The organism is Aquibacillus kalidii (genome assembly GCF_014280935.1).
Lineage (GTDB): Bacteria > Bacillota > Bacilli > Bacillales > Amphibacillaceae > Aquibacillus_D > Aquibacillus_D kalidii.
This window is the reverse complement of sequence record NZ_JACLZI010000044.1, coordinates 1-57,671: the sequence shown is the minus strand read 5'-3', so window position 1 is coordinate 57,671 and position 57,671 is coordinate 1. Positions and strand designations below refer to the sequence as shown.

The following is a 57,671-nucleotide window of genomic DNA, read 5'->3' as shown; positions in this document are numbered from 1 at the left end:
ATGAACTGCTGAAGAAAGAACTAAAAGAAAAAGAAGAAAATAACCTTGAATTAAAAGCTGAATTGCAATCAAAGGATTATAGCCTCTCAATAAAAGAAAACCAGATCAATTCTGGTAGTCAAGCTCAAAGCACTAATAGCAGTGGTAATATCGAGCAATATTCAGCGCAAAGTAATCAAGTGTCGATTCCAGCTAATCTAAGCGGAAATGTAGAAGATGTTATTTCAGCTGGTTACAAATACATTGGGAGATCTGTTTATGTATTTGGTGGCGGAAGAAATTCTTCTGATATAGCTCGTGGGCGCTTTGATTGTTCTGGATTTGTACATTATGCTTTCTCACAAGCTGGAATTAGTGTAGGAACCAGCACAAGCTCTCTATCACGTCAGGGTACTAAAGTATCTACTAGTGAAATGAGACCAGGTGATCTTGTATTTTTCGATACATATAAAAATGACGGGCATGTTGGTATATATATTGGAAACAATCAGTTTATCGGATCACAAAATAACACTGGTGTAGCAATTGCTAATATGGGAAGCGGATATTGGGCTGAAAAATTTGATGGCCATGTTCGTAGAATTATACAGTAATAAAAGAGAAGCCATCAAAGGCTTCTCTTTTATTATATAAATCTCTTGTATCTTCTGTTTAAAAGTGGCCTTTTGTGCTTGGGGAAAGTACAAAGTTTATTTATAAGTGGATATATTAGATTAGTGGTGGTTATCCTCTAGAATAGATGATCTTAAAAACAAGGTAATTTAGAGGTGAATTGCATATTGTGAACCGAGAAAAAGGGCACTGTGAGTTATGTGCTAGAAATAATGTTGAACTTACGAAACATCATTTAGTTCCAAAAGAAGAGGGAGGTACATTCGGAGAAACTGCCATGATTTGTATCCCTTGTCATAAGCAAATTCATGCCTTGTACACAAATAAAGAACTTGCACTTAGACTTTCATCTATCCAAGACCTATTGCAAGATCTGCAAATTATGAAATATGTAAAGTGGATAAGAAAACAGTCACCAAGCCAGTTGGTCAAAGTGAAAAAATCCAAGGATAGGTAATGCGTAAGAGAGGTGGAATGGAGTCCACCTCTATATAGTCTATAAAATAAATGTAACACCAGTGTACAAAATGGTTGCAATGCCAGCCGCAATGAGTGCAGGTTTTAATTTGAATCGTGCATACTCTACAGCGGACAGATCTAAAATTTTGGCTAGTGTGTTGGTATCGTCACTTAATGGTGAGGCGAATGCCCCGAATGACCCACTTGCAAACACAGCACCAATCGTTAATGGTAATGAGATATCGGCAGCTAAGGATACAGAAATACCTAAAGGCATTAAAATCCCCCAGGTACCCCAGGCGGATCCTATGAAATACGAAATTAAAGAACCGAATACAAACAATAAAGGTGCAATGAAAACTTTTGGTATCCAATCTGTGTGTGCGGTAACAAACCTTGAAAATCCTAGGTCACTTGTTACGGAAGATAGGCCCCAGACGATTGATAAGAGAACAATTACAGACATCAAATCATTTCCGCCTGTCACAAAGCTATTAATAAGCTTGCTTAACTCGAATTGTTGTATCAGAAAAAAAATGATAGAAATAAAAACAGTGATTAGTAATGCAACTACCATTGCTTGCAATACATCTGCTTTAATAAATGCTTGAATCATTCCAACTCCTTGTTTTTGACCGTCCCACCAAGTTAAAAATAAGGTTAAAGAAATAACTAGAATAATCGGTACAATTAAATTCCAAGGTTTGTTAGGTAAATCTTTTGAAACAGCTGGGTGGCAATCATGCCAATCATCTTCTTTATCTTCTTCTATTTGGGTTGGGGCATTCGTATGTGAAGAGTGAAAAAAACTTAAGTAAACCCCAACCAATATGATAACGAATGCGAAGAAATTAAAAGGGATACTTTGTATAAATAATGAATAAGGATCGGTTTGAACAGCAGCTGTTTCAACTGAAATTTGAATCACAGATACCATATAGCCGACGAAAGCTGTAGCAACAGGAATCAGCACGATAACTGGGGTTGCTGTTGTTTCAATTACGAAACCAAGTTCTTTCGTTGTCATTTTTACTTTCTTTAGTAAAGCTTTCATTATTGGAGTAATTGTGACAAATCGAAACGTAGGGGCACTAAATGTTCCAATTGTTGATATATAGGTTAAAAATAACGCCTGTTTCTTAGTCGTAATCTTTTCAGCTGAGCTCTCAACAAATCCCTTAATACCACCAGTCATTTTAATTATTCCTATTAAACCAGAAAACATATAAAGAAACACGATGATTTTAATATTGTTTTCATCTATTAGAGCTTGTACCAGATAAGTTAATGTTGTTTCAAATCCACTAATAGGAGCGGGTGTTAATAAAAAGCAACCTACTAATAACCCAAGGATTAGGCCTGGTAAGACTTGCTTTGTAATCATAGCTATTGGTATAACAACTAAAAATGGAATGATAGAGATCCAACTAGCGTCCATTGTTACATCACCTCTCGTTTGCTCACTAATGATTAGAATGTGGAAAATCACTTAGGATTATGTACAAGAATTATTGTCAAAAATAGTTCCAATATTTTTCATCAACTACAACTTACTTTTCGTTTATAATAGGATAGTTAGAATTACTTACACACATGGAATAGGGGAATATGATTGAAAAAAATGATACTTATAAGTTTAAGTATTCTACTAGTGTTATTAATTATTCTAGTAGGTGCTGGTAATTATTTTTATAGTGAAAGTGTTAAAAGAGGTGTTCAGGTAGAACTTCATAGTGAACCAGAGTCAGTCAATGCAATTGCGGAGCAAAGCAACCAATTGTTAGATGAATCATTGGAATGGTATGAACAAAATAAAAATAAGTTTGAAACGGTTGAACAAACGTCATATGATGGTTTAATACTAAAAGCCCAATTTCTAAACAATGAAAATGGTAATGGAAATGCTGTTATATTAGCTCATGGTTATCGTGGAGATCATAAACACATGTCCGAATTTGTTAAGTTTTATGTAGATCAAGGGTTTGATGTGCTGATGCCAGATGCGCGTGGGCATGGACAAAGTGAAGGGGATTATATCGGCTACGGTTGGCATGATAGGATTGATTACCAAGGTTGGATTAATAAGTTAATTAAAGAACAGGATACCGAGAATATTTTCTTGCACGGTATTTCGATGGGGGCAGGCTTAGTTTTAATGACTAGTGGGGAAGAACTACCAGAACAAGTTAAAGGAATCATAGCAGATAGCGGATACTCCTCTGTGGAAGATGAATTAAACTATCAGCTGAAAAATCTTTATCACTTGCCTTCGTTTCCTTTAATGAACATAACTAGCTTAATTACTAAAGTTAGGGCAGGTTATACGTTTGAAGAGGCATCAGCTATTGAGCAGGTAAAGAAAAACACTCGTCCTTTATTTCTTATCCATGGGGATGCGGATGAATTGGTTCCAACTTATATGGCTAATGAAATATATGATGTTGCAAATGGAGATAAACAACTTTGGATTGTACCGAAAGCTGGGCATACGAAATCTTATAGTGTAGCAACAGAAGAGTATCAAAAAAGATTAACCGATTTTATTGAAAGTTCGCTAAAATAGAGATCGAACTCATCATCTTTTTATATAATTCTATTGGATTAGATTGGCAGGGGTTAACATGAAGAAGGGAATAACGTTTCTTTTATTTTTTGTGATTGTTAGTAATTGCTTACCATTTGAGATTAAAGCTGATTCAGCTACTACACCTGAAAGTTTGCTAACTGAATCTGTTGTCTTAATGGATGCTCAAAGTGGACAAGTGTTGTATGAAAAAAAATCTACAGATGAGCTATATCCAGCAAGTTTAACTAAGATTGCTACAGCAATATACGCTATTGAAAAAGGAAACTTAGATGATATCGTCACAGTAAGTGAGAACGCACGTGAAGTTGAAGGAACAAGAGTCTACTTAGAACAAGGGGAACAAGTTACATTAAAAAAATTAATTCAAGGTTTGTTAATAAACTCTGGAAACGATGCAGGAGTAGCTATTGCCGAACATCTTGATGGTAATATAACTACATTTGCTAGACGTTTGAATAACTATTTACAAGAAGAAGTTGGGGTTGAACAGACTCATTTTAAAAATCCTCATGGCTTATTTGATATGGAACATGTCACGACAGCTTTTGACCTTGCTAAGATAACTCAATATGCAATGAAAGATGAAGTATTCCGAGATATCATTGGCACTGCAGAGTTAGAATGGGTTGGCGAATCTTGGACGACAACTCTTTATCATCACCATAAAATGATACGAGAAATACCGTACGATGGAATATCCGGTGGTAAAACAGGATATGTAGATGAGTCGGGTCATACATTAATGACTACTGCTGAAAAAGATGGATTAAGTTTGATCGTTATTAGCTTGAATGGAAAATTACCTATGGATACGTATAAAGATACGAAGCAGTTGCTTGACTACGGCTTTAGTCATTTTGAAACTTCTAGTATAGAAGGTGGAACGAAATTCACAGATGAAAACGGTCAAAAGTATGTTGTTTCCAAAACTTTGCCTTACTCACATCCTAGAGGAGAAAAAGCCAACTTCGAGGTGGATGAAGATGGGTTATTGACAGTTAAAACAACAGACCCGTTAGTAACAGTTGGATATCCTTTAGAAAAAGTGGAATCGAAGACTGAAAAGGTAGAAACTGTGAGTATCCAAAATGTGGATAATACGAATGAAAGCAGTAAATCTTCCATATTAATGCTAGTATCCTTACTGATTGCATTAACATTAGTCGTGATGGCATTGATAAGACTAAGAAGAAAAGAATAATGGAAGGTTTTGAAGCGCTGAGTAGTTATAGTTTATGGAAATGAGTAAAATTGACTTACAAAACACGCTTATAGCTAGCGTGTTTTATTATTATCTAGTTAAAATCAGGCACCATTAGTCTAATTTAGGAAACTTAGATCCCCTAATAGTACACTAATGGTGCCTTGGTGTTTTTTATCGGCTTTTAATTTTTTTCTTGAATCTTAATAAAGATGGTAAAACTTTTTTCGTCTTCCTTCTTAAAATGTCTCTTCAACCTACTCCTCTCCGCTTTGTGTCAATAAAAACTTAGAACATATCATTCTCTATACTGTAATTAGCACAAAGGCTATTACAGTAATTCCTTATTTTTGTTATAGGAACGTTTTAAAGAGATATAGCTAGTGAAAAACAAGACTAAGCTAATACTTAATAATAGTCCAATAGCATCAATCCATTCGTTTAGATTACTTGGAATTTTAACAACGAATAAATAAAACAGCATATAGATGACCACAAAACTGCACGTTCTACTAAAAATACTTTTAAGCTCCTTCTTGTATGAATGTTCTGTTGCGATATCTGTGTATTCAATCCCAGATAGTATATACCTTCCTGAAACATAAAAGAGGAATATAGCAGAGGACAATAATGTTGCATTTTCTCCACTTATATTAAAAAGATTATTACAGATAATCATTATAATAAGGGAAAAGAAAAGAATTACGGCTCCTTCTGATAAAAAGTACAACATCCTTTTTTCTTTGTATTCATCATTTGGCAATAAATAAGATATCCAAGATTTCATTACAACTCTACCTCCCAAAATAATTCATCCAAAGTTTTGTTAAGTTCTTTTGCTATGGCAACACAAAGTTGAAGGCTGGGGTTATATTCTCCTTTCTCAATTAGCCCGATTGTTTGTCTGGCGACTCCTACTTTTTGGGCTAATTGTTGTTGTGTGATTGACAGTTTTATTCGTGTGATTTTCACATTGTTTTTCATCGATTCACCCACAGTAAGTACTATATAAATAACAAATGTTACTTATATATTACATCGTGAGTAAGAAAAAGTCAAATTTACTTATCGGACTATTTGCTCTAATAAATGGTACATTGCTCTTTTAATTCGTTCATTTCCCATGGTGAGTATATTAATGTCATTACCTCTTTAGGCCACATTTTATTTTAAACGTGTTGCGATAGCATTAATTCTGATAATAATATTATTTCGCGTAAACAATAAGGTAGTAATGAAATCTAAGGAGGGAAAGTAATGTCCAGAAGAAATAAAATATTAGTACCTGAGGCTAGAGAAGGGTTAGATCGTTTAAAGGCAAAGGTTTCTGATACTATTGATCCGAACCAGGCCAAGTATGAGGTAGCAAAAGAACAAGGTGTGGAATTATCAAAAGGCTATAATGGAAATATAAAGGCAAAGGATGCGGGTACTGTAGGTGGAAATATAGGTGGGAACATGGTCAAGGAAATGGTAAGAATGGCTCAGGCTGAACTTAATAATAAAAATAAATAAACTATTACAGGTGTCCTTTCCATGTGACTCAAATCTGTGTTAGTAAAAATGCTATTGAAAAACATATGTTTACCTGTAGCATTTCACAAGGAAAATAGCAAACATATAAAAGCTTGGACTTAGGATCCAAGCTTTTGTAATTACATTATTTTGTTTAAATAAAGCATCTCAAATGGTTTTGTAGTTGGAGTTCACCACTAACTTTATTAGGGTCTTAATCGAAAAACGTTTCACCCCTTTTTAGATCTAGAACATGGCCATTTATTGAAACAGTGTGGTTATTTATCCACTCCACTTCTGCATATTGCATTCGATAATCATCATAGATTGCTTTTTCGAACCAAAGTGGACCATCTAATTTTCCGATAACACCAAACGCTGTAGTAGCTCCGCCATTTGTAAGATAGAATTCAATTGTGTAATTTTCATCTGGTGAGTGTGATGTTTTAATTAATTCTTCTGAAACAAAGAGGGGACGTAATGATCCTAGAAGAAGAACAAACGAGAGTGGTATTAAAAGCAATATTGAAGAAACTACAGTAAACCAACTTCTTAACTTTGAGATTTTATTTCTTTTATCTTCGAATCCCATAATCCCTAATATAAATGCTAACATAGCTAGAGACCAAGGAACGTATGGTGGAAATATTGTCCATGCTGAAAAGAACAAACTAAATGAAAAAATCAAACATACTAGACAAATACAAAAAGACCATATATTATAATGTTTTGCCATATTCGTACCCTGCTTTCGATATATTGTTTTTTAGACTCTGGTTTGTTAGTTAAGTACAACCTATTGAAAATCTCTTTATTCATATTAACATAAAATTACAATTAGCCTACTGATTAACAAAATTCGCCATGTGTATCGCTTGTTCTAAGGCAATAAAGAAAAAATAGACCAAATCAGTTGTGTGATTTGGTCTACTAATTGCTATGTCTAGTGTTTTTTTCAAAGTTATTAAGGGTATTTATAGTGATATTTCATGTATGTTAAGTTTCTGTTGAAAATTGAAATCAGAATAGTCGACTCATTTTTCTTTAGGAACAAACTTCATTAAAAGCAGATGTTAAGTTATTAACGATTTCCTCAATCTCGTGGTCTTCAATATCTTCTCTTGGAATAAAGTGCACTACTTTACCGTCTTTTAAAACAGCCATTGATGGGGAAGAAGGTTCTATTCCTGAAAAGTATTCTCTCATGCGAGCAGTTGCTTCACGATCTTGACCAGCGAAAACAGTGACAAGGTTTTCTGGTTTTTTAGGGCCTTCCAGTGCAGTTCTTGCTGCTGGTCTTGCTAGCCCTGCGGCGCACCCACATACTGAATTAACGACAACAAGTGATGTACCTTTAATACTTGTCATAAAATCGTCTACTTGTTCAGGTGTTGTTAACTCCTGAAATCCTGCTTCTGTTAGTTCATTGCGCATTGGTTGAGATATTTCTTTCATATATTGATCGTATGGGTTCATTTCTAATTCCTCCTTGTTATTTTTTGGTGGCCTGTGTCATCTGATACCAGACGGATCCTTGTGCATCATGCCCACCTTTTATCCGCTCTAATGCCATTTTTACTTGCATGCGAACTTCAAACTCAGGATCACCCCCAGCTTCCTCTAAAGCCTCTATGGCTGATTCGTCACCAAGTTCGTATAAAAACATAGCAGCACGCCAACGTACAAGACGATTAGCATCATGAAGAGATGCAATCATTTCTGGCATAGCTTCCTTAAAACCTAGATCAGAAATACAATCTCCTGCCGTTCTCCGCACCGTTACAGCTTTGTCTTTTAATGCCTTATATAAATAAGGTAAAACCTCTGGTTCTTCAATCATACCTAAATAAGCAACAGCTAATCTTCTAATCGAAGCTTTCTCATCATCTAAGGCCTTCGCTAATATAGGTAGGGATTCAAAGGTAGGTTCTAAACGATCTAGTGTAGCATAACGAACTTTCCAATCTGGGCTTTGTAATGATTCCAAACTTACACTGTTAGATAATTGTTTATGCTTTGCATCGCTTGTAGATATTTCACCATCAAATGCCTGACGGACAAGCTGATCGAGTCGCGATTGATCATAGCTTGCAGTCAATTCTTCCACGACTTCATTACCTATTTCTTCAAGTGAACCATATCTTGGTCGTTGTTCGACCCACTTTCGCTCCATCACCACGTTTGGAGATGAGGACGAAGCATCTAAGACTGCTTTCATGAATCGTTCAGGAAGCCCAAATCGTTCTTCTTGTTCGCCATCATCTAATTTAACTTGACTAGGAATGTTACGAAACATTTGTATGAATACTTTTACTTCCCCAAAAGAATTATTAGTATCGTTTGCTGTCTGAACGATGGAATCATCGTGTGTATCTACTGCTGATTCAATTGTTCCAAGCGTCTCTCGGACAGCAGGAAGAATAGATTCCCAAGGAACTTTCGGGTTTCGTTCTAACGCCATAAAATCAATGACGTGATAAATACCTTTAACTCCAGTTATTGAAAAAAGTTGTTGGATAAACTTCGGTGCTGCTTGTAAATCGTCAGGTTTATAATTTCTAGTCTCATTTTCAGGAAGTTTTTCATCTAAAATAATCTTCATTGAATGAGGACTAGGAGTCGGTTCAATAGATTTGATTTTCATATGGATTTCCCTCCTTTATAACAAAATAACGTTCTGTTAGTTAGAGCGCTTATTAAGTGATTTTATCAGAGAATAGACCTAGATTCCATTTTAACGAACACCCAGCTAATAGATGACTAAATCAACTTTTACCCAGCCTCTTACACTGTTAATAAACCAGATGGTGTCAAAATCACTTATATTTTTCTTATAAATAATTTTTTCCTTCACTATTCCGTCGTCAATTAATTTTTGACGGAAGGTACCTGGCAGTAATCCTGACTCTATTGGTGGAGTGTATAAATGGTTGTCTTTTTCCACTACTAAGTTTCCAATTGTAAATTCAGTCAGTTCTTCTCTTTCATTCCATAATAAAGTAGAGAAGACGTTTTTAGATTCTGATAACTGGTGCTCTTCATAAACACTTCTATTTGTCGTCTTATGATAGAAGAAAACGTTGTTAGAATTAATGGGTTTTGTCGCTAAGTTACAAGTAATTCTTTCAAGTTCTGTTTCAATGGGGTGTGCGTTAATATCCATTTTTCCATTGTGATCCATTACTAGTCGTACTTTATACTTACCGTTAGTAAGAGTTTTTGCTAGATTAGTTAGAGCGGTAACGATATTATCTCTGTTTATATTAAAATTGAAATAATTTGCCGACTTTTTTAACCTGTTGAGATGGTAGTTTAGTAAAGGATAGACTCCTTCCTGCAATAAAAGAGATTCTATAAGTTTAAAATCTTTTTTGAATTTTGTAGTTAAAAGTTTAGCCTTTGTTACCATTTCTTCGTATTCAGCTACGGTAGAGGAATCCCAGGTGATGCCCCCACCTACCCCGTATGTTGCTGTTTCTTTTTTGCTATCAATAATGACTGTTCTTATTGGAACATTAAATACTGCATTTCTAGACGGTGTAAAGAAACCAATTGCCCCACAATAAATATCGCGAGGGGAGGATTCTAAAGTTGCAATATAATCCATTGTACGAATTTTCGGTGCTCCTGTAATAGATCCACACGGGAATAGTGCTTGGAACCATTCATATACTGATTTGTTGTCTTCTAGTTTTGCCTCGATAGTTGACGTCATTTGATGAACGGTGGGATAAGTTTCAACCTCGAATAACTTGGTTACTTGTACACTACCAGGTTGAGCTATTCTACCTAAATCATTGCGCAATAAATCTACTATCATAAGGTTTTCTGCTTGTTCTTTTACAGAATTACGCAATGTCTGCTTTAGCTGATCATCCTCGTTGCTATAACGACCGCGTCTTGTAGTACCCTTCATAGGCTTAGTAATTATTTTATTATTAGCTACACGAAAGAATAGCTCTGGTGATGCAGAGAGAATCCGGAAATCACCTAAATTTAAATAGGCACTATATGATGCTTGTTGATTGCTTCGTAATTGTTGATAAAAGCTCATGTCGTTTCCGCTAAATGTAGCTTCCATTCGAGTGGTGTAATTGACTTGATAAGTATTTCCATTTTCAATTGCTTGTTTTATATTCGTTAGACCATCTTGGTATTGCTGATAATTGGAAGTGAAACGCCAGTCACTAACATCGTATGTAGCAGGATAGTCTTTTAAAGGTTGATTAGTAGGTTCATTAAAAACACCAAACCAAACAAGTGGTAGGTTTGGGCTATGATGAACACGATAATTCCCATCGAAGGCTGGTGCAGCTTCATATGAAACGTAGCCTGCAACATAGTAGCCGTTTTGTAGATCTATTTCAATATTTTCATAAATAAACTTAATCTGGTCCGTATCGTTCGTTTCATATATTTTTATTGGGTCAGAAAACGACAATGGATCAGGATTTCCGTTCTCATCAATAAAATCAAAACGTAGGACTGGGTTCATTGTGTAACACCTCGCTTCCATTGTAGCGCCTGATTGAAACTATTTTCTATCATTTTAAACCCCTTTTCTGTAAGGATGGATTCGGGGTGAAATTGTATCCCTTCAACAGGAAAACGGCGATGTCTGACACCCATTACTGCGCCGTCAACAGCACAAGAACTAACGATTAAATCGTCTGGAATCGTATCACCTTTTGCAATTAGCGAGTGATACCTTGTCACCTTTGTTGGGGATGAAATACCCCAAAATATACCATTGCCATCGTGTTGTACATTAGTAACCTTACCGTGCATTGGTTTAATTCCTTTTACTATAGAGCTCCCGAAATACTCGGCAATGATTTGAAAACCTAAGCAAACACCAAAAATTGGAATGGAAGAGTGAAAGTGATGGACTATTTGCTTACACAGACCAGATTCAGTTGGATTACCAGGGCCAGGAGAAAGTACGATAAGGTCAGGGTTAATCTCACTTAGTTGCTGTATGGTAACTTCGTCGTTTCGAAATACAATAACATCTTTCGTTATTTGTTTATAATATTGTACTAGGTTATATGTAAATGAATCATAATTATCAATGATTACAATCATCTATATTCTCCTTTAATGCTTTCAATAAGATTAGCATTATTATAACGTACCATGGAAATGCAAGTCATCAGTAAGACATTTTCAACTGAAAAAGCCATTCATATAAAGTTTGAATGGCTTTTTAGGTTGGATGATTATATTTTTCTATTTAAGAAGTCTATTATAGAATTCTTTTAAGATTTCTTACTACTTATTTGAGATAAAATCTGCAGTAACTAAGTTCTATATTTTTTTAAGTGAATGTTGGACAGCCGTTCCGGAAATATACTACGCTTTCCGCGGGCTCGCGCAGAGCCTCCTCGGTCGCCAAGAGCGCTCCCTGTGGGGTCTCACCGTCTTCGCTGTTCCCGCAGGACAAGGGATGCTACGGAATCGATACATCGCACGAAGAAAATCGGGTTTTATTTTCGAGGAGTCTCCGTATATTTCCTCCACTTAAGTAGATTTCCTAGTCATATGGGATGATTTATTTTATAGAATTATTACTTACTAGTTATTCATTCTTTCTCGTAAAGAAAGCCTCACTAAGCTGCGAAAAATGCGAGACTCCTGTGGGAAAGGAACAGTCTGAAGATCCCACAGCGAGTGTTCTTTGCGAGCGAGGAAGCTGAAGCGTTCCCCACGGAAAGCGAGCGTTTTTTAAGCAGCGCTGATTAAGCACTCATCTTCTAGAGTAGAGGAATGTTTCAAACTCTTACTGGTGATTTTATAGATAGTACGTAACTAGACTATGGTATTTACAAATAGTTTTTACTTTACAATTAGTTATACACCAATTACTCCTACCATTTGTTTGATTTGGTAGAGATGGTAGGAGGCAGTAATACATGCACTTTTGGTTAGGGCTGAAATATAGACTTCCGAAACAAAAGGATTACCGCTACTACCCTCTATAAACTATGTAAATTGCCTCTATTTCACCATGCTTCTCATAAAAGTTAAGTGAGATATTTTCGTGAGCGTCTGAAGCTAACTTATTAATCGATAGTTTTTTCAAGTACATAACTTAATTATAAAAAATAATATTCACATAAAAGTTTATAAAATTTTAAAATATATTACCAGTGGTTGACAGTTATAAATAAAATGGTAGTATAAAAGTAATCTAATTGATAATGAATATCATTATTGTTTTGTTCGCATAAGAAATATAATTACATCTAAAGTTGTAATGGGAAGGCTCAGGAATATAGTAATGAAAAAGAAGTATCTAATCTTAATCCTATTCGTCTTATCCATAGCATCGTTATTTATTGGTGTTATCGATTTGAAACCTAGTGATCTTTTTCAGTTATCTGAGGATCAAAAAGAGATTTTACTAATTAGTCGTTTTCCAAGATTAATAAGTATTATCATCGCCGGGATGAGTATGAGTATATGTGGTTTAATCATGCAGCAATTAAGCCGAAACAAATTTGTTTCTCCGACGACAGCTGGAACAATGGATTCAGCAAGATTCGGAATCCTCTTCGCATTAATGGTCATTCCGACAGCAGGACCGATGCAAAAGATGTTAGTGGCCTTCACATTTGCACTAATTGGTACATTTGTATTTATGAAAATATTAGATAAGGTGAAGTTCAAGGATCCTATTTTTATTCCGTTGATTGGGCTGATGTTTGGGAACATTGTCAGTTCAGTTACAACATTCTTTGCTTATAAAAATGATCTTATTCAAAACATGTCAGCGTGGTTACAAGGTAATTTTGCCTTAATCATGCAGGGCAGGTATGAAATGCTTTATATAAGCATCCCACTAGTCGCAATTGCTTATTTATATGCAAACAGGTTTACGATCGCCGGGATGGGAGAAGACTTCTCAACAAATTTAGGTATGAATCATAAGCGAGTAGTGAACATAGGCTTAGTTATTGTCGCTTTAATTACTTCAGTAGTTATTTTAACAGTAGGAATGATCCCGTTTTTAGGCTTAATTATTCCTAACATAGTTACAATTTATAAAGGGGATAATTTGAAAAATAGTTTGCCTCACACGGCCTTGCTTGGTGCTGTATTTGTATTAGCTTGTGATATTCTAGGGCGTGTTATTATCTACCCATATGAGATTGCAATTGGCGTAACAGTTGGTGTTATTGGGAGCGGTATTTTTCTTTACCTAGTAATGAGGAGAAAATCCTATGAGTAATAAAATCAAAATTATTTTACTAGCTATTATATCTATTATACTTATATCTATTTATCTATTTTCAGGTATTACAAGTAATTGGGACTATATCCTTCCAAGACGGGGTACTCGAATTTTAGCAATTGTCATAACTGGTGGAGTGATTGCACTTTCCACTATTATCTTTCAAACTATTACGAATAACCGTATTCTAACTCCAAGTGTAATCGGGCTAGACTCTTTATACTTATTGATACAAACCTTTATAATCTTTGTACTTGGATCAACTAGTAGCACGGCAACTAATCATAATTTGAATTTTGGTATTTCAGTAATATTAATGATTGGTTTTGCTTTCTTGTTATACAAAATTTTGTTTCGTAAGCACCAGAATATCTATTTTCTATTATTAATTGGTTTAATATTTGGGACATTTTTTGGAAGTCTATCATCATTTATGCAAGTGTTAATTGATCCTAATGAATTTTCAATTATACAAAATAGAATGTTTGCCAGTTTTAACAATGTGAATACAGATATTTTATACCTGTCTATTATTATTATTGTTATTGTACTCATTTATTTTATGAGGTTTTATAAATACTTAGATGTACTTTCACTCGGGAAAGAAAATGCTATTAATTTAGGGATTGATTATGATTACTTAGTAAAGCGACTATTAATTATCATTGCTATCCTAGTATCTGTCGCTACAGCCTTGGTAGGTCCAATTATGTTCCTTGGTTTGCTGGTGGCAAATGTGGCTCACGAGTTTTTGAGAACATATCGCCATAACTATCTGATCTTTGGATCAATTTTCATTAGCATTATTGCCTTAGTAGGTGGACAATTAATTGTAGATAGAGTGTTCTCGTTTGCAACAACATTAAGTGTCATTATTAATTTTGTTGGTGGAGCGTATTTCTTATATCTGATTTTAAAGGAGAATAAAACATGGTAGAAGTGAAGGAAATAACGAAGAGGTACGGGAATCAAGCTGTAGTTGATAACGTATCGATCAGTGTTCCTAAGGGAAAGATTACCTCATTTATTGGTCCCAATGGAGCTGGTAAAAGTACACTTTTATCCATTGTAAGTAGATTAATAGCAAAGGACTATGGTGAAGTAATCATCGATGACGAGGAAATTTCAACTGCTAAAAGTGGTGAATTAGCTAAAAAGATTTCCATATTAAAACAAGCTAATCATATCAATGTCCGTCTAACCGTTAAAGAGTTAGTTAGCTTTGGAAGATTTCCTTATTCACAAGGCCGACTAACAAAAGAAGATAAGAAGTTTATAGAAGAAGCTATTGCCTATATGGAATTAGAAGATATTCAGGATAAGTTCCTCGATCAACTTAGTGGTGGACAAAAACAGAGAGCACACATTGCAATGGTAATAGCACAAGATACCGATTATATCCTGTTGGATGAACCTTTAAATAACTTAGATATGAAGCATTCTGTACAAATTATGAAAGTACTACGTAGACTTGTTGATGAATTAGGGAAGACGGTTATTATCGTAATTCATGATGTAAACTTTGCTTCTGTATATTCTGATTATATCGTAGCGCTGAAAAATGGAAAAATTGTTAAAAAAGGTTCAACAAATGAAATAATTAATAAGGAAGTTCTACGAGAAGTATATGATATGGATATTCAAATCCAGGATATTGATCAATGTAGAATTTGCCTATACTTTTCTTAAGTTGTGATTTAAATGATGATAGTTATCTTCGAGAATATTATGGTAAACCCTAGTAGGATATTTAAGTTTTTGCTGGGCCCAAGTATTAAGTAATGAGCAGAGACAGTATTCCTAATAAGAACCATTTTCTTTCGGTAACTAGCATTTAAATAATAAATATAATAATTAGAGGAGAGACACATAGATGAAAAAGATATTAATACTTTTATCTTTACTATTTATAGTTTTATTTGCTGCAGCTTGTGGTGACGATGCAGAGGATAGTTCAACTTCAAAAGAGGATAATAAAGCTGCTAACGCAGAGAGTGGCGAATCGGAAGAGGCTTCTTCTGAGCCGACAGAAATCGAGGTGACACACCAATTAGGAGAGACTACTGTACCAGTAAATCCAGAAAAAGTAGTAGTGTTTGACTATGGCACACTAGATACTCTTGATAAATTAGGTGTAGAGGTTACAGCAATCCCACAAGATAATCTTCCAACATATTTAGAAAAATATCAAGATGGAAAGTATGAAAATGCAGGAACTTTATTTGAACCAGACTTTGAAAAACTTGCAGAAATTGACCCGGATTTAATTATTATTTCAGGAAGAACTTCTGAAGTGTACGATGACTTGAAAGAATTAGCACCAACCATTTATATGGGTGTTGATACTACAAGATACATGGATTCATTCAAAGAAAACGTTACGTTAATAGGTGAAATCTTCGGTAAAGAAGCAGAAGCGGAAAAAGAATTAGCTGCAATAGATGAATCTATTGAAGAGCTTAAAGGAAAAGTATCCGAAAGTGGTAAAAATGGACTGATTATCCTTACTAATGATGGTAGCATCAGTGCGTATGGAGCTGGATCTAGATTTGGTATTATCCATGATGTGTTTGGTGTTACGCCAGTAGATGACACAATTGAAGTAGCGACACACGGACAAAATGTCAGCTTTGAGTATATTGCTGAAAAAGACCCTGATTATCTATTTGTAATTGATCGCAACAAGATTGTTGGCGGTGAGTACTCAGCAGAAAAAACATTAGATAATGAATTAGTTAATGGTACGAAGGCAGCAACTGAAGATAATATCGTTTATCTAAACCCAGAGTACTGGTATGTTTCTGGTGGCGGATTAATTTCTGTAGCAGAAATGGTAAATGAAGTATCATCTAATATTGAATAATTGAAAAAGAAATGAGTCACCAAATTTTAGGTGGCTCTTTTCTTTTTTAAAATATGATGCTTTTAGTAAAAAAGACCTGTTTTATTCTCTTTTGATATTAAAATGTGTTGTATTTTGTCAGAATCTTAGGTATTATTTATGTAATAATCAAATATTATATGTGAAAAAAGGCTAACTTTTCGAAAGGGAAGGGCGCAAAGCTATGGGTCTAAAGTCTAGTGGACTATGATTGCCAGGTTACTCCATTAAAGTTTTGATTCTGTTGACTTTACAACAGTTTTAATGACTATTTCGGGTAATCGAAATGGTCATTTTTGTGTAACAAGCATAAATTTACCGGATCGATTCACAAATAAGTTCAATAAGGATGCTATAGTTGCTAGCTTTCCAATCGTTAAGTTTCCTAATCTTCTTTAGAGAGAAAGGGGCTTAATATTGGGGGATTTTGGAGATTCTAACAAAGTAATAAAAGAATTATTTAACGGAGCAATCCATTCCATTAAATCTGTTGTGCCATTGGAACATAGCTATGATGATCCTACTTTAGTTAATAACCAGCTAGCAGTTGAATATGGCGTTCTAATAGGTTTTAGTGGAAATATTAAAGGGCAATTGATTATTCGAGCAAATCCATCTTTATTTAATTCTATTGGAGAAGCGATGTATGGGATGACTTTGCCTGAAGAAATGTTAGATTCATTCTCAGGTGAACTTGGTAATATGTTAGCAGGCAGCTTGTCTACGCATTTAGCATCAAATAATATTCAAACAGATATTACTCACCCTACTTTAATTAAAGGGGAATCTACCCTATCTGGGTTCAGTAAAGCGCTGTTAGTTAACGTAAATTATAAAACTTTGGGCCAAATGAATATTGGACTATTGATTAATTAATAACTGTCAACCATTACATAGGTTGAATAATCTACAATATCTAGTGAAAAAGTGTAAACATTTGTAGATATTTGTCGATATGATAAGTAGTTCAAATAATATTGATTGAATGAATATGAGGAGGCCCTAAATTGACATCGACGAAAGAACTTAACGTTAATACGGTGATAAAAGAAATTTATAACGGCACTATCCAAGCGTTAAAAACGGTAGTACCTATAGAAGCACAAATAGGATCACCCAATCTTGTTGAACCGCCACTTGAAGTTAAATTTGGTGTATTGATTGGATTTACTGGTGATATTAAAGGAGAACTAATAATCAAAGGTGATGATAAATTATTTAGTTCGATTGGTGAAGCGATGTTCGGTATGGCTTTATCAGACGAAATGCTAGAGTCTTTCTCTGGGGAGTTAGGGAATATGTTAGCAGGAAGTCTTTCAACACAAATTGCACAAAATAATATCACAACAGATATTACACATCCGACCGTTTTAACAGGTAATGCCAAATTGTCAGGGTTTAAAAGGGCACTAGTAGTAAAAGCTACTTACCCTAATATTGGTGACTTGGACGTCTGTCTGCTAATCAAGCAATAATATCACGTAGAATAGGAGATCATGTAATGGATCATTTTTCTAAGACGATTATTTTTAAACTAAACACTCAAGAATACGGTGCTAATATTGAGCAGATTCGTTCTATAGAAAGGCTTCAAGAAATTGTAGAGATGCCTAGAACATCTGACTTTATTAAAGGAATTATTAATATGAGAGGACAGATTACTCCAATCATCGATCTTAAGACACGCTTAGGTCTGGGAGAGACTGTTCATACAGAAAATACGAGAATATTAATTGCTAGTATTGATGATATTCAAGTAGGATTAATTGTAGATGCTGCAACTGATGTTATTGACATTGATTCGTCGGTAATTGATGAAGCACCTCAATCTGTAAATGGTGTAGATTCTAAATACTTAAAAGGCGTTGCAAAATTAGAAGAGAGATTGTTACTTATTCTCAATTTAGAGCAAGTTCTTAGTAATCAAGAGATCTCACAGGTTAAAGAAGTAGTTAATGATTAGAAGGTAAATTTTGGAGGTAATAGAATGGCTAGAATTTTAGTTACAGATGATGCTGCTTTTATGCGTATGCAACTAAAAAATATTTTCACTACTTTAGGACATGAAGTTGTTGGAGAAGCGGAAAATGGGCAAGTTTCTGCTCAGCTTTACAAAGAATTAAAGCCTGATTTGGTATCAATGGATATAACGATGCCTGAAATGAACGGTGTTGAAGCTGTAAAAGAAATAAAAAGTTTCGATCCAAATGCGACGATCGTAATGTGTTCAGCTATGGGGCAGCAACAAATGGTTGTCGAAGCAATAAAAGCAGGAGCGAAAGACTTTATTGTAAAACCATTTACGGAAGAAAGAGTGAAGGAAGCATTAGCAAAAGTGCTCTAAGGTAAGGGGGAAAGGGGAGCAATAGAATGCTCTCCTTTTTTTCAACTATGTTGTTTGTTTGTGAAGAGACTTTATTCTTATTTTTTCTAAATAAGGTAAAAATAAGGAAATAAGTACGCCACTAAGAAGAGCATTTATTATCGTTCCAATGCCAATTGCACCACTAAAAAAGAAGGCTAAGATAACTAGAATTAAACTTATTAACGCGCGTGAATACGTTACACTCCAACCAGTGAACTTAGAAATAACTTGCATAGATCTGTCCATGGGATTTGGTGCGATAGAGGACTGTAGATAAGTTGCAACTCCAATTCCAGTAAATATAATACCAAGCAATAAGCAACTATATTGAGGGAGTATGTTTGTTGGTTCTAAAAAGTTGCGCAATAAAAAGAGCCATGTATCGATACCGAATCCGGTAATAAGTGAGGTTAATAGTGCGATATATTCAGGAGGTCTTTTCTCTGCTAATGCATTACATAAAATCATTGTTAATCCGACTACAACCTCCCAGCTCCCAATAGTGAGCCCAAACGTTCTGTATAGACCAACAAGTAGTGCATCAAACGGAGAGGCCCCTAATTTTGATAGGATCGTTAAGGCTATTCCAAGTGTCAATAAAATAATTCCGATAATATAAAAATGAAAACCTTTACTCGTATTTCTCAAGATGTTCACGCCCTAGTTTGTTATTTTGCTAGAATCACTGTTAATTATGTTATCAAACTAACACATAAAAGAAAATAGTTAGCGTTCCTTGCTCTAAATTTGTTTTTGGATTAAGGAAAAGGTGCTATGTATCTATGGATAGGAGAGAAAGAAATGGGATTGAAAATAAATGCAATGATTGGTTTTGCTGCAGTCATTATCTTGAATTGCCTTAGTGTTTTAGCTACTTTATTCATGCTTCCGACTGAAAATAATATACCACTTTTAACGTGGGTTATTCCTGGGGTATCTATACTTGTCAGTGTTGGTATAGCTTTCTTCTTCATAAGAAAAATAGGTAATCAACTGCAAAATCTAACAATACGAGTTAGAGAGGTATCTAGTGATGATACTAGTGTAATGACAGAATCAAAAGTGAATTTTAAAGAGTTTGTTGAAATAGATCAATTTATCACTTCTTATGAAGCGCGTAAAACACGAATGAAGACTTTTTTAACTTCAATTACAGAACATATTAAAAACCAAAGTAGTGATTTACAAGAAACAACAGATCGTTTAGAATCTGGAAGTAATCAAATAGTTAACACGATGGGAGAAATATCTAGCGGTGCAGATCAACAAGCAGATGCCGCCTCCTCATTAACGGAAATAATGCAAGATTTCACAGACACAATCATGAAAGTTGTTATGAATGGTGAAAACATCAAAGAGGAATCTAAATCGATGTTGTCTATAACGGAAGAAGGCACACGTTTGATGAATCAGTCTGTAGATAAGATGCAAATTATTGATACTACGATAAAAGAGTCATTAGAAAAAGTACAAGGCCTTGATCATATGACAGTCAAAATTACTCAACTTGTAACGGTTATCCAGGAAATTGCAGAACAGACAAACCTTTTAGCGTTGAATGCTGCTATTGAGGCTGCTAGGGCAGGGGAGCAAGGTCGTGGATTTGCTGTTGTCGCTGATGAAGTTAGAAAACTAGCTGAGCAGGTTAGTAAGTCAATTACGGATATTACTAGTACGGCAAACGGGATTCAAAGTGAATCTAAGGTAGCAGTCAAAGCGTTAGAACAAGGTTATGTAGCGGTAACAGAAGGTTCAAATCAAGTGGCAACAACTGGAGACACTTTTAATCAACTAAACAAGATTATCCATAACATTGGGAAAGAGATTGAGACAGTATCCAACTCCCTATACGGTGTTTTAGATAATACAAAAACAATAAATGACTCGATAACAAATATAGCTTCGGTAACACAAGAGTCTGCTGCTGGGATCGAAGAAGTTGCTACTACTTCAGAACAATTGCGTAATTTTGTGGATGAAATTAGAAGCGGACAAGATAAATTACAAGAAACTATTAGCCAACTAAAAGTATAAGGTTAAAAAAAGTAGAGTAGAGTGGTGCTCTACTTTTTTGTTATAAATTACGTTAAAAACAAAAGTACATACGATAAAGAGTCATTATGTAAAAGATCCATATCCGAAAAAAGTAAATAGCTCTTATTGGAATAATAAGGAAAGGTTTTGTATGATTTAAATAAAAGAGAAAATGGAGTGATGGATAATGTCTGATTTATTTAAAACTTTTATAAAGACTGAACGTCAGCAACGATTGTTTGAGAAGGTTGCTTATTTAGTACCTAAAATAAAAGAAAGAGTGAAACAAGCAGAGCAGACGGCGACATTTTCTATCGATAACTTAGCAGATCTGAAGTCTGAAGGATATGTCTCCTTAACACTTCCAAAAGAGTATGGTGGGGAGGATTTAAGCTTATATGAATTCCTTTTGTTACAAGAGAAGCTAGCAGAAGGAGATGGAGCAACAGCACTATCAATTGGGTGGCATATGGGTGTTATGATGGAATTAAGTGAACAAACACTTTGGAGTAAGGAAAAGTTTGAATGGATAGCTAAGGAAGTAGGCGAGTATAAAAAAGTTGTGAATCGGGCTGCCACTGAGCCTGCTACTGGAAGTCCAACTAGAGGTGGGATACCAGAAACTCGTGCGGTCCGAGAGGGAAATAACTACATAATAAATGGTAGAAAATCATTTACCACAATGGCGAGTGTGCTTGATTATTATATTGTTACGGCTTTTATAGAAGACAAGGATGCAGTAGGGTCTTTCCTAATTAAAAGTGATCAACCAGGGATCGAGGTCGAGCATACTTGGGATACACTAGGTATGAGGGGAACTGGAAGTGATGATCTAGTTTTAAATGATGTTGAATTAAGTGAAGACATGTTGGTTGAAATCAATGAGACAAAAGGGAAGAGACCGTCACCAAAAGGGTGGCTGCTTCATATTCCGGCTTGTTACTTAGGAATTGCTATAGCAGCTAGGAATGAGGCAATTAAGTTTGCTAAAAGTTTTCAACCAAATAGTTTAAAAACCACTATATCTGAGGTGCCACATATAAAACAGAAAATAGGAGAAATGGATTTAAAATTAATGCAAGCCCGTTATTTCATGTATGGAATAGCTGAAAAATGGGATAAATATCCCGAAGAGAGGGACAACTTAGGTATCGAATTAGCAGCAGTCAAGACGGTTGCAACCAATATAGCAAATGAGGTAGTGGATCTTTCTATGCGAATTGTAGGTGGAAGGGGATTATCAAAAACGATGCCATTTGAACAGTACTACCGCGATGTTAGAGCTGGATTACATAACCCACCTATGGATGATATGGTTATTCAATTGTTAGCTGGAAATGCATTGCGCGATTAAACATAAAAGGTAAAAAAACTTCAATCAAAATGATTGGAGTTTTCTTGTCTTAATTATCCTTTTTTGGGTAACCCTAAAACATAAATATGGTTTAGTTAAATAGGTGATAAAATGAGTGTAAAAGCTATGTTATTTTTAATCGTTATACTTAGTAGTGGCTTAGGCTGTTTGTTTATCATTAAATTAGATTGGAAGCGTTATGGATTCATCTTTTTAGTTAGTGCAGTGTCAGGTAATTTATTATGTTACTTTTTAACTTATATAGGATTTTACACATTTCCAAACAATTTGCTACACAATGGTTTATTAATTCCATACGGATTAGTATCTACCGTTTTTCCGTTTATTGCATTGTTTGGAATAAGATATAGTCCTAAAAAATGGGTGTGGAAGATCCCATTTTATTGGGGGATAATTCATTTAGGCGTATTTGCTGAGGTGATTTTAAAGCGTACGAGTATTTTTAGATTCGAGCCAGAATGGGATCTATGGGATAGCTATACATTATGGTGGATAAATTTTCTACTTTTAGAGACATTAGGTGGGAAAGTTGTACCGGATAGCGCAAGAAACCCAATTAGTTCAGATGCTTTTAGATATGGTGGATGGGCTTGGATTATCTTTCATCTCATTGTAATCACCACTATTTTTCTTGCTGGAATTTATGTTGGTGTGACTGTTATTAAGTAGTAGAGATAAAAAAGTTATTTACTCTATATAGAGAATCGAACCCATAAATAATAACGTATGATGAATCCTGTGTCTCGATGAGATGACAGGATTTTTTAGTTTTTAAGGAGGGATAGAAGCTCAAATAATGCTGCAGGGCATCCTAACTATTTGTACTATCTAACCATAAAGAGTGTTGTATTAGATACTACAGTTATAGAAAAGCGTAGTTCGACTAGGAAAAGAGGGGGGAGTTTTAAGTATCTACATATTAATTGGATTTTAGGTAAAGTAGACTTGTTGTATTATAGGAGTTACATAACGTTTGATCTTAAGTGTTATATAAAAAGTCGATCTCACGTATGATGAAATGGAAGGTAAATTTACAAAAGGTAGGGAAAATTCATGCAAATTGTAGCTCCGAAACAGTTATACTCGTATGCCAAAATGATAGAAGATATATGTAACTTAGAAAAACAATATTCCTCTGTTCTTTCAACAAAAAAAATAGGGGAGTCCGTTGAGGGGAAGAAAATAGTTGCCATTAAACTCGGTCATGGAGAGACAGAGATATTTATTAATGCTGCACACCATGCTAGGGAGTGGTTAACCACTTCATTAGTCATGCACATGGTAGACACATATTGTCAAGGCTACGCAAATGATGATCTTATTGGTATTTTTCCTGTTCGAGACATTTTATCAAAAACTTCTATTTGGTTTGTACCAATGGTTAATCCGGACGGTGTTTCACTCGTACAATATGGGGTTGAAGGAATAGAAAATTGTACTGATGTTATAGCTTTAAATAATAATCAGAAAAGTTTCTCCTCATGGAAAGCTAATATAAATGGTGTTGATTTGAACCGCCAATACCCTGCAGGTTGGGAAACGATAGATGACCAAATTGGTAAACCAGCCCCTTCTATGTATAAAGGACCGTCTCCTCTGAGTGAACCAGAAACAAAGGCAATTTATGATTTTACTTTAGAACATGATTTTAAAACAGCTGTTTCCTATCATTCATCTGGGGAGGAAATTTTTTGGAAATATAAGAGTAGTGGAGCACTCCTAAATCGATCCAAGAAAATAGCTACTATGATAAAAGAAAAAACAGGGTATCAGCTTATTTATCCTAGTCCAAATCCTAGTGGTGGTGGATTTACGGATTGGTTTTTGGATTCTTTAGGAAAACCAGCCTTCACTTTAGAAATCTCACCGCTAGTCGGGCCAAGACCAGTACCATTGGAAAACTATGATAAAATATGGAATGATAATAAAGAATTAGGATTGATGTTAGCATTAGAAGCATTTTTAAATAAAGATAATAGGTAGCCTATGCATGCTTTTTAAGTAAACGATTACTAGTTATTTCGTGGTACTCCTGAATCAGTTTTTTTAAGTGGCTATCCCAACCATTGAGGCTTGCATATTTTACCCCAGCTCTAGACATAGCATTTCGCTTTTGTTCTTGATGAAGTAGATGAGTAATATGTTGGACATATTCTTCAATCGTACCAGACTTGCATAAAACGCCAGTTTCGGAATCTTTAATAATATTACGAACCCCTCCTGCGTTTGCACATAGCGCAGGAGTTCCGCATGCTAAGGCTTCTAGTACTACATTTCCAAATGTTTCAGTGGAGGAAGGAAAAACAAATAAATCAGAAGCTGTATAAACCTCTGCCAATGACTCTTTGTGTAAGTAACCAGTGAAAGTAGCATTTTTTGGGGCATTATCGATCAATTCTTGCTTGGAAGGTCCATCCCCCACTATGAGCCATCGAACCTGCTCAGATAACTCTTTTGGTAGGCTATGCATGATTTCTTGAAGTTTAAATATATCTTTCTCCGGTGCAAGACGTCCAACGTAACTCAATATATATTTTTCTTTGATATGATATTTTTCACGAATCGCTAACGTGGAATAATTAGGATTGAAAATGGAAGTGTCAACTCCACGACTCCAAATACTCAGGTTTTGAAAACCTTTTGATTTTAGTTTTTCTAATGTATCTTTAGATGGTACAAATATTTTTTCCATCGAACGATGAAACCATTTCATATATCTCCATAAAGTTTTAGAAAGAAATGGAAGGTTATAATACGACAAATATTGATCAAAATCAGTATGATAAGAACCAACCAATGGAATGTTGAATTTGTTTGCGTAATGGATACCGCATAATCCTATATTAAAGGGTGTAGCGACATGGATAATGTCTGGCTTAAATTCCTTTAATTCTGCGCTTATTTGCAAAAGGTTTGGTATAGAAAACCTACACTCTGGATACAAGATGAATGGCAAACTTGATAGTTGGTTAATATTTTCTGAATCCATTTGTTGTCTAAAGTGTTTTGGGGCAAATACGCGGTATTGATGATTATTTGCTTGCAGGTATTCTGTAAGACGCTTCAAAGTTTTTGCCACACCATTAATATCCGGGGAAAAAGTATCTGTAAAGATAGCAACGTTCATTTTCCACACTCCTTAAGAACCGTATTTACTAAATTGTATGGAAAATAGTTGTTAAGAAAAACCGTAAGAAATTAAATATATGTAAATTTTACATGGTTTAGGAATGAAGGGGCATCCCACCCCTTCTTATTTTTTATCACTTTTGTCTTTTAGGTTAATTACATCAGAATCATATTCTTCCTCACCAAACTCAGTTACAAAATCTCCAGAAAATTGTTTATCTCTGTTAATGTATACATCTTCATCTTTGTGAAAAACCTTACTGTTCATATACAAGTGGAATACAGCTTCAGAACAGCTTATTAAAATTGCCGAAAATAACGAAGCGGACATTATCCCATATTCTTCAGCAAAGAACACGGAACTTAACAGCCATATAGATAGAAACGCTAAACCTAAATCAGCAATTGATGCAATCAAATTGCCGAATCGAGGTAAAATAAATAGATCACCTAAAACATAAGCGACACCAGTTACGAGAAGGCTGATAACAAAAATGTTACCTATAGTAGCGGTATAAAAACCTGCTAAAATAGAGTAAAGCACAATACTTATAACAATAAATTTAATCCCAATAGCTTTAAGATGGTTCATATCTCAAACCTCCTTCCAAGAAGATATAATTATTGTTTGCTATCCCAATAAAAATAAATCGTAATCAAGCCGGTAAAAAATACAAGTTAATTGGAAATGATTTTTAGTCGATTATGGGCGATTGATAGTATGGGGTAGTAACTTTAAGTAATTTGTAGAAATAATAAGGAAAAAATAAATGATTCACGCTTACATCGGATTTCTGTAATAGGTGCAACTATGATATTATTCTATTTGTTAAAAACGGTCCGGCTTTCATGAGAGTGGAAAGCCAAGAGTTAATAAATGAGAAGAGGAAGAGGTGTAGAATTGAATTTATCTACAATAAAACAGAATTGGTTTAGTAATATTCGTGGGGATATCTTGGCAGGTGCCGTAGTTGCGCTTGCTTTAATACCAGAGGCTATTGCATTCTCCATTATCGCTGGTGTGGATCCAATGGTTGGTCTTTACGCATCCTTTTGTATTGCCGTCGTGATTGCCTTTACAGGTGGTAGACCGGGAATGATTTCTGCTGCTACAGGGGCTATGGCATTAGTGATGGGGTCATTAGTTGCAGATCATGGTTTAGAATACTTGTTAGCAGCAACTATTCTTACCGGCGTTATCCAAATAATAATGGGTATTTTCAAACTTGCTAAATACATGAAATTTGTGCCACGTTCTGTCATGATTGGCTTTGTTAATGCGTTAGCAATTTTAATTTTTACTTCTCAATTGGAACACTTTGTTGGAGAATCATGGCAAATGTACGCAATGGTTGCAGGGGCTTTGGCTATCATTTATATTTTTCCGTTATTTACGAAAGCTGTTCCATCTCCATTAATAGCAATAATTGCTATCACTGCAGTAGCAGTATTTACTAGTAGTGGTGTTAGAACAGTCGGAGATATGGGAGAATTGACTCAAGCATTACCAGTATTTCTCTTGCCTGATATCCCACTTAATTTTGAGACGTTAAGCATCATATTCCCATATGCAATAGCACTTTCCGTTGTTGGGTTATTGGAATCCTTTTTAACAGCACAGATTGTTGATGATATGACTGATACAGAAAGTAATAAAAATAGAGAAGCAAAGGGTCAAGGAATTGCCAACATTGTAGCTGGATTTTTTGGAGGAATGGCTGGTTGTGCCATGATTGGACAGTCTGTTATCAATGTTAAGTCAGGTGGTAGAACTCGCCTATCAACTCTCGTTGCGGGTGTATTCTTGATGCTGCTTATTCTCGTGTTTAATGATATTCTCATTCAAATTCCGATGGCAGCTCTTGTTGGAGTTATGATCATGGTTTCAATTGGAACCTTTGACTGGAGCTCCTTAAGATCTTTACATCTAATGCCTAGAACGGATGCTTTAGTAATGATTGTTACAGTTGGAACAGTAGTCTATACACATAATCTGTCTATTGGTGTTTTAACCGGTGTACTCTTAAGTGCCATTTTCTTCGCGGCTAAAATATCAAAAGTTTATGTAAAGGCGATAACGGTTGAAGGTAGTGCGAAAAAGGTTTATAAGATAACTGGACAATTATTTTTTGCTTCTGTTACTGAATTGGTAGAGCAATTTGATTTTAAAGAAAAATTAGAACAAGTGGAGTTGGACTTTACAAATGCACATATTTGGGATGATTCTGCAGTAGGTGCAATTGATAAGATTGTCTTAAAATATCAAGAAAATGGAACGAAGGTAACCGTGTACGGTTTAAATAAAGAAAGTTCTTTGCTTGTTGAAAAACGTGCTGTTTACAATAAAGCAGATGCAAAAATAGCGAATCATTAGTAGTAAAAAGGACCACATGTGATGAATGTGGTCCTTTTAGTTGTTTTAGAAAGATTATTTAGAACAATTTTATTTAGAAAGAAAAGAAATTTGTGTGAATTTAGTGAACGCTTACATATTTTCGTTCAGCAATGGAAGTTGCTCTGATATAATGAAAGAAAGCTATTAAGAGTAAGGAGACTGATTTATGTTTCATAAAATATTATTAGCCTCAGATGGATCGGAACATGCCATACGAGCAGCAGAGAAAGCACTTACCTTAGCTGATAATAATCCAAAAGCTATTATTGAAATAGTATATGTAGTGGATGGAGCAACATCAAAAGCTGATATCCTCCATAATTGGAATTCAGTCGATGTTGATCATATGAGAAAAGAAAAGCTTATGATTACGGAACATAAAATGAAGCGCCATCATGTAAATTATAAAATAACTATTTTACATGGGGAACCTGGGCCCTCAATTGTGAAATATGCTAATGACAATAAAGTAGATATTTGTGTAATTGGAAGTAGAGGACTTAATTCTCTCCAAGAAATGGTGTTAGGCAGTGTCAGTCACAAGGTTGCAAAGCGAGCACACTGTCCAGTAATGATAGTAAAATAAAATTTGTTGCTTTGGACATAAAATAAATAGAAAGCGAAGTAACTTATTAGGTGCCGCTACGGAAATTCACTACGCTTCTGTGGGAAAGCGAAGACGTTGAGACCCCACAGGGAGCGAGGGGGCTACTTGAGTAACCATCTTTTCTCCCTTGCACCGAGGAAGCCTGCTTCGAAGTGTTACTAGAAGACGCAGGTGCACGCACTTTTGCGACCGGGGAGGCTCAAGCTCCGCCCACAAGAAATGCTTCGTAGCATAGTCATCGCACGAAGAAAATCGGGCTGTATTTTCGAGGAGTCTACGTGAATTTCCTCCGATCTCTGTTTATGTAGTATTTGCAATTAAGAAAACGAAATCTGACTCTCTTTAGTAGTGGAACGGAAAGGAACGTCAATATTTACACTATGACGCATTTTATCTTAAAGATGATATTAGATAGTGACATAAGTTTTTTATGGAACAAATAAATGTTAAACAAAACAAGCCTATCGATTAACGATTGGCTTGTTTTGTTTGGTTACTTTTAAACACAAAGAATTTCATAAATAGAAAGCTAGCGGACGATGAAAGAAGCATTGCTAGCCCTTTGGCGATATTTTGTATTAACAGAGTTGGGAGCTGCAGAATACTCTGGGATTTCATTACGTCAACAGCGCCTATAAATACGAGGTTACTAATAATTAGTGCAACGGCCGCCTGCAATATAAAAAAGAGTATCTCCTTAGAATCCATGTTGGCATGGTGACTAAACGTGTACTTCGTATTCCAAATATAACTGTTAATTATGGTCAGAATGTAAGCTATTGTATTGAAAAGTATTAAAGTTGTACGATGATCTGTTGGCCAGATAAACAACAGAATATTTAGCGAGACGATATCGACTACGGCATTACTTAAGCCAATAAATCCAAACTGAAGTAGTTGAATTTTGAATTTTTTTGTCATTTTTTCACTCCGTTTTCAAGACGCTTCTCAAGGGTGATTTGCTAATTTACTAACAGTTAGTTATATGTATATTATGTTTGAAACATTCAAAATTAGGATACACATTAGTATAGATAATTACAAATCATCCATAGGGAGGGAGTTATAATTATCACAAAATTAAGAGACGATCTCAAAGGACTTCAACAAGTAAAGTTGGACAAGCCAAATAGTGTATTAAGTATTTATTTAAACACAAATCCAGCAAATCAAGATTCACAAGCAGGTGGTTGGAAAATCCAATTAAAGAACGGACTAAATAGTTTTGAGAATTATTTAAAACAGAGTAATGATGTTAAGGAATTGAAGAACTTTAAAAAAGTTAGAGATAAGGTAGAAACCTATATCAATAAAAACAAATTAAACTTTAAGAAGAGTCTAGTTATCTTTGCATCTACGGACGGATCAGTATGGTTTACTAAACATCTTGAGATGGATGTGAAGACAGAACTGTTCTGGCAAGAAAATGTTGTAACGGATCAACTTTATCAATTACACTTACGCTTTCCTAGGACAGGGATAATGTTACTACAACAAAATCAAGCGAAGATAATTGATGCAGAGTTAAGAACTATCCTAGATACAAACTTTTTAGTGTATGATCAGGAAAGTGACGATTGGGTAGAGGTTACTGAAAATAACCAATCAGATGGACAAGCTGATTCAGAAATAGTTACGGAGAAGACAAGAGTTTACAAGAGGTTGGCAGAAAAGCTTGATGATATTATCGTAGGAAGTAACTGGGAAAATATTATTGTAGTAGGTGAAAAGGAGGAAGTTCATGAAATAACTCAACAAATGGATCAACATGTGGATAGAATCGAACACTTAAATTTATTAGACCATAAAGAAGCTAAAATAATTGAAAAATTAGTTGCTTAAAAATGTTAGTCACCGTATTTAATAGAGATACGGTGGCTTTTATAATAGTATAATGATACACCAAACTATTAACATGCTTAAAAATATAGAGGATATTACATACAAAGTAGCTTTTTTATATTGTCCATCGATGACCATAGACAACGTTTCTACACCAAATGTTGAGAAAGTTGTAAAGGAACCACAGAAGCCAACTCCTAGCAATGCCCAAAGTTGACTTGAGATTTGCTCATTACCTAAGAAAACGAGCATTAAGCCTAACAGTATGGAACCCAAAATATTAGCAATCCATGTTCCATAGGGCTTATAATTTTGTGGTTGATTGAATTTTACCCCCATGAGGTATCTTGTTATGGCACCAAAAAAGCCTCCAAGCGAAACTAAGATTAAATTCATAAGGCTCTGTCACCTCTTATTGCTAAACTATACCCAAATAAACAACAAAGGAATCCACCTGTTAGTTGAAGAAAAAAATAAATCAATCCTAATAAAGGCTTACTAGTAAGTAATGTTATGGACTCAACAGTAAAAGTAGAAAAGGTAGTAAAACTCCCTATAAAGCCAGTATTTATAAGTAGTAATAGGTGTGTTGGTATTTTGGATTTTAATCTAGGGTTAAATGTTAAATAGGTAAGTAAAAAACATCCTAACCAATTTACTAGTATGGTTGCGACGGGAAGATCACCAACGTCGAATAGCAGTGCTAACCCATAACGGCTGCTGGAACCTAGTACTCCACCTAATCCGACTAGTAAAATCGGCAACATTCGTGAAACTGTTATTGACATTCTGGGCAGCGTCCGTAGATTTCAAATTTGTGATCTTCTATCTCAAAATTACTTAATTCAGAATTAATTACATCCATAGGACAATGACGAATTTCTTTCGTGATTCCACATTCTTTACAAATAAAATGATGGTGATGGTGGTGGTCACATTTCATACGGAAATGTTTCTCGCCATTCAGTTCTGTAGCCTCTAATATCCCAAGTTCATTGTATAAGTGTAAATTGCGATAAATAGTATCGAAGCTTATTCCATTATAATTAGGCTCCATATATTGTAGTAAATCTTTAGCAGTTCGGTAACGATTTTCTTTTGAAAAAAAATCAATAATATCTTTACGTTTCCCGGTATATTTATAGCCATTATCTTTTAATACTTCTAACGCCTCTTGGACATTCATTGGATCACCTTCTTTTCAGCATAAGATACATGTAATCTTTTAAATGCAATAACTAAAAGTAATATTAGTATAGATGTAAGAACTATAGTACCTCCAGGTGGTATTTCTAAGTAATATCCTGATACTAATCCTATAATAACAGAAATTTCGCCAAAAATAATAGAGAGAATGATAGTTTGTTTAAACCCTTTTGCTATTCTAATACTTGCAGCTACAGGAAGGGTCATTAGTGCAGATACCAATAACACTCCTACAATGCGAATAGAAGCAGCAATTACTAATGCCGTTAATAAAATAAATAAAAAATGAATCCGTTTTGCATGAATACCGGTAACAACAGCATGTTCTTCATCAAAGGATAAAGTGAATAGTTCTTTATAAAATAAAGTCAAAATGACAATAACCACTATCGATATAGCTAATATACTGTACAAATCGTTTCTGCTAACAGCCGAAACGGAACCAAATAAATAGTTATATAAATCGGTGTTAAAACCATTGGCTAAAGAAATAAAAATAACACTTAGGCCAACACCGCCAGACAAAATGATAGGAATAGCTAATTCCTGATATGCTTTATATACACTCCTTAACTTTTCAATGAAAATGGAGCCAATTACTGAGAACCCCATCCCGGTATAAAATGGCGTAAGGAAACCAATTGTATATTTCTTTTCAAGTAGTAAACCAAAGGCAATCCCAGCTAACGTAACGTGAGACAATGCATCAGCTATAAGAGAAAGTCTCCTAACAACGATAAACGTTCCTAGTAATGGTGCAATGATTCCGACTAACAGACCGGTAAAAAAGGTATTTCGTAAAAATTCGTATTCAAATAAATTTTCAATCATAGTGTTTCCTCCAGATTTAGGAAGTTCAAACAGAGGACCGCATGAACTACTTTAGTGATTGTGTGTAACAACATTTAAAGGGTGACCATAAATGTTAGATAACTCCCTGTCAGACAGGTTAGTGAATTCAGTTGGCTTCCCATGGAAATGTAGTGTTTTATTCAAACATACAATATCGGTTGCGTGATGTGTCATTGTTCCTGTGTCATGTGTCACTAATAGAAGTGAAATATTTTGTTTTTCATTCAGATTATGTAAGAGGTCATAAAACTTCCTTACATTTTCTGTGTCGACGCCAACAGTTGGCTCATCGAGAATAAGTAATTCTGGATTACTTACTAGGGAACGGGCTATAAATACACGTTGTTGCTGACCTCCTGAAAGATCACCAATATTTTGGTGAAGGTAATCTAGCATTCCTACTTGATTAACCGCTGTTTCTATTTGTCGTCTATCTGCTTTTGATAAAAATTTAAAGTAACCGACTTTTGCAGTTAGACCCATGGATACAACTTCATAAACTGTTGCAGGAAACCCTTTGTTAAAGGAATTTGCTTTTTGTGATACGAAGCCGATTTTGTTCCAATCTTTAAATTTATTTATTTTTGTACCAAATAATTCAATGGATCCTTTTTGATTTTTTGCTAAACCAAGTAGGAGTTTAATTAGGGTAGTTTTACCACCACCATTTGGTCCTACTAGACCTATAAAGGCCCCTTTTTTTATTTCAAAATTAATATCTATTAAAGCTTTTGTGGTCTCGTAGGAATAGCTAACGTTTTTCATTGAGACAAGTGACTCTGACATATAATCAACTCCTATTTTTTAACCTTTAGTTTGTTGCTTGGTCTAGTACTTTAATGTTTTGTTTCATAAGTGACAGATAATCTTGTTCGTTTTTTATATCTTCGTCGGTCAGGACAGACAGGTTATGGATTATCAAAGTTGAGGCACCAATTTCATCTTGTAATTTTTTTGATACAGAATTTGAAACGTTCTGTTCGAAAATCATATAGTGTAAATTCATGTTTTTAGCTGTTTCTATGATATGAATTAAATCCTTTTGGGATGGTTCACTGTTCGATGAAACACCATTTACTGCTATTTGTTCTATACCATATCGATCCTCCCAATAACCGAGAGAAGCATGAGAAACAAGTAATTCTTTATGTTCCTTTTCTGCAAGTACTTGTTTAAATTTTTCATCTAGCATCTTTAAATCTGCAACTAAAAGCTTGTAGTTATTATCGATTTTTTGCGATTGGACCGGTATCAACTCTTTTAGTTCTTCCTTGATAAAAGAAGCTAACTTAATGGTTCTGATAGGGTCTAACCAGATGTGAGGGTCATGGTCTCCATGATGATGCTCATCATGGAGACCATGTGTATCTAACTCCAGACCATTTGTCTGGTGAAGCTCAAAAAGCTGTTCATGAACACCTAACTCAATTAAGTGCACGTCTTCCTGTTCTAAAGCTCCTGCAACAGTCTCTGTAAATGTCTCCAGATTTGATCCTAAGTAAAAGAAGGCATCTGCTTGTGATTGTCTCGTCATTTCTTTAGCAGTTGGTTCATAGGAATGAGGATCTGTCCCAGGAGGATAGACTGTTTCAACTTGGACGGAAGTGCCTGTTAATCTTTCTACTATATATTGAATCGGATAAATGGACGTATAGATGACAGGTTCATCGTCCGAATTATTACCGCTTTGATTGTTACAACCTACTGAAAGGGATAGAAGAAGTAGAATTAGTACTAAATATATCTGTCTCATAAATTCTCCTTTTCTTCTTATACTATCCAGAATTATTTTATCGTAATCATTATGGTTTGTAAATAAGAATAATTACGTTTTAAGTATCCGCTGCGAAAGCTCTGTAAAAGGTGCTTTATCTTATCGTATGGTTGTCGAAGATGTTATGGTGGCCTTTGCCATAGAAAAGTAGCAATTAAGTTTGATGAGAAACCTAGTCCATACAGATCAAGTTAAGGAAGTAGTTGAGGATCAATATTAAATTTTGTAGTGTGAGAAGAACGGGACTTTCCTAGGTGAGAAATGAATATGTCTAACAAGTAGTTGTCAGTACTTTTTAGTAAATTTCCTAATGTTAGTAAGCACCACTTAACATTACACATGTTCTAATACAGTAATCAAAAAATGTATAAAAGTTATTAAGATTTGTGCTAAAGTTGTGTTCTTTAAAATATGCTTTGGTAAGCGAGACTTTTATGATTAGCGTTAATTTAAGGCATTTTAACTAGTGATTTATCTAGGGGGCTTTTCATGGAGCAACTGTTAAGAAACGTTTTTCTTTTCTTATCCAAGAACAAATTGTTTACTAAGTTAGCTAAAAGTTATGGATTGAAATTTGGTGCTAAAAACGTTGTAGCAGGAGAGAAGATTGATGATGCCGTAAAAATTATCCAAAAGCTAAATGAAGAGGGAAAAGTAGTAACGATTGATCATTTAGGAGAATTTATTGATAGCAAAGAAGAGGCAAGAGCTTCTGCATTAGAGTGTATAGAAGCGATTAGGGCTATCGCAGACAATGGATTAGATGCTCAAATGTCTCTAAAGCTGACTTCAATGGGCTTAGATATCTCGGAAGAAATCGTGTTGGAGAACATGTATAAAATCCTAGATGTAGGTGCAAGTAATAATGTGTTTGTAACTATCGATATGGAAGATTACGAGCGGTGTCAACAAACGATTGATATTTTCAAACACTTGAAGAATGATTACGAAAATATAGGAACGGTATTACAATCCTATTTGTACAGAACAATGGGGGATATTAAAGATTTAAACTACTTAAGCCCCAATCTAAGGCTTGTTAAGGGTGCGTATAAGGAATCAGCAGAAGTTGCTTTCCCGGATAAAAAGGACGTGGATGAAAATTACAAAAAGATAATCAAAACTCATTTACAAAACGGAAACTACACAGCAATTGCAACGCATGATGATAACATGGTTGATTATACAAAACAGTTAGAAAAACAACTATCCTTGGACCGAGGCCAATTTGAATTTCAAATGCTTTATGGATTTCGGAAAGAACTACAGAAACAGCTGGTCGAAGAAGGGTATACGGTCCGGGTTTATGTGCCATACGGTGATGATTGGTATGGATATTTTATGAGGCGACTAGCAGAACGACCGGCAAACATCGCTTTTGTGCTGAAAGGTTTATTTAAGAAGTAACGATGTTAAGCGACTTCAATTAACTTCAATGAAGTCGCTTTCAAAAAAGGGATTGCTAAAATTTCTAATCTATTTTATAGTTAAAGTATCAAGGATCTATGCATTCTTATTTTTTTAAAGCCGTAAATGAATGAGTATTCATTCAAAAAAGTGATAGGGGGAGAGCGGATGGTACAGTCGATTAAACGTGCAGTTGTAATTGGTTCTGGGATCATGGGATCAGGAATTGCCGCACATTTGGCTAATGTAGGAATTCCAACAAAAATGTTAGATATTGTACCGAAAGAGCTGACTGAAGAGGAAAGAATTAGAGGACTGACATTACAAGACACACGAGTTAGAAATAGGCTCACAGCTAATAGCAAGAAAGCACTAAGGAAACAAAAGCCATCACCAATTACAAGTCAAAAGAGTTTAGACCTAATTGAAATTGGAAACCTTGAAGATGATCTTGATTCATTAACATGTGCTGATTGGATCATAGAAGTAGTAGTGGAGAATCTTTCAGTGAAAAAACAAGTACTTACTATTATAGAAAAACACAGAAATATGACTAGTATTGTTAGTTCTAATACCTCAGGAATTTCATTAGAACAGATGATTGAACACTGTTCTGCTGATTTAAAGGAGCACTTTATTGGCACGCATTTTTTTAACCCACCTCGATATTTAAAACTTCTAGAAGTCATACCTACAAGCTTTACAAAAAAAGATGTATTAAATTTTATGAAAAACTTTGCGGAAGACACTTTAGGAAAAGGTGTAGTAGAAGCGAAAGACACACCAAACTTTATCGCAAACAGAATTGGGACTTACGGGTTATTAGTAACCGTTAAGGAGATGTTGGCAAGGGGATTATCTATTGGTGAAGTGGACTCTGTTACCGGACCACTCATCGGAAGACCGAAAAGTGCGACTTTCCGTACGTTAGATGTCGTTGGTCTAGATACGTTTTATCATGTTGCCGATAATGTGTATCAACAAGTTGATGGGGCTGAAAAAAAAGTGTTTGAGGTTCCCTCATTTATGAAGCAAATGCTAGATAAGAAATGGTTAGGATCTAAAACGGGCCAAGGTTTTTATAAGAAGAGAAAAGTGGAGGGGAAGAGTGTAATTGAGGAACTAAATGTAAGCACACTTGAATATCAAGCTAAAAAGTCTTTAAAAACGAAGGCAACAGAAATCGCTAAACAGGAAAAGGGACTAAACCGAAAAATGAAAGCGCTGTTATCAGTGGAAGGAGATAATGCGAGTGATTTTGTCTGGTCGATATTAAAACCAGTTCTATTATATTCTGCTGAGTTAATGGGTGAAATTGCTGACGATATTGTAGCAATTGATAAGGCGATGCGTTGGGGGTTCGGTTGGCAACAAGGACCCTTTGAAATATGGGATAGCTTAGGTTTTGAAGAAGTAGCAGATCGGATTAAAAAAGAGGGAGACACTTTACCGATCTGGATTGAAAATATGCACTCTAAAGGTTTTCTTTCGTTTTACAAAAAAGATCAAGGGGTTGTTTACTTCTACAACAATGGTGAATATCAGAAAAAAACTTCCAATATAAAAGAAATAAACCTACACCTCTTAAAAGAAGAAAAAGGAGTTATAAAGAAAAACACTGGTGCTAGTTTAATAGATTTAGGCGATGGTGTTGCATGTCTAGAGTTTCAGTCTAAAAGTAACGCTATCGGAATGGATATTATCCAAATGATTAATCAGTCAATTGAAGAAGTTGAAACTAATTATGAAGGTCTTGTCATCGGAAACCAAGGTAAAAATTTCTGTGTTGGTGCTAATATTGCCATGATGCTGATGGCTGCACAGGATGATGATTTTGTAGAAATCGATATGGTAGTTAGGCAATTTCAAAATGCCATGATGAACATAAAGTACGCTGGAAAACCTGTTGTCACTGCCCCATTTGGCATGACACTTGGTGGAGGTGCAGAAGTCTCGTTACCTTCTAGTGCCCTGCAAGCATCTCAGGAAACCTATATGGGCCTAGTCGAATTTGGTGTTGGTTTGATACCAGGTGGTGGAGGTAATAAAGAGCTGTATTTGAAACAAATACGTAACTTGCCAGTAGGTGTGGATCTTGATCTACAAAAAATTACGAATGCCGTATTTGAAACAATTGCAACAGCTAAAGTTTCTACATCAGCGCAAGAGGCAAGAGAAAATGGTTTTTTAAATAAACAAGATGGAATTTCTGTAAATAGCTCCCACCTGATACACGATGCAAAGCAGAAAGTTCTTAGTTTAAGTAGGGATGGTTATCGATCACCAGAACGTGAGCTTGTACCTGTCGTTGGTGAATCAGGTTACGCGACTATGCTTTTAGGGGCAAAGTCATTATTCTTCGGAGGTTATGCAAGTGAACACGATGTAAAGATTGCAGAAAAACTGGCATTTGTCCTAGCAGGGGGAAGAGTGAAGGCAGGACGTTTAGTAGACGAACAGTACTTGTTGGATATAGAGAGGGAAGCATTTCTAAGCTTGATTGGGGAACCAAAAACACAACAACGTATGCAGCACATGTTAGTAAAAGGAAAGGCGCTACGTAATTAAGAGGGAGGGGAAGAACGTGAAAGAAGCTGTTATTGTAGCTGGTGCTCGTACACCAGTGGGAAAAGCTAAAAAAGGATCATTAGCACATGTTCGTCCAGATGATCTCGCAGCACTTACCATCAAAGAAACACTCAAACGTGCAAATTATCAAGGACAAATAGATGACGTAATTATTGGATGTGCAATGCCAGAAGCAGAACAAGGAATGAATATGGCTCGGAACATTGCTGGGTTAGCAGGACTTCCGATTACAGTTCCTGGTATTACAATCAACCGCTATTGTTCCTCAGGGTTACAGAGTATTGCTTATGGGGCTGAACAAATCATGCTAGGATCAGGAAATGCGATTTTAGCAGGTGGAGCAGAATCGATGAGTTTAATCCCAATGGGAGGGCATGTCATTAGACCGAATATAGTGTTAGTCGAGAATGCTCCAGGATATTACATGTCTATGGGTCATACGGCTGAAGAAGTAGCTAGAAGATTTGGGATTTCAAGAGAGGACCAAGATGCTTTTGCGGTAAGAAGTCACAGACGTGCTGCCGCAGCCTTAAAAGAAGGAAAATTTCTCAACGAAATTGTTCCGGTAGAAGTAAAACAACACGATATACTTGCTGGTAACCATGTACAGGAACAAATTTTTGATTTTAACCATGATGAGGGGGTACGTCCAGACACCGATTCTATTGCGTTATCCAAACTTAAACCTGCGTTCTCTGTTAATGGGACAGTGACTGCAGGTAACTCTTCTCAAATGAGTGATGGTGCTGCTACTGTTCTATTGATGGAGCGAAAAAAAGCAGAATCGGAAGGTTTTCAATCGTTGGTTAAATTCAGGTCTTTTGCAGTCGCGGGTGTTGAACCTGAAATAATGGGAGTAGGGCCAGTTGAGGCTGTACCAAAGGCACTAAATATGGCCGGGCTCACTATTGATGACATAGGACTTTTTGAACTGAATGAAGCATTTGCTTCACAGTCGATTCAAGTAATTCGAAGTTTAGGGTTAGATGAGGACAAAGTAAATGTAAATGGTGGAGCTATAGCACTAGGCCATCCACTTGGATGTACCGGAACTAAGCTGACATTAAGTTTAATCCACGAGATGAAACGTCGTAATGAACAATTTGGAGTTGTGACGATGTGCATTGGTGGAGGCATGGGTGCGGCAGGTGTATTCGAATTAATATAATGGGAGGAATAATAATGAGTGAAACAAAAGAGAAAGTGTTTAAGGGTGGAGCTTTTCTAATTGAAGATCTTGGGCCAGAGGATGTTATCACTCCGGAAGATTTCACAGAGGAACATATCATGATTGCGAAGACAACAGAAGATTTCGTAGAAGGTGAAGTGTTACCTAAAGTTGATTTGTTGGAGAATCATCAGTTTAATCATTCGGTTGATTTACTAAAAAAGGCAGGAGAGCTAGGATTATTAGGGGTAGATGTACCAGAAGAGTATGGCGGACTGGGATTGGATAAAATTAGTTCATCGTTAATTACTGAAAAGTTTTCTCGTGCTGGAGGCTTTTCTGTTACACACGGGGCACATGTAGGAATTGGCTCACTTCCAATTGTTTTCTTTGGTAACGAAGAGCAAAAACAAAAGTACTTGCCAAATCTTGCAACAGGAGAAAAAATTGCAGCATATGCCTTAACGGAACCGGGGTCTGGGTCTGATGCTCTTGGGGCGAAGACTAATGCAATACTTAATGATGAAGGAACCCATTATGTTTTAAATGGAGAAAAACAATGGATTACTAATGCAGGTTTTGCAGATTTATTTATCGTGTATGCACAGATTAATGGAGATGAATTTACAGCATTTATTGTAGAAAGAGATTTTCCTGGAGTATCAACCGGTCCAGAGGAAAAGAAAATGGGAATAAAAAGTTCTTCAACTAGAACGCTAATTTTGGAAGATGCAGAGGTACCAGTTGAAAATGTGTTAGGTGAAATCGGTAGAGGCCATATTATTGCGTTTAACATTTTGAATGTGGGTCGTTATAAACTTGCAATTGGAGGAGTTGGTGGTGCTAAAAGAGGAATTGAATTAGCATCTGCCTATGCGAATCAGCGAAAACAGTTTAAGACAGCAATAGCAAGATTCTCGTTAATTCAAGAAAAGTTGGCAACGATGGCAGTTAACACTTATGCAAACGAGAGTGCTGTGTACCGAACTGTCGGCTTATTTGAACAGCGGATGAGTAATTTAGCAGATGAAGAGTTAAAGGATGGTAGAGCAGTGGCAGGAGCCATTGCAGAATACCAAATCGAGTGCTCTCTAAATAAAGTATTTGGTACAGAATTAATCGACTTCGTGGCAGATGAAGCGGTTCAAATTCATGGTGGATATGGGTTTATGCAAGAATATGAGGTAGAGAGAATGTACAGAGATGCCAGAATCCAAAGAATTTTTGAAGGAACTAATGAAATCAACCGTTTACTTATTCCTGGTTCTCTAATGAAAAAGGCATTAAAAGGAGAGTTGCCTTTATTACAAAAAGCACAAACACTTCAAGAAGAATTAATGATGTTCATGCCAGAAGAAGTTGGCACGGATACCCTGGAAAAAGAAACATATTTACTTGCTAATGCTAAAAAAATAGCCCTACTAGCTGCTGGTCTTGCAGCACAGAAGCACGGAACAAAGTTAGAGCAAGAACAAGAAATTTTAGTAAATCTAGCTGATATTGTTGCGGAAATCTATCATATCGAATCTGCTCTATTACGAACGAAAAAAGCTATAAATAGAAGTGGCTTAGATAAAAGTAACCAAAAACTATTGTACACGGAAGTATATGTACAGGAAGCTTTTAATCGAATCGAGGCACATGCTAAGGAAACGCTAATTGCATGTGAAACAGGAGATACACTAAGAATTATGCTTTCTGCAATGAAGAAATTAACTAGACATAACCCTACTAATGTAATCGAAAAGAAAAGACAAATAGCCAAATTAGTATTACAAGAAGAGAAATATATAGTTTAGAATGTGAGCTTCAGTTAAACATTCACTAGGATAGAGCTCTGACTCTGATTTAAAATAAATCCACAAGTTTTTATAAAAATCTGTGGGTTTATTTTTTTGTAATAATAGATTTAAAATAATAACTAATAGTTGATGCTTGCACTATCAATAATAAGTTAGGTAAAATTATCCTACAGTACAATTCTATTATGGTTTAAACTAGAACATAGAGAAGGAGGTTAAATAGTGGCCTTAACTTTTTATTGGTATCCTAAATGTGGGACATGTCAAAAAGCAAAAAAATGGTTGGTTGAACATGATGTTCCATTTAATGAAGTGCACCTTGTTGATAATCCACCAACGAAAGATGAATTAAAGACTATGGTAGAGAAGAGTAATCTTCCGATAAAGAAGTTCTTTAATACTAGTGGTAAGAAATATAGAGAGCTAGGCTTGAAAGATCAACTTAAAGAGGCTAGTGAAGACCAAATGTTAGAATGGTTGGCATCTGATGGTATGTTGATTAAACGTCCAATTGTAATGGACGATAGTAAGGTAACAGTCGGGTTTAAAGAAGAAACATTTGATCAAACTTGGAATAAATAAAGAGGGAACTTTCCCGAATTATAATACATAATTCAAGTTCAAAATTTTGTAGGAGGTTTTTGGAATGAGTCTACCAAAGGATTTTCGTTATTCAGAAGAGCATGAATGGGTAAAAGTTGAGGGAGAAAAAGTTCGTATTGGGATAACAGACCATGCACAATCAGAATTAGGTGATATTGTATTTGTAGAACTTCCTGAGGTTGGAGACACTTTACAAGCGGACGAGCCTTTCGGAAGTGTGGAATCTGTTAAAACGGTATCAGAGCTGTATGCACCTATTAGCGGGACAGTAGTAGAAATAAACGAAGAGCTAGATGATAGTCCTGAATTTGTGAACGAATCCCCTTATGAGAAAGCTTGGATGATCGTTATTGAACCAACTGAATCCTCAGAAATTGAAAAGCTTATGACTGCTGAACAATATGAAAAATTGATTAACGAGGACGAATAATTAAAAACATATACTTGTGCATCAAATAAGCAAAATTAAATACAATGTTAGTAAGACAAAAAATTAATCCCTTGTTACTCAAGAATGTGACAGGGGATTGTTGTTAATGCTAAATTAACACTTTGTTGTGCTTATTACTTATGAAGAAGCAGGTGATCACATGGCAAATGTAGGCAAAGTGATTATTGTAGAGGGACGCTCAGACAAAATCCAAATTGAAAAAATTATTGATGAGGATGTTGAAATAATTTGTACGAATGGAACATTGGGCGTCGAAAGACTAGAGGAATTACTAATTGAACATGATCTCGATAATAAAGACGTGTACATCCTAGTTGATGAAGACAATGCTGGTCACAAGCTAAGGAAGCAATTGTCTATGGAATTACCACATGCGGAACATATTCATATTGATAAAACCTTTCGTGAAGTTGCAGCTACCCCTCAATCAGAGCTAGCTATCGCACTAATCGGAAGCAGTCTCTCTGTTAATCCAATTTTTTTAGTTTAAGGTGATGGAATGAAAGAAATAACGTTTGAACAACTAACTAACCCACTAATCGAAAGGCAATTTGTGTTTGTTCATACGCCGTTTTGTGGAACATGTAAGTTAGCAAGAAAGCTTATTGAACCTCTAGAAAGTATGGAGGCGATAGGTACTATTTATGAGATGAATGCCTCTTTACAACCTCAATATATGAAGGACAACTTTATTAAAAGTGTTCCATGTCTTTTGCATTTGAAAAAAGGTGAAGTAGCTAACAAAATGTATTCATTTGAATCCGTTACAAATATTTATGAGCATTTAACATTATGGTGCGAGTCATAAAATAGGTTTGACGATTAATCCTCTGTAATTAGTCAACTAGACAGGAATTAGCTCTTACGATACAGAATAAGAAATTATAACTAATTTTAAGGGGATTGATTATGGACCGTCATGCTTTGTACAGTTGGAAAAAGGATTTAGAGTCAAGAGAAGATTTGACAAGCCTTTACCACCATAAGAAACTAGTTGTCTGCTTTCATGATCAAAAAGATTCATGGTATGTTTCATTTCAAGATGGAACTATTGCTGTTCTTGACTCCGTTGACAGAAAAGCTGATATCACCGTAGAAGCAAATGATGAAATAATTAATTCGCTAATATTAGGTGGAGGAAAACTTACCAGTATGCCGAATGAGTTGGTTTCTGTATCAGGAAGCTATAAAGATTTACTTTTTTTAGAATCGATTCTTTATTTATCTAACTCTTAGTGCTCTTTTCTAACAACTTCCCAATAGAAAGCAAGACATCATTAAAGGAAGCCTGGTCACCAAATTGATCAACTATAGTGCCGTCCGGAGCAATTATTACTGTTGTAGGTACACCCATGCATTGATAAAGATTATAGATCTCTTTTCCATTATCAGAAAGGGTTGGTTGAGTTAAAAACCGATCAGCAAAATTAGCCCCAGCTTTTTCTTCACGCTCTCTTCCAGTTACATTAATTGTTAGCATTTTTACGTTTGGATTATTTATCGTTTTATTTAGTTGCTCTTTTCTTGGTAGGTCGGTTCCACAGTCAGGACACCAGGAAGTCCAAAATGTAATAATAATAATTTTTCCTATATCATCCTGTAGATGATAAAATTGCTGTTGGTTATTTATATAAGGCAATTTAAATAGTGGTGCTCTCATCTTTTTCCCTCTTTTCATATACTTAGTGTAATTGACAACATAATTATTCGTAGCAATACAGCCTTTCTGTTAATTATAGTACAAACTAATTATTTTTTTCTCTGCTAGCTTTATATTTTGAACTCATTTAAGAGGATTTTATCAAATAAGTAAGTTATTTGAGAATGATTCATTTCACTTATGATCTATTCCTTTAAAAAAATTCTACATTAAATTACTAATCCTTTTTGCGTTGATATGGTTATGGTAACATAATAATGAATTGTAAGGATATCTAACAAAAAGAGAAGAATTTAACCTGTGAAAGACTTATCTTAGTGTGAAGTCGACTAATTACTACTCATCCCTTCTAACAAGTTCAAATACTCTTTGTTAAATAATACTTTCTAGTGCTACAATTTTAATTGTAAATATAGAAAGGATGGATTCACTATTAGTGACTTGAATTTGAATTATACGAGTGAGATGGAGAAAGCGATGCACCAAACACATGGTGTAAATTTTGCTGAATACAGCAGAAAGCTAAGTCACCGAATAAAAGTGGAGAAAGCCAGAGAGAAGAGTCATAAGCAAAGTATGAAAGTATATAATGAAATAGAAAGACTTGCGCACAGATAGTAATAATAGACACCAAAAAGATTCCTTGTCCAAAACGAACAAGGAATCTTTTTTATTGCTTATTCATATTTGTTTTTCCATTTGGCGTATTTTCCATAGAATCACCAGTTAGAAATTGGATAGGCAATATAACGAAGCGAATTCTTATGATTTATTTAACTTCGCGACGTAAGCTGTCCTCTAACGAATCGAATTCTTATGGTTTCTCTAATTTCGTGATGTAAGGGACCCTCTAACGAAGCGAAATCTTATTGTTTTTCTAATTTCGCAATGTAAGGAGCCCTCTAACGAATCGAATTCTTATGGTTTCTCTAATTACGCGATGTAAGCTGCCCTTTAACAAAGCGAATTCTTATGTTTTCTCTAATTTCGCGACGTAAGGGACCCTCTAACAAAGCGAATTCTTATGTTTTCTCTAATTACGCGATGTAAGGGACCCTCTAACGAAGCGAAATCTTATTGTTTTTCTAATTTCGCAATGTAAGGAGCCCTCTAACGAAGCGAATTCTTGATGTTTCTCTAATTTCGCGACGTTGGAATTCCTTTCACTTCACAATCCACAGCGACACATTTGCACTCAGTTAATTAAAGAATATAGTTACTAGTGAGTTTATCTTGAATGTGATGGTATGTTATTAACAAAGTATGCGAAAGAGACTTATATTTACAGTAAATACGTTTACTTTAAATAATTTAAATATATATAGAAGAAACTAGGTGCAAGTACAATAGCAAAATCGGTGTACTTGTGTTTATGAAGTATCCATTGTAGGCGTAAAGGTAGAAAAAATTGCTAATTATGCGGTTACAAATCTTTTCTTAATAAAAATGTATAAAAACCTGTCAAATGAACAGTGAAATTGTTGATAATAGATTCTAAATGATATAAGATTATAATGAGAATAAAATGAGAATGGATATAATTCAATATCCCATTATCAGGTAATATGTTCAGTTAACCATTATATATTATTATGGTACGATAGACCAACACACCCTGATAAGTTAACTAGCCTTCGTTTTTGGAAAAGTTAAAATGGGGGAAGTTTTCACTTTATAAAAAACAAGTCTTTGGAGGTATCAAATATGGCAGGATCAACATTAGAAATAAAAGATCTTCATGTATCAATCGACGATAAAGAAATCCTTAAGGGTGTAAACCTTACGGTGAAAGGTGGAGAATTCCACGCAGTAATGGGACCAAACGGTACTGGTAAGTCTACATTGGCTTCAGCAATTATGGGTCACCCTAAATATGAAGTAACAAGTGGTTCTATTCTTTTAGACGGTGAAGATGTATTAGAAATGGAAGTAGACGAACGTGCTCAAGCTGGTTTGTTCTTAGCAATGCAATACCCAAGTGAGATTAGTGGTGTTACAAACTCTGATTTCTTACGTTCTTCTATAAACGCTCGTCGAGAAGAAGGTGATGAAATTTCTCTAATGAAATTCATTAAGGAAATGGATGCATCAATGGATTACCTAGAAATGGATAAAAACATGGCTCAACGTTACTTAAACGAAGGGTTCTCTGGTGGGGAGAAGAAACGTAATGAGATTTTACAATTAATGATGCTTAAACCGGCAATTGGGATCTTGGACGAGATTGATTCTGGTTTAGATATCGATGCACTTAAAGTAGTATCTAAAGGTATTAATAAATTACGTAGTGAAACATTTGGTTGCCTAATGATCACACACTATCAACGTTTATTAGATTACATCACTCCTGACTATGTTCATGTAATGATGCAAGGTCGTGTCGTGAAATCTGGTGGACCAGAGCTTGCACAACGCTTAGAAGCTGAAGGTTACGACTGGATTAAGAAAGAACTTGGAATCGAAGAAGAAACTGTAGAGCAAAATGCGTAAGCAGTAAGGAGGGGTTGTATGACTGTGGATACAAAGCTACCGTATGAAAAAGATTATGTTAGTAAATTTTCAGAAAAGAGAAATGAACCGGAATGGATGAAGTCATTACGCCTTCAAGCATTGGAGTTAACTGAAACGTTACCAATGCCAAAGCCGGATAAAACAAATATTACAAAGTGGAATTTCAGCAAATTTGATCATGATGTATCTGGGCAGGAGATTTCATCTCTTGAAGAACTTCCAGAAGATATCAAAGTTTTCTTAGACATGGAAAACAAAAACGGAAATTTAGTTATTCAGAGAAATGAATCTGTTGCATATAAATCATTGGATGCATCGTTACAAGAAAAAGGTGTTATCTTAACAGATCTTCAAAGTGCAATTCAGGAACATAGCGAACTAGTTCAGCGCTATTTTATGAAGGACGCTGTATCAATCGATGAGAATCGTTTAACAGCCCTTCACACTGCGTTAATGAATGGGGGCGTATTCGTATATGTTCCTAAAAATGTGGTCGTGGAAGAGCCGTTGCAAGCTATTTTCTGGCAAGAGGATCCTAAGGTAGGATCATTTAATCACGTAATTGTTGTTGCAGAAGAAAACAGTTCCGTAACGTATGTGGAAAATTACATTTCTCATAATCAAGATGAAGAGGCTGTAGCAAACATTGTGACAGAAGTAATTGCTCACGATAATGCATCAGTATCTTTTGGAGCTGTTGATAACTTTGCAAAGGGTACTACTGTGTATGTGAATCGCCGTGGTATAGCATACAGAGATGCAAAAATTGAATGGGCATTAGGTCAGATGAATGACGGAAATACAGCTTCTGAGAATATTACCCATTTAATTGGTGATAATTCTGTATCACAAGCAAAAGCAGTTACAGTTGGTCGTGGAAATCAAATTCAAAACTTAACCGCAAAAATTGTAAACTTCGGTTTAAATTCAGATGGATATATCCTTCAGCATGGTGTTATGAAGGACAGTGCATCTTCTGTATTTAATGGTATAGGAAAAATCGAACATGGTGCATCGAAATCTAACGCAGAACAAGAATCTCGTGTACTTATGTTAAGTAAAGATGCACGTGGTGATGCAAATCCAATTCTACTGATTGATGAAGATGACGTAACAGCAGGTCACGCAGCTTCTGTTGGTCGAGTAGATCCTATTCAACTTTATTATTTGATGAGTCGAGGTATTTCAAAACAAGAAGCAGAGAGATTAATCATTCATGGATTCCTAGCACCAGTGGTAAATGAAATTCCTATTCAATCTGTAAAGGATCAGTTAACGAAAGTAATTGAGGGGAAAGTAAATTAATGGATGTTAAAGCCGTCCGTCAGTTATTCCCAATCTTAGACCAAGAAGTTAACGGACATCCATTAGTGTACCTTGATTCCTCTGCTACTTCTCAAAAACCATTAACTGTCATCAATGCTCTAGAGGATTATTATAAATTAGATAATTCCAACGTTCACCGTGGTGTTCATACATTAGGAACACGAGCAACGGATAAGTACGAGGGTGCAAGAGATAAAGTTAGAAAGTTTATTAATGCAAGTAGTGTACAGGAAGTAATTTTTACTCGTGGGACAACTACAGCAATAAATACGGTTGCTTATAGTTATAGAAGTAAGCTAAGTGAAGGCGATGAAATTGTCATTACACCTATGGAACACCATAGTAACATTATTCCATGGCAGCAGACAGCTAAAGCAACTGGGGCAACTTTGAAGTATATTCCACTTCAAGAGGATGGAACAATCAGCCTTGATGAAGTAAAAGCAACTATATCTGATAAAACGAAAATTGTTGCAATGATGCATGTTTCTAATGTGTTAGGGACAGTGAACCCAGTGAAGGAAGTCGCTAAAATTGCTCATCAACATGGTGCTGTTATGTTAGTTGATGGTGCTCAGAGTGTACCTCATATGAAAGTCGATGTTCAGGATTTGGATTGTGACTTTTATGCTTTCTCCGGACACAAAATGTGTGGTCCTACAGGAATCGGTGTGTTATACGGTAAAAAGCAACTATTAGAAAATATGGAACCAGTTGAATTCGGTGGGGAAATGATTGACTTTGTGAACCTTTATGATTCTACATGGAAGGAGCTTCCGTGGAAATTTGAAGGTGGCACACCAATTATAGCCGGTGCAATTGGCCTTGGTGCAGCAATTGATTTTCTAACAGAAATCGGACTAGATGAAATTGAAGCACATGAGCACAAGATTGTAACGTATGCTTTACAAGAATTAAGAACAATTGACGGCATTTCTATTTATGGCCCAGAACAAAGGGCAGGGTTAATTACATTTAATCTTGATGATGTTCACCCACACGATACAGCTACGGTTCTAGATGCAGACGGAATTGCAGTTCGTGCAGGGCATCATTGTGCACAACCATTAATGAAGTGGTTAGATGTAACAGCAACTGCAAGAGCGAGCTTCTATTTGTACAACACGGAAGATGATGTGGATCGCTTAGTGGCTGGATTAAATAAAGCGAAGGAGTATTTTGGCGATGTCTTTTAATAACCTAGATACCTTATATAGACAAGTGATAATGGACCATTATAAAAACCCTCGGAACAAAGGGACACTAGAAGATGAGTCATTAACAATTGATATGAACAATCCTACATGTGGGGATCGAATTCAACTTCACTTGCAAATAGAAAACGGTAAAGTAGAAGACGCCAAGTTTGAAGGAGAAGGATGTTCCATAAGTATGTCCTCTGCTTCGATGATGACCCAAGCTATAAAAGGGAAATCAACAGAACAAGCATTAAAAATGTCCAAATTCTTTTCTAACATGATGCTTGGTCAAGAGGAAGAAACAGATGATCTTGATTTGGGAGATATTGAGGCATTGCAAGGTGTTGCGAAATTTCCCGCAAGAATCAAGTGTGCGACGCTTGCATGGAAAGCAATGGAAAAGGGTATGGACAATAAGGAAGAGTAAAATGAAATTTTGCTTACCTGATAAAATGGTTTTCAACCTGATATAGGAGGTTTTATATATGGCGAAAAAAGCGCCTGAAGTTGGAGAATATAAATATGGTTTTCGCGACAAAGATATTTCTATTTTCCGTACAGAAAAAGGACTAACAAAAAATATTGTGGAAGAAATTTCACGTATGAAAGAAGAACCACAGTGGATGTTAGATTATCGCCTGAAGGCACTTGAACAGTTCTATAAGAAACCAATGCCACAGTGGGGTGGTGATCTTGCAGAACTTAATTTTGACGAAATCACGTATTACGTTAAACCTTCTGAAAGATCCGAGCGTTCATGGGATGAAGTCCCTGAAGAGATTAAAAACACGTTTGATAAGTTAGGAATTCCAGAAGCAGAACAAAAATACCTTGCTGGTGTTTCTGCACAATACGAATCAGAGGTTGTTTATCACAATCTAAAAGAAGATTTACAAAAAATGGGGATTGTTTTCAAGGATACGGATACTGCCTTGAAAGAAAATGAAGATCTTTTCAAAGAATACTTTGGTAAAGTAATTCCTTCTTCAGACAATAAGTTCTCGGCATTAAATTCTGCAGTTTGGTCTGGTGGATCTTTCATTTACGTACCAAAAGGAGTAAAAGCAGACACGCCTCTTCAAGCTTACTTCCGTATTAATTCTGAAAATATGGGACAGTTTGAAAGAACACTAATTATTGTCGATGAAGGCGCATCTGTTCACTATGTAGAAGGGTGTACAGCACCAGTTTATACGACTAACTCACTACACAGTGCAGTAGTTGAAATCTTTGTTAAAAAAGGTGGCTATTGCCGTTATACGACTATCCAAAACTGGGCGAACAACGTATACAACCTTGTAACCAAACGTGCGATTTGTGATGAAAATGCTACAATGGAATGGATTGATGGTAACATCGGTTCTAAGCTTACAATGAAGTACCCTGCAGTTATCCTAAAAGGTGAGGGCGCTCGTGGTATGACACTTTCTATTGCATTAGCTGGGAAAGGCCAACACCAAGATGCAGGGGCTAAAATGCACCACTTAGCACCAAATACATCTTCTACCATTGTTTCTAAATCTATTTCTAAACATGGTGGTAAAGTAACGTATCGTGGAATTGTTCACTTTGGTCGAAAAGCTGATGGAGCTCGTGCAAATATCGAGTGTGATACGTTAATTATGGATAACAAATCAACTTCAGACACAATTCCTTATAATGAAATTTTCAATGAAAATATTTCATTAGAGCATGAAGCAAAAGTTTCAAAAGTATCTGAAGAGCAGTTATTCTACCTAATGAGTCGCGGTATTTCAGAAGAAGAAGCAACTGAAATGATCGTAATGGGATTCATTGAACCATTCACAAAAGAATTACCAATGGAATATGCAGTTGAAATGAACCGTCTGATCAAGTTTGAAATGGAAGGTTCTATTGGATAATTAACTATATTATATTTATAATAGAAAGAGCCCGGTATTTTATCGGGCTCTTTTCTCTTAGAAATAAATATAAAATGCAGACGTAATTGTCGGTCAATCAAGAACGGAAGGGATATTACTTGTTTTTTCTCATATGTATAACCGTAGGGTTTGCTTCAGCTTTAGTTGGAAGTATTGTTGGGTTAGGTGGAGGCGTAATATTAGTACCTATATTGCTTGTGCTCTACGAATACAATGACAGCTTTAGTTGGGCGAGCGCTCATCAGATAGTCGGTCTTTCTCTAATCATTATGATTTTCACTGCATTATCCTCAAGCATTACATATTCTAGGAAACAGAGAATTGATTATAAGAGTGCTTTTTTATTTGTAATTGGTGGCATTCCTGGGGGGATTATAGGATCTTTCTCTAATCAATATGTGAATACGGATTCGTTTTCCATCTATTTTGGCATCCTAATGATCATGTTATTTATGTTATTTTTTATAAAAAGAAATAAGAAAGTTAGTAATGAACACCCAACTAGTAAAAAATGGAGAATCTATCGAGAAAAAGTAATAAATAATAAAGTTTATACTTACTCTTTCTCACCAATCTATGTCTTTATTGTCGCCTTTTTAGTAGGCTGTTTGTCAGGTTTCTTTGGAATTGGTGGAGGATCATTAACGGTACCGGTAATGATTTTATTTTTTGGTTTTCCAGCTCATATTGCGACAGCAACTTCGATGTTTATGATTTTATTTTTAAGCGTATTTAGTTCCGTAACACACTTTTATCTAGGCCATATTACATGGGAGTATGTTTGGTTGTTTATACCAGGTGCTTTTATAGGGGGAATTGTTGGGGCAAAAATAAATCAACGTCTTTCTGGACCTACTGTAGAATGGTTACTTAAAATCTTATTACTTATTATTGGGTTTCGTTTAATTTGGCAAGGGATTGGATAAGGGAGTTATTCTATGGAAGAAAAAATATTTTTTTACTATACAAATGATCTACATAGCCATTTTGAAAATTGGAGTAAAATAGTAAGTTATTTCAATCAGAAAAAAGAACAAAGAAAAGCTGCAAAGCAGGCAAGTTGGTTTTTGGATATTGGTGATCATGTGGATCGTTCCCATTCTATTTCCGAAGCGTTTATGGGAAAAGCAAATGTTGAATTATTAAATCATGCTAATTATGACATAGCGACAATCGGGAATAATGAAGGAATAACATTAGATTATGACGATCTTTATCACCTCTATGATCATGCAAGTTTCCAATTAGTTTGTGGTAATTTACAGTCGGTAAATAAGGATAATCCAAGTTGGTTAAAAGATAGTTATTATTCCATAACAGATAGTGGAATAAAAATTGGATTTATTGGTTTAACAGCTCCATTTAATGCTTTTTATAATCTCCTAGGTTGGAATGTAACCTCACCTTACGAATACTTAGACAGACATATAGATCGAATAGCTAATAACTGTGACATTGTCATTTTGTTATCACATCTAGGTATCAATGAAGATGAAGAAATCGCAAGAAGGTACCCTGACATTGATGTGATAATAGGTGGCCATACCCACCACTTATTTCGAACCGGAGAATATGTTAATAAAACTTTACTTACTGCGGCAGGCAAGCATGGGACTAACGTTGGGGAAGTAATATTAACTTGGGATCATTATCGAAACAAATTAGTTCAAAAGGAAGGCTATGTCACGAATATAGAGCACGTTGATCGGGATAGTATGACCGGAGTAAAATTAGATGAATATCAAAAACAAGCGGATCAAATTTTAGGTGAGACTGTTGTAACGCTAACAGAACCTTTAGAAGTTAATTGGTTCCAATCGACAAAACTAATGACTATGTTAGTGGATACTTTAATGGAATGGACGAATTCGGATTGTGCAATGTTAAATGCAGGATTGTTATTAGAGACATTAGATGCTGGTGATGTTAGTTATCGTGACATTCATCGGATTTGTCCACATCCAATTAATCCGTGTACGGTAGACTTAAATGGAAATGAACTAGCAGAGGTAATTCGTGGTTCATTGACTAAATCATTAATGGAATTAGAATTAAAAGGTTTTGGATTTAGAGGAACAGTTATCGGTAAAATGGTTTTTGCGGGTCTTGATGTTGAGTTAGAACACCAACACGGAGAATACCGGGTAGGAAGTATAAGGATGGGTGGGAAATTATTAGATAGAAACAAAACCTATCGTGTTGCAACTGCTGATATGTTTACCTTTGGCCAGCTATTACCTGAAATTTCTCGCGCCAAGAAAAAACATTTTTTCATGCCAGAATTTTTAAGGGATTTATTAGTTCACGCCTTAAAAACGAAATTTTAAGAGAAATGATGCACATTCGCCCTTATCTCACCATATATTGTTAGGGAGAGAGGGGAGTGGATGAATCATGATTTCAGTAAAACCTTTAATTATTGAGAACCATCCTTTTACAGCAATTCGAGTAGAATTACCTAAAACGAATTTATTAGTGATTTCTAATGAAGTTGGATACATTATGTGCGGGGCATTAGATGTTGACTTATTGAACGATAAATTAGCAGAAAGAAAAATAGTAGCTGCCCGTGCAACTGGAGTAAAAACAATCGACCAATTATTAGATGCGCCTCTTGATAAAGTGACGAAAGAAGCGGAAAACAAAGGTTGGCAGGAAGGTATGTCAGCGAAAGAGGCTCTTCTAAAAATTGCAGAATAAGGTTATACAAATGGATTACCTATTATGGGTAATCCATTTTAAATATTATAGTGAAGGCGAATTAGTATAATTTTACTAAAATATAGCATAGTTCTATTAGCTATATTAAAGTATTTTGTAGCATCATGTTAAAAAGTTTGGTAATATTTAAGTTAAGGTGTCGAACGATATCATTTTTTATAGGAGAACAATATGAAACTAGTTGCTACTAAATCCATTACTGAGGGAACCGAACTTGCTAAGACCATTTATAGTGATAATGGACAAGTTCTTATAAAAAAAGACATAAAACTTACGAAGAGAATGTTAAAACGTCTTCATCAGTTGGGCATAACCTATGTCTATATTAAGGATGCCTTCACTGAAGATATTATTGTTAACCCTCCTATTTCTGAAGAGCTTAGAATAGAAGCAATTCAAATGGTAAAAACATCGTTTAAAGATTTTCAAGATAATAAAGTTAAAAGCAATGGCTATTTATTAGAGAAAACAGGCACAAAGATGACGGAAATGGTCAGCAATATTGTTAGCGAGGTTAAAAACCGGGATGAAGTGTTATCGATTCTTTCTGACATTCTTATTAGTGATGACTATATATTCTCTCATTCCATTAATGTTACCATATATTCGCTAGCACTTGCGACTGAATTGGGTCTACCTAACAAACAGATACATCAAATTGGACTAGGTGCAATGCTTCATGATGTCGGAAAAGTTTTTATCCCTGAACCGATTTTAAACAAGACAGCACGTTTAACCAATCATGAATTTGATATTATAAAATCCCATTCTGAAGAAGGATTTAATTTCTTAAGAAAATCATCAAATATCCCTTTACTTGTTGCACATTGTGCATTTCAACATCATGAGCGTTTAGATGGATCAGGTTATCCGCGTGGGTTGACAGATAAGGATATTCATCCATACGGTAAGTTAATGGCAATTGCAGATGTGTTTGATGCGGTAACAAGTAATAGAGTATATCGGGATGCAATGCTGCCACATGAGGGACTAGAAATCTTATATGCGGGCTCTGGAACATTATTCGATACGAAAATGTTGGAAGCATTCAGGAAAACAGTTGCCATTTATCCAAATGGTATATCAGTTGATTTAAGTAATGGCAGTACAGGAATAGTTGTAAGGCAAAATAAGAACTTAAATGACCGACCTGTGGTTAGAATCATGGAAGAGAATGGCGAACAGGTTAGTCCTCATGATATAGATTTAGCGACACACTTAAACTTAATGATTACTAACTGTGATATAGCTTCTGGAAATAAAGTCTAATATACAAGTCTATCCCTCTTTTCACATGCATATTGTGTGATAAGGGGGTATTTTCATGAAAAAGAGACCTGTTATTAAAAGACGGCCATTAAAACCGCCTCCTACAAGGCATATTATTGTTATTTCTTTGTTTCTTTTTATGATCTTTACACTAACTAGTATTCTAATAGTTAATGAAAAAATAAAACCAGTGATGTTAACTATTGCAAGATATGAAACAAATGAAATCGTTAATGAAGCGATGGGTATAGCGGTGAGTAAGAAAATATCTGAGGATTTAAGCAATGAACTTGTCAAAGTAAAGTACAATGACCAAGGAGACCCAGTAAATTACATGTTTAATACTGTTGTTGAAAATCGGGTTCAAAGAAATGTCCAATACAGATTACAGAACTATCTTTCCCAAATTGAAAAAGGGATAAGACCAGATCCTGGTACTACTTTAGATGTGGAATTAGAAAATGAAGAAACTTCTGCAATTGAATCAGTAAAAGAAGGCCCACTATTAGAAATACCTTTAGGGCAAGCAATGGGAATTCCCTTATTAGCTAATCTTGGTCCTAAAATACCTGTAAATTTAGATATCTCCGGATATGCTTCTACGGAGGTACAGGGTAAGTTTGAGCCTGTTGGAGTGAATGGGGGATATATCATTGTACAGGTACATGTTGAAGTTGAGGCAACGGTTGTGATTCCTTTTGCATCGGAACCGGCAAAATTTACACAAGACATTCCGGTTACAAGGCTATGGCATCCAGGTGAAGTACCTGACTATTTCTTTGATGGTCAAGGCGGTGGAGAGGGTCAAAGCAGCCCAGATGTTTCCATTCCACTAGACCCCTTGCCATAATGATAGTCTGCTGATAAAATAATCAATGAACTGAATAGTCGAACCTTGTCATACGATGAGGTAGAGGTGCAATTAGCATGAGTAAATAATCGGAGAATGACTGCGATGATGATTATAAAAAGGGCTAGTTGCCGAAGCGTACAGTGTCGTCAAACACTTTACTGCTGGTATAGTTTCTAATAGGGATTATACTGTCATGCCTGTAATGGACATGAGGAGCTACTGATCGATGGAGGATAACACACAGAATACTTAATATTATCGTCAAAATAATAATAAGGACAGTGATAGGTTATTTTCTATTGCTGTCCTTATTTGTGTTGTTTAAATTATCTTTTAAAGCCTCTGTCTAAAAGCGCAACTTTTAAGCTAGGAGTTGGCATTATATTTTCAGGATGTTTCTTTACTCTCATCAATAAATGGATGTAGCTGTTTGTTCTAGAAAAAAGTCTCAAGGAGGAAACATAATGGAAAATAGTTTTTATTCTTTATTACCAGCTGTATTAATGCTGATTCTTGTACTTGTTACAAGAAAAGTTTTACTTTCATTAGGGCTAGGAGTTTTAGTTGGTGCAATATTACTACACGACTTTAATTTGTGGTTAGCAGCAAAGGAAGTGGGAGCAGTTTTCTTGGCAATATTTATTGATGAGAATGAGCTGAATATTGGAAATATCTATCTACTTTCATTCTTATTGTTATTAGGAATAATAACCGCATTCCTTTCTGCTTCGGGTGGAAGTCGAGCATTTGGTGAATGGGCCATCCAAAAGGTACAGACGAGGAAAGGGGCACAATTATTACCAATATTTTTAGGGATTATCATTTTTATTGATGATTATTTTAATAGTCTTGCTGTTGGACAAGTTGCTCGACCAGTTACAGATCGCCATAAAATATCACGGGCTAAATTAGCCTATTTCATCGATTCAACTTCTGCACCAATTACAGTTATTTCACCAATCTCTAGTTGGGGAGCATATATCATTGGAACAATTGGTGCTATATTAGCTGCAGAAGGTATTACAGACTACCAACCACTAGAAGCATTTGTAAGAATGATACCAATGAATCTGTATGCATTTGCTGCAATTTTGTTGGTTATTATTGTAGCGGTGTTTGATTTTAATATTGGTTCAATGAAAAAGCACGAGGATAGAGCAATCAAGACTGGAGATTTATTTGATCCTGAGAAAGGTAATATTCCAGGAGATTTAAAAGATAGCATAGAGGTTAATGCTAATGGAAAAATACATCATTTAATGATACCGATCTTCACACTAATAATTAGTACCATCCTTGCAATGATTATAACTGGAATTCGGGAGATAAAAGGAAATGTAACAATACTTGCCATCTTTGAGAACACAAATGTTAACCTTTCACTCTTTATTGGGGGATTATTAGCTGTAGTAATAGCACTTTTTTTATTCATTATCCAACGTGACCAAAAAGCTACCTCTTTTACAGTTATTTTAGAAGGAATCAAAGCGATGCTACCAGCAATCTATATATTGATTTTAGCGTGGATGATAGGTTCTATTATCGATAGCTTAGGTACAGGAACCTTTTTAGCGCAATTAGTAAATGATACAGCATTAAATGCATCATATTTACCATTATTATTCTTTGTTGTAGCAAGTTTTATGGCTTTAGCAACGGGAACATCATGGGGAACGTTTGGCATAATGCTCCCAATAGCCGGAGAGGTTGCTGCTATCACAGATGTTGAACTTGTATTACCTGCATTAGCAGCTGTATTGGCTGGTTCAGTATTTGGTGACCATTGTTCTCCAATATCTGATACGTCGATTTTGTCATCAACTGGTGCTGGATCCAATCACATTGACCATGTTGTGACACAGCTTCCTTATGCTTTTATCGGTGCTATTGCATCAGCAGTTGGTTATGTAGTAATGGGAGTATCACATCACGTTGTGTTATCGTTCGCTACGGCAATTGTCGTAACGATTGCCATTGTGTTATTGCTAAGAGTTATAAACAAAAAATAAGGATCATTCGTAACCATTGTGTCTTATGACGCAATTTGTATAGAATCACCAGTAAGTTGAGACGTTGATTTCCGCTCCGGGCAGTTGCTTTCCGTGGGCAACGCCTCAGCCTCCTCGGTCGCAAAGAACGC

60 protein-coding genes and 2 riboswitches (1 of these 62 running past the window's edge) are annotated in these 57,671 nt (G+C 35.5%); of the genes, 41 read left to right on the top strand and 19 right to left on the bottom strand.

What is annotated here, in order from left to right:
• Positions 1 to 593: the 3' end of a C40 family peptidase gene (locus H7K77_RS12670; protein ID WP_328701111.1), read on the top strand. The gene continues 622 nt to the left of window position 1, outside the view; only the last 593 of its 1,215 coding nucleotides appear in the window; the start codon falls outside the window, past its left edge; it ends in the stop codon at positions 591 to 593.
• 185 nt (positions 594 to 778) lie between these two features.
• Positions 779 to 1,069, top strand: a complete 291-nt coding sequence (locus H7K77_RS12665; RefSeq protein WP_186578269.1) for an HNH endonuclease — start codon at positions 779 to 781, stop codon at positions 1,067 to 1,069.
• A 39-nt stretch (positions 1,070 to 1,108) separates the two neighbouring features.
• Here the strand turns inward: H7K77_RS12665 and H7K77_RS12660 are convergent, their stop codons facing one another.
• Positions 1,109 to 2,509: a Na+/H+ antiporter NhaC family protein gene (locus H7K77_RS12660; RefSeq protein WP_186578211.1), complete on the bottom strand. Its 1,401-nt coding sequence runs from the start codon at positions 2,507 to 2,509 to the stop codon at positions 1,109 to 1,111.
• Between the two features lie 183 nt (positions 2,510 to 2,692).
• On the opposite strand from H7K77_RS12660, the gene H7K77_RS12655 reads away from it, so the two are divergent.
• Both H7K77_RS12655 and H7K77_RS12650 read left to right on the top strand, forming a co-directional pair.
• Positions 2,693 to 3,634 (top strand): alpha/beta hydrolase, encoded by a 942-nt coding sequence (locus H7K77_RS12655; protein ID WP_235988934.1) that lies wholly within the window; start codon positions 2,693 to 2,695, stop codon positions 3,632 to 3,634.
• A gap of 58 nt (positions 3,635 to 3,692) precedes the next feature.
• On the top strand, positions 3,693 to 4,859 hold the full coding sequence (locus H7K77_RS12650; protein WP_186578209.1) for a D-alanyl-D-alanine carboxypeptidase family protein: 1,167 nt from the start codon (positions 3,693 to 3,695) through the stop codon (positions 4,857 to 4,859).
• A 331-nt stretch (positions 4,860 to 5,190) separates the two neighbouring features.
• On the opposite strand, the gene H7K77_RS12645 is transcribed toward H7K77_RS12650, so the two are convergent.
• Together H7K77_RS12645 and H7K77_RS12640 are read right to left on the bottom strand one after the other, a co-directional pair.
• On the bottom strand, positions 5,191 to 5,646 hold the full coding sequence (locus H7K77_RS12645) for a DUF3278 domain-containing protein (RefSeq protein WP_186578208.1): 456 nt from the start codon (positions 5,644 to 5,646) through the stop codon (positions 5,191 to 5,193).
• Positions 5,646 to 5,843, bottom strand: a complete 198-nt coding sequence (locus tag H7K77_RS12640) for a helix-turn-helix transcriptional regulator (RefSeq protein WP_186578207.1) — start codon at positions 5,841 to 5,843, stop codon at positions 5,646 to 5,648. Before H7K77_RS12640 ends, H7K77_RS12645 begins: the two co-directional genes overlap by 1 nt.
• Before the next feature lie 273 nt (positions 5,844 to 6,116).
• Here H7K77_RS12640 and H7K77_RS12635 point away from each other — a divergent pair, with 273 nt between their 5' ends.
• Positions 6,117 to 6,374 (top strand): alpha/beta-type small acid-soluble spore protein, encoded by a 258-nt coding sequence (locus tag H7K77_RS12635; RefSeq protein ID WP_186578206.1) that lies wholly within the window; start codon positions 6,117 to 6,119, stop codon positions 6,372 to 6,374.
• Positions 6,375 to 6,588: 214 nt separating this feature from the next.
• On the opposite strand, the gene H7K77_RS12630 is transcribed toward H7K77_RS12635, so the two are convergent.
• From H7K77_RS12630 to H7K77_RS12610, 5 genes are all read right to left on the bottom strand, one after another.
• On the bottom strand, positions 6,589 to 7,110 hold the full coding sequence (locus tag H7K77_RS12630) for a DUF5412 family protein (RefSeq protein ID WP_235988927.1): 522 nt from the start codon (positions 7,108 to 7,110) through the stop codon (positions 6,589 to 6,591).
• A 308-nt stretch (positions 7,111 to 7,418) separates the two neighbouring features.
• A complete protein-coding gene (locus tag H7K77_RS12625; RefSeq protein WP_186578205.1) occupies positions 7,419 to 7,850 on the bottom strand; it encodes a BrxA/BrxB family bacilliredoxin in 432 nt (143 codons plus the stop codon).
• A 16-nt stretch (positions 7,851 to 7,866) separates the two neighbouring features.
• Positions 7,867 to 9,018: a conserved virulence factor C family protein gene (locus tag H7K77_RS12620; RefSeq protein WP_186578204.1), complete on the bottom strand. Its 1,152-nt coding sequence runs from the start codon at positions 9,016 to 9,018 to the stop codon at positions 7,867 to 7,869.
• Between the two features lie 105 nt (positions 9,019 to 9,123).
• Positions 9,124 to 10,869, bottom strand: a complete 1,746-nt coding sequence (pabB, locus tag H7K77_RS12615; RefSeq protein WP_186578203.1) for an aminodeoxychorismate synthase component I — start codon at positions 10,867 to 10,869, stop codon at positions 9,124 to 9,126.
• A complete protein-coding gene (locus H7K77_RS12610) occupies positions 10,866 to 11,459 on the bottom strand; it encodes an anthranilate synthase component II (protein ID WP_186578202.1) in 594 nt (197 codons plus the stop codon). Before H7K77_RS12610 ends, pabB begins: the two co-directional genes overlap by 4 nt.
• Positions 11,460 to 12,654: 1,195 nt before the next feature.
• Here H7K77_RS12610 and H7K77_RS12605 point away from each other — a divergent pair.
• The 8 genes from H7K77_RS12605 (at position 12,655) to H7K77_RS12570 (ending at position 18,833) form a co-directional block, all read left to right on the top strand.
• Positions 12,655 to 13,605: an ABC transporter permease gene (locus H7K77_RS12605; RefSeq protein ID WP_186578201.1), complete on the top strand. Its 951-nt coding sequence runs from the start codon at positions 12,655 to 12,657 to the stop codon at positions 13,603 to 13,605.
• Entirely contained in the window at positions 13,598 to 14,545 is a 948-nt protein-coding gene (locus H7K77_RS12600; RefSeq protein ID WP_186578200.1) for an iron chelate uptake ABC transporter family permease subunit, read from the top strand. The genes H7K77_RS12605 and H7K77_RS12600 overlap by 8 nt, the downstream gene beginning before the upstream one ends.
• Positions 14,539 to 15,297: an iron ABC transporter ATP-binding protein gene (locus H7K77_RS12595; RefSeq protein WP_186578199.1), complete on the top strand. Its 759-nt coding sequence runs from the start codon at positions 14,539 to 14,541 to the stop codon at positions 15,295 to 15,297. Before H7K77_RS12600 ends, H7K77_RS12595 begins: the two co-directional genes overlap by 7 nt.
• A 184-nt stretch (positions 15,298 to 15,481) precedes the next feature.
• The gene (locus tag H7K77_RS12590) at positions 15,482 to 16,471 is read left to right on the top strand and encodes a siderophore ABC transporter substrate-binding protein (RefSeq protein WP_186578198.1); all 990 of its coding nucleotides are present in this window, start codon (positions 15,482 to 15,484) and stop codon (positions 16,469 to 16,471) included.
• 159 nt (positions 16,472 to 16,630) lie between these two features.
• Positions 16,631 to 16,716, top strand: a riboswitch (cyclic di-GMP riboswitch).
• 190 nt (positions 16,717 to 16,906) lie between these two features.
• Positions 16,907 to 17,365, top strand: a complete 459-nt coding sequence (locus H7K77_RS12585) for a chemotaxis protein CheX (RefSeq protein WP_222599352.1) — start codon at positions 16,907 to 16,909, stop codon at positions 17,363 to 17,365.
• Between the two features lie 131 nt (positions 17,366 to 17,496).
• Positions 17,497 to 17,964, top strand: coding sequence for a chemotaxis protein CheX (locus H7K77_RS12580; RefSeq protein WP_186578197.1), 468 nt, complete (start codon positions 17,497 to 17,499; stop codon positions 17,962 to 17,964).
• Between the two features lie 26 nt (positions 17,965 to 17,990).
• Positions 17,991 to 18,452: a chemotaxis protein CheW gene (locus H7K77_RS12575; RefSeq protein WP_186578196.1), complete on the top strand. Its 462-nt coding sequence runs from the start codon at positions 17,991 to 17,993 to the stop codon at positions 18,450 to 18,452.
• Between the two features lie 24 nt (positions 18,453 to 18,476).
• Positions 18,477 to 18,833, top strand: coding sequence for a response regulator (locus tag H7K77_RS12570; protein WP_186578195.1), 357 nt, complete (start codon positions 18,477 to 18,479; stop codon positions 18,831 to 18,833).
• A gap of 45 nt (positions 18,834 to 18,878) precedes the next feature.
• On the opposite strand, the gene H7K77_RS12565 is transcribed toward H7K77_RS12570, so the two are convergent.
• Positions 18,879 to 19,511: a YczE/YyaS/YitT family protein gene (locus H7K77_RS12565; protein ID WP_328701109.1), complete on the bottom strand. Its 633-nt coding sequence runs from the start codon at positions 19,509 to 19,511 to the stop codon at positions 18,879 to 18,881.
• A gap of 144 nt (positions 19,512 to 19,655) precedes the next feature.
• On the opposite strand from H7K77_RS12565, the gene H7K77_RS12560 reads away from it, so the two are divergent.
• The 4 genes from H7K77_RS12560 (at position 19,656) to H7K77_RS12545 (ending at position 24,246) form a co-directional block, all read left to right on the top strand.
• Positions 19,656 to 20,888: a methyl-accepting chemotaxis protein gene (locus H7K77_RS12560; protein ID WP_186578194.1), complete on the top strand. Its 1,233-nt coding sequence runs from the start codon at positions 19,656 to 19,658 to the stop codon at positions 20,886 to 20,888.
• A gap of 187 nt (positions 20,889 to 21,075) precedes the next feature.
• Complete coding sequence (locus tag H7K77_RS12555; RefSeq protein WP_186578193.1) at positions 21,076 to 22,242, top strand: acyl-CoA dehydrogenase family protein; 1,167 nt, start codon at positions 21,076 to 21,078, stop codon at positions 22,240 to 22,242.
• Between the two features lie 111 nt (positions 22,243 to 22,353).
• Positions 22,354 to 22,932 (top strand): CBO0543 family protein, encoded by a 579-nt coding sequence (locus tag H7K77_RS12550; protein ID WP_186578192.1) that lies wholly within the window; start codon positions 22,354 to 22,356, stop codon positions 22,930 to 22,932.
• A 384-nt stretch (positions 22,933 to 23,316) separates the two neighbouring features.
• The gene (locus H7K77_RS12545; RefSeq protein WP_186578191.1) at positions 23,317 to 24,246 is read left to right on the top strand and encodes a M14 family metallopeptidase; all 930 of its coding nucleotides are present in this window, start codon (positions 23,317 to 23,319) and stop codon (positions 24,244 to 24,246) included.
• Between the two features lies 1 nt (position 24,247).
• On the opposite strand, the gene H7K77_RS12540 is transcribed toward H7K77_RS12545, so the two are convergent.
• Both H7K77_RS12540 and H7K77_RS12535 read right to left on the bottom strand, forming a co-directional pair.
• Entirely contained in the window at positions 24,248 to 25,390 is a 1,143-nt protein-coding gene (locus H7K77_RS12540) for a glycosyltransferase family 4 protein (protein WP_186578190.1), read from the bottom strand.
• Positions 25,391 to 25,516: 126 nt separating this feature from the next.
• Entirely contained in the window at positions 25,517 to 25,984 is a 468-nt protein-coding gene (locus H7K77_RS12535; RefSeq protein WP_186578189.1) for a YndM family protein, read from the bottom strand.
• A 285-nt stretch (positions 25,985 to 26,269) separates the two neighbouring features.
• Between H7K77_RS12535 and H7K77_RS12530 the strand changes: the two genes are divergently transcribed.
• Both H7K77_RS12530 and H7K77_RS12525 read left to right on the top strand, forming a co-directional pair.
• Complete coding sequence (locus tag H7K77_RS12530; RefSeq protein WP_407926434.1) at positions 26,270 to 27,766, top strand: SulP family inorganic anion transporter; 1,497 nt, start codon at positions 26,270 to 26,272, stop codon at positions 27,764 to 27,766.
• 187 nt (positions 27,767 to 27,953) lie between these two features.
• Entirely contained in the window at positions 27,954 to 28,373 is a 420-nt protein-coding gene (locus H7K77_RS12525) for a universal stress protein (RefSeq protein WP_186578188.1), read from the top strand.
• A 489-nt stretch (positions 28,374 to 28,862) separates the two neighbouring features.
• Here the strand turns inward: H7K77_RS12525 and H7K77_RS12520 are convergent, their stop codons facing one another.
• A complete protein-coding gene (locus tag H7K77_RS12520; protein ID WP_186578187.1) occupies positions 28,863 to 29,315 on the bottom strand; it encodes a GtrA family protein in 453 nt (150 codons plus the stop codon).
• Positions 29,316 to 29,510: 195 nt separating this feature from the next.
• On the opposite strand from H7K77_RS12520, the gene H7K77_RS12515 reads away from it, so the two are divergent.
• Positions 29,511 to 30,236 (top strand): VLRF1 family aeRF1-type release factor, encoded by a 726-nt coding sequence (locus tag H7K77_RS12515; RefSeq protein WP_186578186.1) that lies wholly within the window; start codon positions 29,511 to 29,513, stop codon positions 30,234 to 30,236.
• 39 nt (positions 30,237 to 30,275) lie between these two features.
• Here the strand turns inward: H7K77_RS12515 and crcB are convergent, their stop codons facing one another.
• From crcB to H7K77_RS12485, 6 genes are read right to left on the bottom strand one after another with little or no spacing between them, the layout of a single operon-like run.
• A complete protein-coding gene (crcB, locus tag H7K77_RS12510; protein ID WP_186578185.1) occupies positions 30,276 to 30,632 on the bottom strand; it encodes a fluoride efflux transporter CrcB in 357 nt (118 codons plus the stop codon).
• Entirely contained in the window at positions 30,629 to 31,024 is a 396-nt protein-coding gene (locus H7K77_RS12505; protein ID WP_186578184.1) for a fluoride efflux transporter FluC, read from the bottom strand. The genes crcB and H7K77_RS12505 overlap by 4 nt, the downstream gene beginning before the upstream one ends.
• A complete protein-coding gene (locus tag H7K77_RS12500) occupies positions 31,015 to 31,422 on the bottom strand; it encodes a Fur family transcriptional regulator (protein ID WP_186578183.1) in 408 nt (135 codons plus the stop codon). The genes H7K77_RS12505 and H7K77_RS12500 overlap by 10 nt, the downstream gene beginning before the upstream one ends.
• Positions 31,419 to 32,273 carry a metal ABC transporter permease gene (locus H7K77_RS12495; protein WP_186578182.1) on the bottom strand — a complete coding sequence of 285 codons (855 nt, stop codon included), beginning with the start codon at positions 32,271 to 32,273 and terminating at the stop codon, positions 31,419 to 31,421. The genes H7K77_RS12500 and H7K77_RS12495 overlap by 4 nt, the downstream gene beginning before the upstream one ends.
• A gap of 51 nt (positions 32,274 to 32,324) precedes the next feature.
• Positions 32,325 to 33,080, bottom strand: coding sequence for a metal ABC transporter ATP-binding protein (locus H7K77_RS12490; protein ID WP_186578181.1), 756 nt, complete (start codon positions 33,078 to 33,080; stop codon positions 32,325 to 32,327).
• A gap of 25 nt (positions 33,081 to 33,105) precedes the next feature.
• Positions 33,106 to 34,047, bottom strand: a complete 942-nt coding sequence (locus tag H7K77_RS12485; protein WP_186578180.1) for a metal ABC transporter solute-binding protein, Zn/Mn family — start codon at positions 34,045 to 34,047, stop codon at positions 33,106 to 33,108.
• Positions 34,048 to 34,557: 510 nt separating this feature from the next.
• Here H7K77_RS12485 and H7K77_RS12480 point away from each other — a divergent pair.
• The 9 genes from H7K77_RS12480 (at position 34,558) to H7K77_RS12440 (ending at position 43,324) form a co-directional block, all read left to right on the top strand.
• Positions 34,558 to 35,475, top strand: coding sequence for a proline dehydrogenase family protein (locus H7K77_RS12480; RefSeq protein ID WP_186578179.1), 918 nt, complete (start codon positions 34,558 to 34,560; stop codon positions 35,473 to 35,475).
• Positions 35,476 to 35,643: 168 nt separating this feature from the next.
• Positions 35,644 to 38,043: a 3-hydroxyacyl-CoA dehydrogenase/enoyl-CoA hydratase family protein gene (locus H7K77_RS12475; protein ID WP_186578178.1), complete on the top strand. Its 2,400-nt coding sequence runs from the start codon at positions 35,644 to 35,646 to the stop codon at positions 38,041 to 38,043.
• A gap of 16 nt (positions 38,044 to 38,059) precedes the next feature.
• A complete protein-coding gene (locus H7K77_RS12470) occupies positions 38,060 to 39,232 on the top strand; it encodes an acetyl-CoA C-acetyltransferase (RefSeq protein ID WP_186578177.1) in 1,173 nt (390 codons plus the stop codon).
• Positions 39,233 to 39,246: 14 nt separating this feature from the next.
• Positions 39,247 to 41,031, top strand: a complete 1,785-nt coding sequence (locus H7K77_RS12465) for an acyl-CoA dehydrogenase family protein (protein ID WP_186578176.1) — start codon at positions 39,247 to 39,249, stop codon at positions 41,029 to 41,031.
• 225 nt (positions 41,032 to 41,256) lie between these two features.
• Positions 41,257 to 41,616, top strand: a complete 360-nt coding sequence (locus H7K77_RS12460) for an arsenate reductase family protein (protein ID WP_186578175.1) — start codon at positions 41,257 to 41,259, stop codon at positions 41,614 to 41,616.
• A 64-nt stretch (positions 41,617 to 41,680) separates the two neighbouring features.
• Positions 41,681 to 42,067 carry a glycine cleavage system protein GcvH gene (gcvH, locus tag H7K77_RS12455; RefSeq protein WP_186578174.1) on the top strand — a complete coding sequence of 129 codons (387 nt, stop codon included), beginning with the start codon at positions 41,681 to 41,683 and terminating at the stop codon, positions 42,065 to 42,067.
• Positions 42,068 to 42,227: 160 nt separating this feature from the next.
• Positions 42,228 to 42,578, top strand: a complete 351-nt coding sequence (locus H7K77_RS12450; RefSeq protein ID WP_186578173.1) for a toprim domain-containing protein — start codon at positions 42,228 to 42,230, stop codon at positions 42,576 to 42,578.
• A gap of 9 nt (positions 42,579 to 42,587) precedes the next feature.
• A complete protein-coding gene (locus tag H7K77_RS12445; RefSeq protein ID WP_186578172.1) occupies positions 42,588 to 42,896 on the top strand; it encodes a thioredoxin family protein in 309 nt (102 codons plus the stop codon).
• Positions 42,897 to 42,997: 101 nt separating this feature from the next.
• Positions 42,998 to 43,324, top strand: coding sequence for an SCP2 sterol-binding domain-containing protein (locus tag H7K77_RS12440; RefSeq protein ID WP_186578171.1), 327 nt, complete (start codon positions 42,998 to 43,000; stop codon positions 43,322 to 43,324).
• Here the strand turns inward: H7K77_RS12440 and H7K77_RS12435 are convergent.
• Complete coding sequence (locus H7K77_RS12435; protein WP_186578170.1) at positions 43,314 to 43,748, bottom strand: TlpA family protein disulfide reductase; 435 nt, start codon at positions 43,746 to 43,748, stop codon at positions 43,314 to 43,316. The genes H7K77_RS12440 and H7K77_RS12435 overlap by 11 nt on opposite strands.
• 447 nt (positions 43,749 to 44,195) lie before the next feature.
• On the opposite strand from H7K77_RS12435, the gene H7K77_RS12430 reads away from it, so the two are divergent.
• The 12 genes from H7K77_RS12430 to H7K77_RS12375 all read left to right on the top strand — a co-directional run bounded on the left by H7K77_RS12430 (position 44,196) and on the right by H7K77_RS12375 (position 57,540).
• Positions 44,196 to 44,366 carry a hypothetical protein gene (locus H7K77_RS12430; protein WP_222599359.1) on the top strand — a complete coding sequence of 57 codons (171 nt, stop codon included), beginning with the start codon at positions 44,196 to 44,198 and terminating at the stop codon, positions 44,364 to 44,366.
• 1,086 nt (positions 44,367 to 45,452) lie between these two features.
• Positions 45,453 to 46,238, top strand: a complete 786-nt coding sequence (gene sufC, locus H7K77_RS12425) for a Fe-S cluster assembly ATPase SufC (RefSeq protein ID WP_186578169.1) — start codon at positions 45,453 to 45,455, stop codon at positions 46,236 to 46,238.
• Between the two features lie 18 nt (positions 46,239 to 46,256).
• Positions 46,257 to 47,564 (top strand): Fe-S cluster assembly protein SufD, encoded by a 1,308-nt coding sequence (gene sufD, locus H7K77_RS12420; protein ID WP_186578168.1) that lies wholly within the window; start codon positions 46,257 to 46,259, stop codon positions 47,562 to 47,564.
• Entirely contained in the window at positions 47,564 to 48,781 is a 1,218-nt protein-coding gene (locus H7K77_RS12415) for a cysteine desulfurase (RefSeq protein ID WP_186578167.1), read from the top strand. The genes sufD and H7K77_RS12415 overlap by 1 nt, the downstream gene beginning before the upstream one ends.
• Positions 48,771 to 49,211 (top strand): Fe-S cluster assembly sulfur transfer protein SufU, encoded by a 441-nt coding sequence (gene sufU, locus H7K77_RS12410; RefSeq protein ID WP_186578166.1) that lies wholly within the window; start codon positions 48,771 to 48,773, stop codon positions 49,209 to 49,211. Before H7K77_RS12415 ends, sufU begins: the two co-directional genes overlap by 11 nt.
• Positions 49,212 to 49,269: 58 nt before the next feature.
• Positions 49,270 to 50,667, top strand: a complete 1,398-nt coding sequence (gene sufB, locus H7K77_RS12405) for a Fe-S cluster assembly protein SufB (protein WP_186578165.1) — start codon at positions 49,270 to 49,272, stop codon at positions 50,665 to 50,667.
• Between the two features lie 119 nt (positions 50,668 to 50,786).
• Positions 50,787 to 51,614, top strand: coding sequence for a sulfite exporter TauE/SafE family protein (locus tag H7K77_RS12400; RefSeq protein ID WP_186578164.1), 828 nt, complete (start codon positions 50,787 to 50,789; stop codon positions 51,612 to 51,614).
• Positions 51,615 to 51,626: 12 nt separating this feature from the next.
• Positions 51,627 to 53,015 (top strand): bifunctional metallophosphatase/5'-nucleotidase, encoded by a 1,389-nt coding sequence (locus H7K77_RS12395; protein WP_186578163.1) that lies wholly within the window; start codon positions 51,627 to 51,629, stop codon positions 53,013 to 53,015.
• A gap of 67 nt (positions 53,016 to 53,082) precedes the next feature.
• Positions 53,083 to 53,388, top strand: coding sequence for a YunC family protein (locus tag H7K77_RS12390; protein ID WP_186578162.1), 306 nt, complete (start codon positions 53,083 to 53,085; stop codon positions 53,386 to 53,388).
• Positions 53,389 to 53,580: 192 nt separating this feature from the next.
• On the top strand, positions 53,581 to 54,678 hold the full coding sequence (locus H7K77_RS12385; RefSeq protein ID WP_186578161.1) for an HD-GYP domain-containing protein: 1,098 nt from the start codon (positions 53,581 to 53,583) through the stop codon (positions 54,676 to 54,678).
• A gap of 55 nt (positions 54,679 to 54,733) precedes the next feature.
• A complete protein-coding gene (gene yunB / locus H7K77_RS12380) occupies positions 54,734 to 55,528 on the top strand; it encodes a sporulation protein YunB (RefSeq protein ID WP_186578160.1) in 795 nt (264 codons plus the stop codon).
• 53 nt (positions 55,529 to 55,581) lie between these two features.
• Positions 55,582 to 55,758: riboswitch (Lysine riboswitch) on the top strand.
• Between the two features lie 237 nt (positions 55,759 to 55,995).
• The gene (locus tag H7K77_RS12375) at positions 55,996 to 57,540 is read left to right on the top strand and encodes a Na+/H+ antiporter NhaC family protein (RefSeq protein WP_186578159.1); all 1,545 of its coding nucleotides are present in this window, start codon (positions 55,996 to 55,998) and stop codon (positions 57,538 to 57,540) included.
• Positions 57,541 to 57,671 lie beyond the last annotated feature (131 nt).

Bases quoted from the DNA above. Each gene is read 5' to 3' on its own strand.
- H7K77_RS12660 (WP_186578211.1), bottom strand. From the start codon at position 2,509: ATGGACGCTAGTTGGATCTCTATCATTCCATTTTTAGTTGTTATACCA.
- H7K77_RS12655 (WP_235988934.1), top strand. From the start codon at position 2,693: ATGATACTTATAAGTTTAAGTATTCTACTAGTGTTATTAATTATTCTA.
- H7K77_RS12650 (WP_186578209.1), top strand. From the start codon at position 3,693: ATGAAGAAGGGAATAACGTTTCTTTTATTTTTTGTGATTGTTAGTAAT.
- H7K77_RS12645 (WP_186578208.1), bottom strand. From the start codon at position 5,646: ATGAAATCTTGGATATCTTATTTATTGCCAAATGATGAATACAAAGAA.
- H7K77_RS12640 (WP_186578207.1), bottom strand. From the start codon at position 5,843: ATGAAAAACAATGTGAAAATCACACGAATAAAACTGTCAATCACACAA.
- H7K77_RS12635 (WP_186578206.1), top strand. From the start codon at position 6,117: ATGTCCAGAAGAAATAAAATATTAGTACCTGAGGCTAGAGAAGGGTTA.
- H7K77_RS12630 (WP_235988927.1), bottom strand. From the start codon at position 7,110: ATGGCAAAACATTATAATATATGGTCTTTTTGTATTTGTCTAGTATGT.
- H7K77_RS12625 (WP_186578205.1), bottom strand. From the start codon at position 7,850: ATGAACCCATACGATCAATATATGAAAGAAATATCTCAACCAATGCGC.
- H7K77_RS12620 (WP_186578204.1), bottom strand. From the start codon at position 9,018: ATGAAAATCAAATCTATTGAACCGACTCCTAGTCCTCATTCAATGAAG.
- pabB (WP_186578203.1), bottom strand. From the start codon at position 10,869: ATGAACCCAGTCCTACGTTTTGATTTTATTGATGAGAACGGAAATCCT.
- H7K77_RS12610 (WP_186578202.1), bottom strand. From the start codon at position 11,459: ATGATTGTAATCATTGATAATTATGATTCATTTACATATAACCTAGTA.
- H7K77_RS12605 (WP_186578201.1), top strand. From the start codon at position 12,655: ATGAAAAAGAAGTATCTAATCTTAATCCTATTCGTCTTATCCATAGCA.
- H7K77_RS12600 (WP_186578200.1), top strand. From the start codon at position 13,598: ATGAGTAATAAAATCAAAATTATTTTACTAGCTATTATATCTATTATA.
- H7K77_RS12595 (WP_186578199.1), top strand. From the start codon at position 14,539: ATGGTAGAAGTGAAGGAAATAACGAAGAGGTACGGGAATCAAGCTGTA.
- H7K77_RS12590 (WP_186578198.1), top strand. From the start codon at position 15,482: ATGAAAAAGATATTAATACTTTTATCTTTACTATTTATAGTTTTATTT.
- H7K77_RS12575 (WP_186578196.1), top strand. From the start codon at position 17,991: ATGGATCATTTTTCTAAGACGATTATTTTTAAACTAAACACTCAAGAA.
- H7K77_RS12570 (WP_186578195.1), top strand. From the start codon at position 18,477: ATGGCTAGAATTTTAGTTACAGATGATGCTGCTTTTATGCGTATGCAA.
- H7K77_RS12560 (WP_186578194.1), top strand. From the start codon at position 19,656: ATGGGATTGAAAATAAATGCAATGATTGGTTTTGCTGCAGTCATTATC.
- H7K77_RS12555 (WP_186578193.1), top strand. From the start codon at position 21,076: ATGTCTGATTTATTTAAAACTTTTATAAAGACTGAACGTCAGCAACGA.
- H7K77_RS12550 (WP_186578192.1), top strand. From the start codon at position 22,354: ATGAGTGTAAAAGCTATGTTATTTTTAATCGTTATACTTAGTAGTGGC.
- H7K77_RS12545 (WP_186578191.1), top strand. From the start codon at position 23,317: ATGCAAATTGTAGCTCCGAAACAGTTATACTCGTATGCCAAAATGATA.
- H7K77_RS12540 (WP_186578190.1), bottom strand. From the start codon at position 25,390: ATGAACGTTGCTATCTTTACAGATACTTTTTCCCCGGATATTAATGGT.
- H7K77_RS12535 (WP_186578189.1), bottom strand. From the start codon at position 25,984: ATGAACCATCTTAAAGCTATTGGGATTAAATTTATTGTTATAAGTATT.
- H7K77_RS12530 (WP_407926434.1), top strand. From the start codon at position 26,270: ATGAGAAGAGGAAGAGGTGTAGAATTGAATTTATCTACAATAAAACAG.
- H7K77_RS12525 (WP_186578188.1), top strand. From the start codon at position 27,954: ATGTTTCATAAAATATTATTAGCCTCAGATGGATCGGAACATGCCATA.
- H7K77_RS12520 (WP_186578187.1), bottom strand. From the start codon at position 29,315: ATGACAAAAAAATTCAAAATTCAACTACTTCAGTTTGGATTTATTGGC.
- crcB (WP_186578185.1), bottom strand. From the start codon at position 30,632: ATGAATTTAATCTTAGTTTCGCTTGGAGGCTTTTTTGGTGCCATAACA.
- H7K77_RS12505 (WP_186578184.1), bottom strand. From the start codon at position 31,024: ATGTCAATAACAGTTTCACGAATGTTGCCGATTTTACTAGTCGGATTA.
- H7K77_RS12500 (WP_186578183.1), bottom strand. From the start codon at position 31,422: ATGAATGTCCAAGAGGCGTTAGAAGTATTAAAAGATAATGGCTATAAA.
- H7K77_RS12495 (WP_186578182.1), bottom strand. From the start codon at position 32,273: ATGATTGAAAATTTATTTGAATACGAATTTTTACGAAATACCTTTTTT.
- H7K77_RS12490 (WP_186578181.1), bottom strand. From the start codon at position 33,080: ATGTCAGAGTCACTTGTCTCAATGAAAAACGTTAGCTATTCCTACGAG.
- H7K77_RS12485 (WP_186578180.1), bottom strand. From the start codon at position 34,047: ATGAGACAGATATATTTAGTACTAATTCTACTTCTTCTATCCCTTTCA.
- H7K77_RS12480 (WP_186578179.1), top strand. From the start codon at position 34,558: ATGGAGCAACTGTTAAGAAACGTTTTTCTTTTCTTATCCAAGAACAAA.
- H7K77_RS12475 (WP_186578178.1), top strand. From the start codon at position 35,644: ATGGTACAGTCGATTAAACGTGCAGTTGTAATTGGTTCTGGGATCATG.
- H7K77_RS12465 (WP_186578176.1), top strand. From the start codon at position 39,247: ATGAGTGAAACAAAAGAGAAAGTGTTTAAGGGTGGAGCTTTTCTAATT.
- gcvH (WP_186578174.1), top strand. From the start codon at position 41,681: ATGAGTCTACCAAAGGATTTTCGTTATTCAGAAGAGCATGAATGGGTA.
- H7K77_RS12450 (WP_186578173.1), top strand. From the start codon at position 42,228: ATGGCAAATGTAGGCAAAGTGATTATTGTAGAGGGACGCTCAGACAAA.
- H7K77_RS12445 (WP_186578172.1), top strand. From the start codon at position 42,588: ATGAAAGAAATAACGTTTGAACAACTAACTAACCCACTAATCGAAAGG.
- H7K77_RS12440 (WP_186578171.1), top strand. From the start codon at position 42,998: ATGGACCGTCATGCTTTGTACAGTTGGAAAAAGGATTTAGAGTCAAGA.
- H7K77_RS12435 (WP_186578170.1), bottom strand. From the start codon at position 43,748: ATGAGAGCACCACTATTTAAATTGCCTTATATAAATAACCAACAGCAA.
- sufC (WP_186578169.1), top strand. From the start codon at position 45,453: ATGGCAGGATCAACATTAGAAATAAAAGATCTTCATGTATCAATCGAC.
- sufD (WP_186578168.1), top strand. From the start codon at position 46,257: ATGACTGTGGATACAAAGCTACCGTATGAAAAAGATTATGTTAGTAAA.
- H7K77_RS12415 (WP_186578167.1), top strand. From the start codon at position 47,564: ATGGATGTTAAAGCCGTCCGTCAGTTATTCCCAATCTTAGACCAAGAA.
- sufU (WP_186578166.1), top strand. From the start codon at position 48,771: ATGTCTTTTAATAACCTAGATACCTTATATAGACAAGTGATAATGGAC.
- sufB (WP_186578165.1), top strand. From the start codon at position 49,270: ATGGCGAAAAAAGCGCCTGAAGTTGGAGAATATAAATATGGTTTTCGC.
- H7K77_RS12395 (WP_186578163.1), top strand. From the start codon at position 51,627: ATGGAAGAAAAAATATTTTTTTACTATACAAATGATCTACATAGCCAT.
- H7K77_RS12390 (WP_186578162.1), top strand. From the start codon at position 53,083: ATGATTTCAGTAAAACCTTTAATTATTGAGAACCATCCTTTTACAGCA.
- H7K77_RS12385 (WP_186578161.1), top strand. From the start codon at position 53,581: ATGAAACTAGTTGCTACTAAATCCATTACTGAGGGAACCGAACTTGCT.
- yunB (WP_186578160.1), top strand. From the start codon at position 54,734: ATGAAAAAGAGACCTGTTATTAAAAGACGGCCATTAAAACCGCCTCCT.
- H7K77_RS12375 (WP_186578159.1), top strand. From the start codon at position 55,996: ATGGAAAATAGTTTTTATTCTTTATTACCAGCTGTATTAATGCTGATT.